At 69.4% G+C, this 55,537-nt stretch carries 55 protein-coding genes and 2 pseudogenes (1 of these 57 cut by a window edge); 23 read left to right on the forward strand and 34 right to left on the reverse strand.

What is annotated here, in order from left to right:
* The 4 genes from AB0B45_RS16500 to AB0B45_RS16515 all read right to left on the reverse strand — a co-directional run.
* Positions 1-767 (reverse strand): ABC transporter transmembrane domain-containing protein (locus tag AB0B45_RS16500; protein WP_358131099.1); only part of this gene is annotated, 767 nt, incomplete at its 3' end.
* A complete protein-coding gene (locus AB0B45_RS16505; RefSeq protein WP_358131101.1) occupies positions 764-2,602 on the reverse strand; it encodes an ABC transporter ATP-binding protein in 1,839 nt (612 codons plus the stop codon). The genes AB0B45_RS16500 and AB0B45_RS16505, both read right to left, overlap by 4 nt.
* Positions 2,603-2,929: 327 nt before the next feature.
* On the reverse strand, positions 2,930-4,168 hold the full coding sequence (locus AB0B45_RS16510) for a serine hydrolase domain-containing protein (protein WP_358131103.1): 1,239 nt from the start codon (positions 4,166-4,168) through the stop codon (positions 2,930-2,932).
* 204 nt (positions 4,169-4,372) lie between these two features.
* Positions 4,373-5,863: an MFS transporter gene (locus AB0B45_RS16515; RefSeq protein WP_358131104.1), complete on the reverse strand. Its 1,491-nt coding sequence runs from the start codon at positions 5,861-5,863 to the stop codon at positions 4,373-4,375.
* 296 nt (positions 5,864-6,159) lie between these two features.
* Here AB0B45_RS16515 and AB0B45_RS16520 point away from each other — a divergent pair, with 296 nt between their 5' ends.
* From AB0B45_RS16520 to AB0B45_RS16530, 3 genes are all read left to right on the forward strand, one after another.
* Entirely contained in the window at positions 6,160-7,302 is a 1,143-nt protein-coding gene (locus AB0B45_RS16520; RefSeq protein ID WP_358131106.1) for a sensor histidine kinase, read from the forward strand.
* Positions 7,299-7,958, forward strand: coding sequence for a response regulator transcription factor (locus AB0B45_RS16525; RefSeq protein ID WP_358131109.1), 660 nt, complete (start codon positions 7,299-7,301; stop codon positions 7,956-7,958). Before AB0B45_RS16520 ends, AB0B45_RS16525 begins: the two co-directional genes overlap by 4 nt.
* Before the next feature lie 130 nt (positions 7,959-8,088).
* Positions 8,089-8,805 carry a gamma-glutamyl-gamma-aminobutyrate hydrolase family protein gene (locus tag AB0B45_RS16530; protein ID WP_358131112.1) on the forward strand — a complete coding sequence of 239 codons (717 nt, stop codon included), beginning with the start codon at positions 8,089-8,091 and terminating at the stop codon, positions 8,803-8,805.
* 135 nt (positions 8,806-8,940) lie between these two features.
* On the opposite strand, the gene AB0B45_RS16535 is transcribed toward AB0B45_RS16530, so the two are convergent.
* Entirely contained in the window at positions 8,941-9,366 is a 426-nt protein-coding gene (locus AB0B45_RS16535; RefSeq protein WP_358131115.1) for a hypothetical protein, read from the reverse strand.
* Positions 9,367-9,583: 217 nt separating this feature from the next.
* Positions 9,584-10,813 carry a serine hydrolase domain-containing protein gene (locus tag AB0B45_RS16540; RefSeq protein WP_358131117.1) on the reverse strand — a complete coding sequence of 410 codons (1,230 nt, stop codon included), beginning with the start codon at positions 10,811-10,813 and terminating at the stop codon, positions 9,584-9,586.
* A gap of 365 nt (positions 10,814-11,178) precedes the next feature.
* Here AB0B45_RS16540 and AB0B45_RS16545 point away from each other — a divergent pair.
* Positions 11,179-11,301 (forward strand): annotated as a pseudogene (locus AB0B45_RS16545) (helix-turn-helix domain-containing protein); the annotation flags it as partial.
* A gap of 141 nt (positions 11,302-11,442) precedes the next feature.
* A complete protein-coding gene (locus AB0B45_RS16550) occupies positions 11,443-11,901 on the forward strand; it encodes a helix-turn-helix domain-containing protein (protein WP_358131693.1) in 459 nt (152 codons plus the stop codon).
* A 47-nt stretch (positions 11,902-11,948) separates the two neighbouring features.
* On the opposite strand, the gene AB0B45_RS16555 is transcribed toward AB0B45_RS16550, so the two are convergent.
* A complete protein-coding gene (locus AB0B45_RS16555; RefSeq protein WP_358131119.1) occupies positions 11,949-12,146 on the reverse strand; it encodes a hypothetical protein in 198 nt (65 codons plus the stop codon).
* 173 nt (positions 12,147-12,319) lie between these two features.
* Here AB0B45_RS16555 and AB0B45_RS16560 point away from each other — a divergent pair, with 173 nt between their 5' ends.
* Positions 12,320-15,472 (forward strand): BTAD domain-containing putative transcriptional regulator, encoded by a 3,153-nt coding sequence (locus AB0B45_RS16560; RefSeq protein ID WP_358131122.1) that lies wholly within the window; start codon positions 12,320-12,322, stop codon positions 15,470-15,472.
* Here the strand turns inward: AB0B45_RS16560 and AB0B45_RS16565 are convergent.
* From AB0B45_RS16565 to AB0B45_RS16580, 4 genes are all read right to left on the reverse strand, one after another.
* Positions 15,456-16,205, reverse strand: coding sequence for an ABC transporter permease (locus AB0B45_RS16565; RefSeq protein ID WP_358131124.1), 750 nt, complete (start codon positions 16,203-16,205; stop codon positions 15,456-15,458). The two genes, AB0B45_RS16560 and AB0B45_RS16565, sit on opposite strands and share 17 nt — an antisense overlap.
* On the reverse strand, positions 16,202-17,146 hold the full coding sequence (locus AB0B45_RS16570; protein ID WP_358131695.1) for an ATP-binding cassette domain-containing protein: 945 nt from the start codon (positions 17,144-17,146) through the stop codon (positions 16,202-16,204). Before AB0B45_RS16570 ends, AB0B45_RS16565 begins: the two co-directional genes overlap by 4 nt.
* Positions 17,147-17,261: 115 nt before the next feature.
* A complete protein-coding gene (locus tag AB0B45_RS16575; protein ID WP_358131127.1) occupies positions 17,262-17,897 on the reverse strand; it encodes a TetR/AcrR family transcriptional regulator in 636 nt (211 codons plus the stop codon).
* A 162-nt stretch (positions 17,898-18,059) separates the two neighbouring features.
* The gene (locus tag AB0B45_RS16580) at positions 18,060-18,998 is read right to left on the reverse strand and encodes a helix-turn-helix domain-containing protein (RefSeq protein WP_358131129.1); all 939 of its coding nucleotides are present in this window, start codon (positions 18,996-18,998) and stop codon (positions 18,060-18,062) included.
* Between the two features lie 66 nt (positions 18,999-19,064).
* On the opposite strand from AB0B45_RS16580, the gene AB0B45_RS16585 reads away from it, so the two are divergent.
* Positions 19,065-19,658 (forward strand): MBL fold metallo-hydrolase, encoded by a 594-nt coding sequence (locus AB0B45_RS16585; RefSeq protein WP_358131132.1) that lies wholly within the window; start codon positions 19,065-19,067, stop codon positions 19,656-19,658.
* A 324-nt stretch (positions 19,659-19,982) separates the two neighbouring features.
* Here AB0B45_RS16585 and AB0B45_RS16590 read toward each other — a convergent pair whose 3' ends face one another.
* Positions 19,983-20,714 (reverse strand): MarR family transcriptional regulator, encoded by a 732-nt coding sequence (locus AB0B45_RS16590; RefSeq protein ID WP_358131135.1) that lies wholly within the window; start codon positions 20,712-20,714, stop codon positions 19,983-19,985.
* Positions 20,715-20,979: 265 nt separating this feature from the next.
* Here AB0B45_RS16590 and AB0B45_RS16595 point away from each other — a divergent pair, with 265 nt between their 5' ends.
* The 4 genes from AB0B45_RS16595 (at position 20,980) to AB0B45_RS16610 (ending at position 25,008) form a co-directional block, all read left to right on the forward strand.
* Positions 20,980-21,972, forward strand: a complete 993-nt coding sequence (locus tag AB0B45_RS16595; RefSeq protein WP_358131138.1) for a hypothetical protein — start codon at positions 20,980-20,982, stop codon at positions 21,970-21,972.
* Between the two features lie 46 nt (positions 21,973-22,018).
* Positions 22,019-23,215 carry a serine hydrolase domain-containing protein gene (locus tag AB0B45_RS16600; RefSeq protein WP_358131140.1) on the forward strand — a complete coding sequence of 399 codons (1,197 nt, stop codon included), beginning with the start codon at positions 22,019-22,021 and terminating at the stop codon, positions 23,213-23,215.
* 81 nt (positions 23,216-23,296) lie between these two features.
* Complete coding sequence (locus AB0B45_RS16605; protein ID WP_358131143.1) at positions 23,297-24,235, forward strand: ATP-binding cassette domain-containing protein; 939 nt, start codon at positions 23,297-23,299, stop codon at positions 24,233-24,235.
* Positions 24,232-25,008: an ABC transporter permease gene (locus AB0B45_RS16610; RefSeq protein ID WP_358131145.1), complete on the forward strand. Its 777-nt coding sequence runs from the start codon at positions 24,232-24,234 to the stop codon at positions 25,006-25,008. Before AB0B45_RS16605 ends, AB0B45_RS16610 begins: the two co-directional genes overlap by 4 nt.
* 333 nt (positions 25,009-25,341) lie before the next feature.
* On the opposite strand, the gene AB0B45_RS16615 is transcribed toward AB0B45_RS16610, so the two are convergent.
* Both AB0B45_RS16615 and AB0B45_RS16620 read right to left on the reverse strand, forming a co-directional pair.
* Complete coding sequence (locus AB0B45_RS16615; RefSeq protein ID WP_358131148.1) at positions 25,342-26,622, reverse strand: hypothetical protein; 1,281 nt, start codon at positions 26,620-26,622, stop codon at positions 25,342-25,344.
* A 95-nt stretch (positions 26,623-26,717) separates the two neighbouring features.
* Complete coding sequence (locus AB0B45_RS16620) at positions 26,718-27,323, reverse strand: response regulator transcription factor (protein ID WP_358131151.1); 606 nt, start codon at positions 27,321-27,323, stop codon at positions 26,718-26,720.
* Between the two features lie 32 nt (positions 27,324-27,355).
* Here AB0B45_RS16620 and AB0B45_RS16625 point away from each other — a divergent pair, with 32 nt between their 5' ends.
* Complete coding sequence (locus tag AB0B45_RS16625; protein ID WP_358131153.1) at positions 27,356-29,233, forward strand: histidine kinase; 1,878 nt, start codon at positions 27,356-27,358, stop codon at positions 29,231-29,233.
* A 10-nt stretch (positions 29,234-29,243) separates the two neighbouring features.
* Here the strand turns inward: AB0B45_RS16625 and AB0B45_RS16630 are convergent, their stop codons facing one another.
* The 3 genes and pseudogenes from AB0B45_RS16630 to AB0B45_RS16640 form a co-directional block, all read right to left on the reverse strand.
* Positions 29,244-29,843, reverse strand: a complete 600-nt coding sequence (locus AB0B45_RS16630; protein WP_358131697.1) for an alpha/beta fold hydrolase — start codon at positions 29,841-29,843, stop codon at positions 29,244-29,246.
* Positions 29,817-30,073: pseudogene (locus AB0B45_RS16635) on the reverse strand (epoxide hydrolase N-terminal domain-containing protein); the annotation flags it as partial. The pseudogene AB0B45_RS16635 and the gene AB0B45_RS16630, both read right to left, overlap by 27 nt.
* Positions 30,070-31,152, reverse strand: coding sequence for an epoxide hydrolase family protein (locus tag AB0B45_RS16640; protein WP_358131155.1), 1,083 nt, complete (start codon positions 31,150-31,152; stop codon positions 30,070-30,072). The pseudogene AB0B45_RS16635 and the gene AB0B45_RS16640, both read right to left, overlap by 4 nt.
* Before the next feature lie 380 nt (positions 31,153-31,532).
* Between AB0B45_RS16640 and AB0B45_RS16645 the strand changes: the two genes are divergently transcribed.
* From AB0B45_RS16645 to AB0B45_RS16655, 3 genes are all read left to right on the forward strand, one after another.
* On the forward strand, positions 31,533-32,096 hold the full coding sequence (locus AB0B45_RS16645; RefSeq protein ID WP_358131158.1) for an FAD-dependent monooxygenase: 564 nt from the start codon (positions 31,533-31,535) through the stop codon (positions 32,094-32,096).
* Positions 32,097-32,382: 286 nt separating this feature from the next.
* Entirely contained in the window at positions 32,383-32,661 is a 279-nt protein-coding gene (locus AB0B45_RS16650; protein ID WP_358131161.1) for a hypothetical protein, read from the forward strand.
* Positions 32,662-32,768: 107 nt separating this feature from the next.
* Complete coding sequence (locus AB0B45_RS16655; RefSeq protein WP_358131163.1) at positions 32,769-33,377, forward strand: dihydrofolate reductase family protein; 609 nt, start codon at positions 32,769-32,771, stop codon at positions 33,375-33,377.
* 146 nt (positions 33,378-33,523) lie between these two features.
* On the opposite strand, the gene AB0B45_RS16660 is transcribed toward AB0B45_RS16655, so the two are convergent.
* The 6 genes from AB0B45_RS16660 to AB0B45_RS16685 all read right to left on the reverse strand — a co-directional run bounded on the left by AB0B45_RS16660 (position 33,524) and on the right by AB0B45_RS16685 (position 37,373).
* Complete coding sequence (locus AB0B45_RS16660; RefSeq protein WP_358131166.1) at positions 33,524-34,318, reverse strand: NAD(P)H-binding protein; 795 nt, start codon at positions 34,316-34,318, stop codon at positions 33,524-33,526.
* Between the two features lie 342 nt (positions 34,319-34,660).
* Complete coding sequence (locus AB0B45_RS16665) at positions 34,661-34,930, reverse strand: hypothetical protein (RefSeq protein ID WP_358131169.1); 270 nt, start codon at positions 34,928-34,930, stop codon at positions 34,661-34,663.
* 619 nt (positions 34,931-35,549) lie between these two features.
* Positions 35,550-35,981, reverse strand: coding sequence for an SRPBCC family protein (locus AB0B45_RS16670; RefSeq protein ID WP_358131171.1), 432 nt, complete (start codon positions 35,979-35,981; stop codon positions 35,550-35,552).
* Between the two features lie 65 nt (positions 35,982-36,046).
* Positions 36,047-36,256: a hypothetical protein gene (locus tag AB0B45_RS16675; protein WP_358131174.1), complete on the reverse strand. Its 210-nt coding sequence runs from the start codon at positions 36,254-36,256 to the stop codon at positions 36,047-36,049.
* A gap of 133 nt (positions 36,257-36,389) precedes the next feature.
* Complete coding sequence (locus AB0B45_RS16680) at positions 36,390-36,875, reverse strand: GNAT family N-acetyltransferase (protein ID WP_358131177.1); 486 nt, start codon at positions 36,873-36,875, stop codon at positions 36,390-36,392.
* Between the two features lie 84 nt (positions 36,876-36,959).
* Positions 36,960-37,373 (reverse strand): alkyl sulfatase C-terminal domain-containing protein, encoded by a 414-nt coding sequence (locus tag AB0B45_RS16685; protein ID WP_358131180.1) that lies wholly within the window; start codon positions 37,371-37,373, stop codon positions 36,960-36,962.
* A gap of 217 nt (positions 37,374-37,590) precedes the next feature.
* On the opposite strand from AB0B45_RS16685, the gene AB0B45_RS16690 reads away from it, so the two are divergent.
* On the forward strand, positions 37,591-37,806 hold the full coding sequence (locus AB0B45_RS16690; RefSeq protein ID WP_358131183.1) for a hypothetical protein: 216 nt from the start codon (positions 37,591-37,593) through the stop codon (positions 37,804-37,806).
* Positions 37,807-37,988: 182 nt separating this feature from the next.
* The gene (locus AB0B45_RS16695; RefSeq protein ID WP_358131185.1) at positions 37,989-38,486 is read left to right on the forward strand and encodes an anthrone oxygenase family protein; all 498 of its coding nucleotides are present in this window, start codon (positions 37,989-37,991) and stop codon (positions 38,484-38,486) included.
* Positions 38,487-38,618: 132 nt separating this feature from the next.
* Here AB0B45_RS16695 and kstD read toward each other — a convergent pair whose 3' ends face one another.
* Entirely contained in the window at positions 38,619-40,400 is a 1,782-nt protein-coding gene (gene kstD / locus AB0B45_RS16700) for a 3-oxosteroid 1-dehydrogenase (protein ID WP_358131188.1), read from the reverse strand.
* Positions 40,401-40,488: 88 nt separating this feature from the next.
* Positions 40,489-41,721, reverse strand: a complete 1,233-nt coding sequence (locus tag AB0B45_RS16705; RefSeq protein ID WP_358131191.1) for an amidohydrolase family protein — start codon at positions 41,719-41,721, stop codon at positions 40,489-40,491.
* Between the two features lie 54 nt (positions 41,722-41,775).
* On the opposite strand from AB0B45_RS16705, the gene AB0B45_RS16710 reads away from it, so the two are divergent.
* Positions 41,776-42,186 carry a DUF4259 domain-containing protein gene (locus AB0B45_RS16710; RefSeq protein ID WP_358131194.1) on the forward strand — a complete coding sequence of 137 codons (411 nt, stop codon included), beginning with the start codon at positions 41,776-41,778 and terminating at the stop codon, positions 42,184-42,186.
* Here AB0B45_RS16710 and AB0B45_RS16715 read toward each other — a convergent pair.
* On the reverse strand, positions 42,164-42,835 hold the full coding sequence (locus AB0B45_RS16715; protein WP_358131197.1) for a hypothetical protein: 672 nt from the start codon (positions 42,833-42,835) through the stop codon (positions 42,164-42,166). The two genes, AB0B45_RS16710 and AB0B45_RS16715, sit on opposite strands and share 23 nt — an antisense overlap.
* A 236-nt stretch (positions 42,836-43,071) precedes the next feature.
* Between AB0B45_RS16715 and AB0B45_RS16720 the strand changes: the two genes are divergently transcribed.
* Entirely contained in the window at positions 43,072-43,476 is a 405-nt protein-coding gene (locus AB0B45_RS16720; protein ID WP_358131200.1) for a hypothetical protein, read from the forward strand.
* Here AB0B45_RS16720 and AB0B45_RS16725 read toward each other — a convergent pair.
* Entirely contained in the window at positions 43,473-44,375 is a 903-nt protein-coding gene (locus AB0B45_RS16725) for a hypothetical protein (RefSeq protein WP_358131204.1), read from the reverse strand. The genes AB0B45_RS16720 and AB0B45_RS16725 overlap by 4 nt on opposite strands.
* 250 nt (positions 44,376-44,625) lie before the next feature.
* Here AB0B45_RS16725 and AB0B45_RS16730 point away from each other — a divergent pair, with 250 nt between their 5' ends.
* Complete coding sequence (locus AB0B45_RS16730; protein ID WP_358131207.1) at positions 44,626-45,018, forward strand: PPOX class F420-dependent oxidoreductase; 393 nt, start codon at positions 44,626-44,628, stop codon at positions 45,016-45,018.
* A gap of 62 nt (positions 45,019-45,080) precedes the next feature.
* Positions 45,081-45,296, forward strand: coding sequence for a 4-oxalocrotonate tautomerase family protein (locus tag AB0B45_RS16735; protein WP_358131211.1), 216 nt, complete (start codon positions 45,081-45,083; stop codon positions 45,294-45,296).
* Between the two features lie 145 nt (positions 45,297-45,441).
* Here AB0B45_RS16735 and araA read toward each other — a convergent pair whose 3' ends face one another.
* From araA to chvE, 7 genes are read right to left on the reverse strand one after another with little or no spacing between them, the layout of a single operon-like run.
* The gene (gene araA / locus AB0B45_RS16740) at positions 45,442-46,899 is read right to left on the reverse strand and encodes an L-arabinose isomerase (RefSeq protein ID WP_358131214.1); all 1,458 of its coding nucleotides are present in this window, start codon (positions 46,897-46,899) and stop codon (positions 45,442-45,444) included.
* Positions 46,896-47,543 carry an L-ribulose-5-phosphate 4-epimerase gene (locus AB0B45_RS16745; protein ID WP_358131217.1) on the reverse strand — a complete coding sequence of 216 codons (648 nt, stop codon included), beginning with the start codon at positions 47,541-47,543 and terminating at the stop codon, positions 46,896-46,898. Before AB0B45_RS16745 ends, araA begins: the two co-directional genes overlap by 4 nt.
* On the reverse strand, positions 47,540-49,243 hold the full coding sequence (gene araB / locus AB0B45_RS16750; RefSeq protein ID WP_358131220.1) for a ribulokinase: 1,704 nt from the start codon (positions 49,241-49,243) through the stop codon (positions 47,540-47,542). Before araB ends, AB0B45_RS16745 begins: the two co-directional genes overlap by 4 nt.
* Positions 49,244-49,271: 28 nt before the next feature.
* Complete coding sequence (locus AB0B45_RS16755; RefSeq protein WP_358131698.1) at positions 49,272-50,258, reverse strand: LacI family DNA-binding transcriptional regulator; 987 nt, start codon at positions 50,256-50,258, stop codon at positions 49,272-49,274.
* Positions 50,259-50,314: 56 nt separating this feature from the next.
* Positions 50,315-51,532, reverse strand: a complete 1,218-nt coding sequence (gene mmsB / locus AB0B45_RS16760) for a multiple monosaccharide ABC transporter permease (protein ID WP_358131223.1) — start codon at positions 51,530-51,532, stop codon at positions 50,315-50,317.
* Positions 51,529-53,022 (reverse strand): multiple monosaccharide ABC transporter ATP-binding protein, encoded by a 1,494-nt coding sequence (gene mmsA, locus AB0B45_RS16765; RefSeq protein WP_358131226.1) that lies wholly within the window; start codon positions 53,020-53,022, stop codon positions 51,529-51,531. Before mmsA ends, mmsB begins: the two co-directional genes overlap by 4 nt.
* An 11-nt stretch (positions 53,023-53,033) precedes the next feature.
* The gene (gene chvE, locus AB0B45_RS16770; RefSeq protein ID WP_358131228.1) at positions 53,034-54,164 is read right to left on the reverse strand and encodes a multiple monosaccharide ABC transporter substrate-binding protein; all 1,131 of its coding nucleotides are present in this window, start codon (positions 54,162-54,164) and stop codon (positions 53,034-53,036) included.
* A 115-nt stretch (positions 54,165-54,279) separates the two neighbouring features.
* Between chvE and AB0B45_RS16775 the strand changes: the two genes are divergently transcribed.
* Both AB0B45_RS16775 and AB0B45_RS16780 read left to right on the forward strand, forming a co-directional pair.
* The gene (locus AB0B45_RS16775) at positions 54,280-54,627 is read left to right on the forward strand and encodes a nucleotide pyrophosphohydrolase (RefSeq protein WP_358131231.1); all 348 of its coding nucleotides are present in this window, start codon (positions 54,280-54,282) and stop codon (positions 54,625-54,627) included.
* Between the two features lie 30 nt (positions 54,628-54,657).
* Positions 54,658-55,537, forward strand: partial view of an ATP-dependent RecD-like DNA helicase gene (locus AB0B45_RS16780; RefSeq protein ID WP_358131234.1) — the 5' end (the start) only. Its footprint extends 1,241 nt past the window's final position; 880 of the gene's 2,121 nt are visible here — the first part of the coding sequence; the start codon lies at positions 54,658-54,660; its stop codon lies off the right edge, out of view.

Genomic DNA, 55,537 nt, shown 5'->3' on the forward strand with positions numbered 1-55,537 from the left:
AGCAACACGGTGAACATCGCCTGCACCGCGAGCGTCAGGCCCAAGGTGCCGGGCAGCGCCGACAGGAGGGTACGGCGGGACGCGCGCTGAAGGTCACGCAGCGAGTCGTCGAGCAACCGGAAGCGTTCGACGGTCCGGCCGCCGGCCCGCAGCACCGGCTGGGCCTGGAGATATTCGATGACTCGCCCGGTGGCCTCGTGCTCGCGCGCGGCGCGCTCCGCGTCGGCGGCGGCCATCGAGCGTCCCGTCCAGATCTGGATCGCCGCCACGATCGGTACGGCGGCCAGCGCGGCCAGCCCCAGGTGCCAGTTGAAGGCGAGCATCACGACGACGATCGTCAGGGGAGTCACACAGGCGGAGATGAACGGTGCCAGCAGGTGCGCGATCACGCTCATCGCCTGTAGGACGCCGGTGCCGGCCATGACGGACACCTCCCCGACGCGGCCCGCGCTGTACCAGCCGATGGGCAGCCGGGCCAGATGATCGCCGAGCCGGTAGTACATGCCGTGCAACAGCGTGGTTCCGGCGCGGAAACCGGACAGATCGCTGACGTAGCGCAGCGCCGCGTAGACCGCGACCGCGGCCCCGAACGCGATCAGCCAGGGCCGCGCGTCTCCGGGCGTGCTCCCGAACAGTGCCCGCAGCACCGGAACCAGCAGCGCGTAGGACAGACCCTCGACCACCGCGGTCGTCGTCATCAGGGCCACGGTGCGACGCACCGGCTGGGCGTACTCGTGTCCCAGCACGCGCAGCAGCATTCGAATCATCGGGGCTCGTCTCCTTGCAGGACGCCATCGTGGGTTTCGAGCTCGTCGGCGACCGCCGATCGGTGGGATCGCCAGAACGCGGCGAACTTCCCGTTCCGTTCCAGCAGCTCGGCGGGCCTGCCTCGCTCGGCGATCGCCCCGTTCTCCAGCATCACGACGGTGTCGGCGTCGGCGATCGTCTCCAGGCGATGGGCGATGACCAGGATCGTCCGATCGCCGTCCAGCGTCGCCAGGGCCCGGCGCACCGCCTGTTCGGTCCGCGGGTCGGCGAAGGCGGTCGCCTCGTCGAGCACAAGAACGGGTGCGTCGGCGAGCAGTGCGCGTGCGATCGAGATCCGCTGCGCCTCGCCACCCGACAGTCCGGCGTCTTCGCCGATCACCGTGTCGTATCCGCGCGGCAGCTCAAGAATTCGATCATGAATGTTCGCCAGCCGGGCCGCGCGAACCACCGCGTCGCGGTCGGCATGCGGTACCGCCAGCGCGATGTTGTCGGCGATCGACGCGCGTAGCAGGCGCACGTCCTGGAAGACGAAGGAGACCGTCTGGTAGAGCTCCCGGCTGCCGAGCCGGCGCAGATCGACACCGCCCAGGGTGACCGAACCGTGGGTGGGGTCGAAGAACCGCGGCAGCAGCTGAACCAGCGTGGACTTTCCGCTTCCCGACGGCCCGACGATCGCGGTGACCGTCCCGGGCTCGAGCACCAGGTCGATCCCGCGCAGCACCTCGTGATCGGCTTCGTAGCCGAATCGAACGTCACGCAGTTCCACCCGGTGCCCCCGTGGCGCGACCGGGTGCGCGGGCTCCGGCAGCGACGGAACCGCGAGCACGTCCCGGATCCGGCCGACCGCGCGCCGGGCGGCCTGCAGCTCGTCGAAGCCGTGGCCTAGAGCCGCCAGCGGAGCGGTCAGTCCCAGTCCGAGCAGCACGAAGGGCAGCAGGTCGGCCGGGGCCATGCCACCGGTCGTGATCAGAGCCGCACCGCCGATCAGCACGGCCAGCAGGACGAACGGCGGCGACAGCGCCACCTGCATCCCCGCGGCGATCCCGGAGAGACCGCGCACCATCCGGTAGAAGCTGCTGACGAAATCGTCTGTGGCCGCGCGGAATCTACGGTGGGCGCGCCCGGATCCGCCGAACGCCTTGACCACCGCGATGCCCTGCACGAACTCGACGACCGAACTCGAGATCCGGCCCATCGCCTCGTCGAAATTCTCCTGCTCGCGCAGCCGGGCCGGGGTCATCATCAGGGGGACCAGCGCCACTGCCACCACCACCGGGATCAGCGTGATCAGCGTGAGCCGCCAGTCGACGGTGAACAAGTAGATCAGCGACACCAGCGGCACCACGAACGCGGCGACGAGCTCGCCGGGGGTGTGGGCGATGAACGGGTGCACGGCACTCACGTCCTCTCCCACCACCTTCGCCAGCTCGCCGCTCCGGCGCCGGGAGAACCAGCCGATCGGTACGCGCCCCAGCCGTGCGGCCAGTCGCCGGCGAAACGCCAGTTGTACCTGGTCGTCGAGAAGGTGTCCGATTCCGTACGATGCGGCCGTGAACAGCAGTCGGACGAACAAGCCGACCGCTCCCACGATCACGACTATCCAGACATGATCGTGATCGATCGGGCCGGGCACCAGCAGCGTACGGCCCAGTTCGACGACCGCCAGCAACGGTGCCAGACCCGCGACAGCGCCGAACACCTGCAGGATCACAACGGCGGCGAAACTCCGGAGGTGCGGGCGTAGCAGCCCGGCCACGCTCTGTCCCGCCGTGGGATCGGCATCCGGTGGTGGTGTGGACCGCTCGCTCGCTTCGGCAAGGTCGGTGGTGGTCATCCCTCTCCCGTCTTCGTCGATCTCGTCGCGACCAGGCCCGCGGTCGAGCGGTGGTCGTCTTGCCTGGGCCGGCCCACCGACCGTGCCGGTCGACAGGTGGCCGCTCGTCGCCGTCGGTGTGGGCCCGCGCACGCGGCCGGGGCAGTACGGTGGCGGCCACATGCCCGGCTCCGCGCGCCGGGCATGCGGCCTGTTCCGTCCGGTCCCGGCTCAGCCTGGCCCCGGCCGCTCCAGCTCAGTGGATGCCGAGGACGCGGAAGAGCCCTCCAGGCGGCGCGCTCGGTCGTCGAACGCCTCGACCTGCGAGGCGTTCGCGACACGGGCGTCTCAGTTGCCGCACATCGCTTGCTGTTTGAAGGTCGACAGCGCGTCGTCGATGGGGTGGGGCTGCGGCTTACCCGACGCGTCCACCGTGTTCCACCTCACGAGGTTCACCGCGAAGGACATCTGCCGCTTGCCGTCGGCGCGGATCAGAGACATCGTTCCGGCCCCCCAGGCCGACCCGTCGTTACCCCAGAAGGTGCCGCAACCCGGGATCTTGAACTCGTGCAGACCGAGGCCATAGAGGATCTTCTGCCCGGACTGGCTGATGGCCGGGCCGGTGCGCTGCATCTGGGCCAGCGATGACGGCTTGACGATCTTGCCGTCGAGCAGCTTGCTGTAGAAGCGGTTGAGATCCTCCATGGTCGATACCAGCGAGGCCCCTATCCCTGTCCAGGACATGTCATAGACGCTGTAGTCGCGCGGCGGGTCGATCAAGCCGAAGAACGCCTCGTACATCCGCGGGTGCGGCCCCTTGATACGCGGCCCGGTCGGAAACATGGTGTGCTTGAGCCCGGCGCGTTTGATGACGTTCTCGGTGATGTACTTCTCAGCGGTGGTATCGGTCACCTTCTCCAGGAGCTCGCCGAGGATCAGGTAATTGGTGTTGGCGTACACCCCCGGCGAGCCTCCGGGCTTGCCGACGGCGGGCGCCTTGAGTCCCATTTCGATCAGCTCAGTCGGGGTAAACCGCCTGAACCGGTTGTCGTCCAGGCTCTTGGGCGACATATCCGGCAGAGAAGGAAACTTCTGGAGGGACGGGAACGCATAGGGGAGGTATTCGGCGATGCCGCTGGTGTGGTTGAGAAGCATCCGAACCGTGATCTTCTTGCCGCGTTCGCCCGGCACCAGCCGCGGCAGATAGCGGCCGATCGGCGCGTCGAGCTCGATTCGTCCCTTCTCGACCTGCTGCAGGACTGCGGCGGCGACGAAGGTCTTGACGAGGCTGCCGACGCGATGCAGCATGCCGGGCGTGACGGGACGGCCGGTCTTGAGATCGGCCACCCCGGAGGCGCCGCGCCAGACCTGGCCGTCAGAGCGCACCTCGGCGAACACACCGGGCATCCCCGCGCGGTGGACATCGTCCATGGCGGACTTCAGCGCCGCGGGATCGAAGCCGGTCATCGAGCTTGTGGCGCCGGCCAGCACGACTCCCGTCTCCTGTGGCGCGGGCACCGCCGTCACCATGCCCGCGCCGACACTCAGCACGGCCACGCTTGCACATGTCATCAGTCGGATCTTCAAGACATTTGTCCTCTCGTGATCAATGGGTACGACGGGGACTGTCCCCGTGCTTTCTGCCGCCCCCGCCTCACTCGGCCGGGGCGCGTTCGGTGTTTCCGCCGCTGTGACGTCTCGGCGGACAGGGTCGCCTGCGACCCGTGGCGGGTGCCGGATCGTCGGCGCAGCTCGGATGGTCAAGCCGAGGCGTCTTCCTGCTGTGGTGCTTCAACCGGTGGATCGCCGGTCGATCCGGGCGGGGAGCGGTTCGCGGTCATCGGCCGGTTCCGCCCGTGATGGTGGGCTGGTCCGGCGCAGGACGGTGAGGGCGACGAGGACGGCGGTGACCAGGAGCGCGGCGCCGAGGGTCAGGCCGAGCGCGTACCCGTCGTTGAGGGCCTCGGGTGTGACGATCGGGCCGGTGCGGTGGTGGGCCGCGGTGCCGAGGACGGCGAGTCCGAGTGAGGCGCCGATCTGCCGTGAGCTGTTGAGCAGGCCTGAGGCGATGCCGATCTCGTGGGGCGCGACGCCGGCGGTGGCGGTGGAGACGACCGGTCCGAGGCAGAGCCCGAAGCCGACGCTGGCGACGATCGAGGGCCCCAGGATGTCTGTGGTGAAGGCGCCATCGGGACTGATCAGGCTGAACCAGGCGAACCCGGTCGCGGTCAGGAGCCCGCCGATGACCAGAAGGGTGCGGGGGGCGAGACGATAGCCGAGTCTGACGGCGAGCACGGAGCCGGCGACCACTCCGAGGGCGAACGGCAGGAACATGATCCCGGTCAGCGCCGGCCCCGTCCCGAGGACTTGCTGGAGGTAGAGGGACACGAAGTAGAAGGCCGCGGCCATGGCCGCACCGACCAGGAGGTTGTAGGCGTTCGCACCGGCGACCGAGCGGTTGGCGAACAGCCCGAGCCGGATCAGCGGTTCGCGGGCGGTGGTCCGCTCGACGTGGACGAACGCGGCCAGCAGCGCGGCGGCGACCGCCAGGGTCGTCAGGGTGACCGGCGAGGTCCACGCGTACTGATCGGTGCGGACGACACCGAACACCAGCAGGGTCATGCCCGCCGTGACCAGGACGGCACCGAGCACGTCCGGACGGCCACCGCGAGCGGTCGGCGGGCCGTCGACGATGCCGCGCCAGGCAAGGGCCAGCGCGCAGGCGGCCATCGGCACGCTCACGAACATCACCCAGCGCCAGCTGACGTACTCGGTGAGCACGCCGCCGATCAGGACGCCGAGGGCGCCGCCGGCGGCGTTCATCGCGCTCCAGACGCCGAAGGCCCGAACGCGGGCCTTGCCCGTAGGGAACGTCGTGGTCAGCAGCGCCAGCGCGGCCGGAGCCAGCGCGGCGGCCCCGATGCCCTGTACGGCACGGGCGGCGACAAGATGGCCGGGTTCCAGGGCGAAGCCGCCGGCGAGGGAGGCGAGGCCGAACAGGCCGAGCCCGAACAGCAGGACCCGCCTGCGACCGTAGCGGTCGGCGGCCTTGCCGCCCAGGAGAAGCAGCCCGCCGAAGGTGAGCGCGTAGGCGTGGATCACCCAGGTCAGGCCCACCGCGCTGAAGCCGAGACCGGCGGCGATCTCCGGGAGGCCGACGTTCACGACCGACAGGTCCAGCGACACCATGAACTGCACGACGGCCACCACGGCGAGGACGGTCCCCGGCCGAGCACCCGGCTCGACGACCATGCTGCCGCCCGCTGATTCCCTGCCGGTCAACGCGACTCAGCCCGCTTGGCCGGTCTCGTCGCCGCGGACCCGCTCGTACCGGGTTCCGGCGCGAGGGGTGATGGCCGGCAGCTCTCTGGGCTCGTCTCGCGGGACTCGCCCTTGACTCGGATCGTGTGCATGCCGGACATCGTGGTCCTCGGGCCGGTCAGTGGTCGTCCTGCCCAGGGAGACTCCTCCGCCTGGCACCGGGGAAGTAGGACCCGCCCGACTACATCGTGGGGAGTAGTGATTTATTACGACAGGCTGCGGAGGACCCTCGGCGAAAAAGCCCCTAATCTACACAAATGACGTTCATGGACCGGTGGCGGCCGCTCGCCCAGGACGGCCTGCTCGCTGCGGTGATGGCCCTCCTTCTATCTGTCATCGTGTTCCAGACGCCGCGCGCGGGCATGCTGGATCTCGCGGCCGTCCTCGCCGGCTCGCTCGCGCTCGTCGCCTGTCGGCGGGCGCCTCTGGTGGCGTTGCTCGTCAGCACGGCCTGCATGCTCGCGGTCGTGGTGCATGTCCAGCCGGGCCCGCCGGCCACCTTTCCGGTGCTGGTGTCGGTGTTCGCCGCGGTCAGCGCCGGCCATCGGCTGGCCGCGGCGCTGGCGAGCGCGATCTTCCTGGGGGTCGACCTGATAGCGAACCTGCCTGGCGCCACCGGGTCCGTGCAGAGTCTCCAGGGCACCACACTGCTGCTCGGCTGGTTCGTGGCGGCCGGCGTGGCGGGGACGGTGACCCGGCACCGGCAGGCGTACCTGGAGGAGGCCGAACAGCGGGCCGCCGAGGCCGAGCGCACCCGCGAGGAGGCCGCCCTGCGCCGCGCGGGCGAGGAGCGGCTGCGCATCGCCAGGGAACTGCACGACTCGCTCACACACAGCATCTCGATCATCAAGGTCCAGGCCGGGGTGGCCGTCCACCTGGCACGCAGGCGCGGCGAGGACGTGCCTCCCGCGCTGCTGGCCATCGTGGATGCCAGCGGCGACGCCATGCGCGAGTTGCGCGCCACCCTGGAGGTGCTGCGCGACACCGACCGCTCCGACGCCGAGGCCCCGGCCAGTGGCCTCGACCGGCTCGACGACCTGGTGGAGCGGGCCCGCTCGACCGGGCTGTCGGCCACGGTGACGATCTCCGGGACGTGGCGGGAACTGCCGGCGGAGGTGGACCGGGCCGCGTACCGGATCGTCCAGGAAGCCCTCACCAACGTCTCCAGGCATGCCGGCGAGGCGGCCGCGGCGGTGCGCATCGACTACGCGGACCAGGAACTGGTCGTGCAGGTCGACGACGACGGCAAGGCCGACCCGGACGCGCCGCCGGTGCCCGGCACGGGTCTGCTCGGCATGCGCGAGCGCGTCGCGGCGCTCGGCGGCCGGCTGCGGGCCGAGCCCCGCCCCGAGGGCGGCTTCACCGTACGCGCCGAGCTTCCCCTGGGAGAATCATCGTGATCCGCGTGCTGCTCGTGGACGACCAGGCGCTCATTCGCGGCGGCTTCCGGGCCCTGCTGGAGATCGAGGACGACATCGAGGTGGTGGCCGAGGCCGCGAACGGCGAGCAGGGCGTCGCGCTCGCCCGCGAGCACCGGCCCGACGTCGTCCTCCTCGACATCCAGATGCCGGTGATGGACGGCATCGAGGCGACCAGGCTGATCGCCGCCGACGAGCGGCTGAGCGGCGTCCACGTCGTGATCCTCACCAACTACGGCCTCGACGAGTACGTCTTCAACGGGCTCCGCGCCGGCGCCTGCGGTTTCATGGTCAAGGACACCGAGCCCGCCGACCTGGTGCAGGGCGTCAGGGTCGCGGCCCGCGGCGACGCGCTGCTGTCCCCCGCGATCACCCGCCGCCTGATCGGCGAGTACGTCGCCCGCCGCCCCGAGCCCGCGGCCGAGGGGCTCGACGTGCTGACCAACCGCGAGCGCGAGGTCACCGCGCTGGTGGCCCGCGGCCTGTCCAACGACGAGATCGCCGCCCACATGGTGATCAGCCCGACCACCGCGAAGACGCACGTCAGCAGGGCGATGACCAAGCTGGGTGCCAGGGATCGCGCCCAGCTCGTGGTGTTCGCCTACGAATCCGGCCTCGTCAACCCACGGCGTGGCTGATCGGGTGCCGCTGGGACGGTGGGAGCCGGCCGAGCGGCACCGGCGGGCACCTGCCACATCAGCGATGCTTATCACCGGAGCAGTAATCATCGTTGGCGCTTAACCACCCTGCACCCGCAGGATGGTGCGCATGAGAATCGCCCTGGTCGCGGACCGGTCACCCAGCGTCCGCTCCCACACCCGCATCCCACAGATCCTCCAGGCACTGCGCGAACGCGAAGGTCTCGCGCTCGACGCCTACTGGATCGCCACCCCCGACGCCACCGACCTGGACGGCTTCGACGGCATCTGGGTCCTGCCCGGCAGCCCGTACATCAGCGAGGCCGGCGCGGTCGCCGCCGTCCGCACCGCCCGCGAGCGCGGCATCCCGTTCCTCGGCACCTGCGGCGGCTTCCAGCACGCTCTTCTCGAGTACGCCAGAGGCGTGCTCGGCCTCGACGTGGCCCACGCCGAGAACGACCCCGACGCCCGCGACTTCCTGCTGCTGCCGCTGGCGTGCTCGCTGGCCGGCCACGAGGGCCTGGTACGGCTGGCTCCCGGCTCCCTCGTCGAACAGATCATGGGCGTGCCCACGTCGGTGGAGAGCTACAACTGCTCCTTCGGCCTGAACGCCGGCTACGAGCAGCGGCTGGCCGACGGAGGTCTGGCCTTCACCGGCAGGGCCGACGACGGTACGGTCCGGGTGGCCGAACTCCCCGGGCACCCGTTCTTCCTGGCCACGCTCTTCCAGCCGGAGCTGCACGGGGACGCGAGCAAAGCGCATCCGATCATCACGGCGTTCGCCACCGCCGTCGCCGGCCGCGCGGTCAGCGGGCCGGCTCGACCAGGCGCAGTGACCACCGCATGAAGGCCCTGGCCACCTGACGCACCAGCCAGGCGAGCGGCAGCCGCAGCTCCGAGGTCGAGCAGGCGAGATGTCGATCTCATCAGGGGTTGGCGTGCGAGTGCGGCCTGAGCTGTGGCTGCGCGGGTCGGCATGCCGTCAAGCGGCGTCGAGGGCTTCGGCGATCTTGCGGGTCATGTCAGCCAGGGTGGGGCTGGGCTGGCCCTGGTGGGTGCGGGCGGCTGCTTCGATGGCGATGATGACGGTGCTGCGGAAGTTGTCGGCCTCTGCCGGGGCCTGCTTCTTGAGCAGGCTCATGGCTGCCGTCAGGGCCGGCAGCACCTCGTCGGCGAGTGCGGCCACGGACTTGCCGTTCAGGTTGATGTCCTTGGTCTTTTCGGCGAGCACGTGCCCGACCAGGCCGGTCGCAGACGCCAGGGCGATGGAGCCTTCGGTGGCGATCTTGTGGGGCGAGCCGGCGGCATCAGCGGCGGCCAGCAGCGAGACGGCGCCGTAGGCGGCGGTGCGCAGGGTGCGCTTGTCCTGGTCGGTAAGGGTGATGGACATGGTGGTGTGCTCCTTCACGTCTGTTACGAAAGTCAATGGAACGGACGGATGCGGAAATGCGGTCCTGTTGGCACCCTCGGGGATCTCGATTGCTGAGGTCGGGCCGCCCGAGGGGATCGCACCCTCGGGCAAGACCAAACCTCGCGACAACATCGACGGTTCGGCTGCCCGTCGGGTGTCGTGGGTTGAGGGCGGGCATACCGGGCGCGGGCGTACCGGGGACGTGGGCTCGGTGTCAGTCGTCGATCGCCTGGTAGAGCGTGGTCCAGAAGTCCTGGACTAGCCGTGCCGGGTCCGGGACGGACAGCCCGACCTGGGCGAGCAGGATGCCGGTGAGCTGGTTGTCCGGGTCGGCGTAGGTCGAGGTGCCGCTTCCGCCGTCCCAGCCGAACTGGCCGATCGGCGCATAATCGCCACGGTAGGTGCGCACCGCCATCCCCATGCCCCAGCCGCCCTGCTGCCCCTGGCCGAACGACACATGGACGCTGTTGACCGCCAGGGCGTGTCGGGTGGCCTGCTGCTCGGGTGTGAGGCAGTTGGTGGTCATCAGCTCCACGGCCGGCCGGGACAGGATCCGCTCGCTGCCGTGCATCCCGCCATTGAGCAGCATCTGGAAGTAGGCGTGGTAGTCATCGGCGGTGGAGACCAGCCCGCCGCCGCCACCCTGGAACGCCGGAGGCTGGCTCCACCGTCCCCCCTTGGCCTCGTCCCACACGTGGAACTCTCCGGTCTGCGGGTCGGGGGCATACAGGGTCGGCAGCCGGTCGATCTTGTCGTCGGGCACGTGGAAGGCGGTGTCCTTCATCCCCAGCGGATCGAAGATGCGCTCACGCAGAAACGCCTCAAACGACTGCCCCGTGACCCTGGCCACCAGCACGCCGAGCACATCGTGGCTGATCTGGTACTGCCAGCGCTCTCCGGGCTGGTACATCAGCGGAAGCGCGCCCAGGCGGCGCATCCACTCGTCCGGCTTGGGCATCGGCACCGGCAGATTGGGCGTGAGCCCCTGCTCGAAGATCGCGCCCATGATCGGAGTGCCCAGCGATGTCAGATCCATGCCGAGCCCGAAGGTGGAGGTCAGCAGGTCCCGGACGGTGATCGGCCGCCGCGCCGGCACGGTGTCGTCCAGCGGGCCGTCGATCTGCTTGAGCACCTGCCGGTCGGCGAGTTCGGGCAGCCACTGCTGTACCGGGTCATCCAGCCGCAGCCTGCACTCATCCAGCAGGACCATCGCCGCCGCCATCGCGACCGGCTTGGACGTGGACGCCATCCTGAAGATCGTGTCCCGGCGCATCGGGGCGCCACCGTCATGGCGCATCGTCCCGATCGCTTCGACGTGCGTCTCACCGCCCCGGCTGACCAGGGCGACAAGCCCGGGAATCTTCCCGGACTCGACATACCGCGCCAGCACCTCGCGCAGTCTGCGCAGCCCCGTTGCGGAGAAGCCGCTGTCGCTGTGTCCCATGATGAATCTCCTTGCGCACAGTGTTTCGGTCTTTGCGAGACCCGTCCCGGCGTGACGCTCATGGCCTCGGCGAGCTGGAGCTCGGTCATGGGGACTCCCTCTGCGGCGCCACCGGCACCCTCAAACGTTCGGGAATCCCTGAACGTCTGCGACAGTACATTGCGTTCATAAGTCAGTCAACAAGCAAAAGAGCCTATTTCGCCTGCTCTCTCCGACAGATGGGCAGGCATTGCAATGATTCTGATGCTGAATGCAATGGAAAGATCGGGATGAGGATTGCAATGGGCTGTGTGTGAATACATACTGTGCAGCGGGCGTGCGGGCGCAAAGCTCCGCGCATGTCGGCAGACAGGAGACGAGCACCGATGCCCGGAGGCAGACTCACCAATGAGGATCGTCAGCACATCGCTGCGGGTCTGGCCGCGGGTCTCGGATACGCGGAGATCGGCCGGCGTCTAGGGCGGCCCGCCTCGACCATCATGCGGGAGGTCACCCGGAACGGCGGACCCGACGATTACGGGGCGGACCGGGCGCACGAGAGCACACGGCAACGTGCGCGCCGGCACAAGCAGGCTCAGCCTCCGGCGCCGCCGATCCCCGACAGCGGCCATGGGCGTGACCCCCAAGCGGTGCGGGACTTCACGGAGTCCTTCACCGCTCTCCTCGTTCAGCAGGGGCTGCCCCGGATGGAGGCCAGGGTGCTGGCCTGCCTGTACATCACTGACCACGGCGCTCTCACCGCCGCTGACCTGGTCCAGCGGCTTCGCGTCAGCCCGGCGTCGGTCTCGCACGCCGTCGCCTTCCTCGAACAGCAGGGAATGGTCAGACGGGAACGGGTTCCCGGCGCGCGGCGCGAACGGTATGTCCTCGACGATGAGATCTGGCTCCCGTCTCTCCTTGCGGCTCTGCAGATGAACGACGCCCTGGCGGCCGCATCGCAGCGCGGAGCCGAGATTCTCGGGACCGCAACCCCGGCGGGCGCCCGCTTCGAGTCCTCCGCCGAACTTCTTCTCCTCGTGAGCGAGGCCTTCCGGCAGGTCATGGAGCAGTGGCGGCAGAGCCTGGCAGCCCGGAACGCCGGGCGATAGTCCGCCTGTTCTTCGGGCCGGCCGGGTCACGGCCAGGTCGGGGATGGCTACTGCGGAACTTCGCCGAAGATCATGCGGTGCCCGCGGGCTGTGTCCACGCATTCGCGGACCCGGTGGATCAGCCCGTCCCGGAGCTCGAAGACGAAGCAGTAGTCGTTGATGTAGTGGTTGCCGTTGGCGAGCGCCGCTGTCAAGGTCGCCTCGGGGTCCTCACGCAGTAGGCGCCGCTCAGCACGGGCCGGCACACTCTTCTCGCTCGGTGCTGATCACTGGTCGGCCGACGTCCTTGAGTCGGGGGGCCGCCGTGGCATCCGCCGGAAATCCACCACGTTCGCCCGACCTGCGATGATAACGGTCCGATGAAGGTAGACGGTGGGCGCGCAGTAGCGGTTAGTCGGTTGTGCCACGGTTCGGCACAATGACTGAGGTGAGAGTCGGATTGCTTGGACCGTTCGAGGTCCGGAACCGTGATGGGGCCGTGGTGGAGGTCCCTGGGATCCGGCTGCGCGCACTGCTGGCTGCACTCGCCCTCGAACCTGGCCGGATCGTCACGCGTGCGAGGCTGGTGGACTGGATCTGGGGGGAACGGCCGCCTGCGGACGAAGTGAATGCCGTGCAGGCGTTGGTGTCCAGGCTGCGCAGGGTGTTGCCGGACGGTGTGGTCGAGGCGGATTCCGGCGGGTACCGGCTGGCCGTGGCTCCTGATGCCGTGGACGTGTGCCGGTTCGAGCACCTGGTCGGTCAGGCCCGTGCCGCCGAGCCTGCGGCGCGGGCGGATCTGCTGCGCTCGGCCCTGGCCTTGTGGCGCGGTACGGCCATGGCGGACATCGCACTGCAGGACAGCGATGCGTTCGACGCCGCGGTCGCGCGTCTGGACGAACTCCACGTGGCCGCGCTCGGGGATCGGGTGGATGCGGATATTCGCCTCGGCCGTGGCTCGGAGTTGGTCTCCGAGCTGACGGAGCTGGTTGCCACGTATCCGCTGCGGGAGGGGTTCGTGGCGGCGTTGATGCGAGCGCTCGCCGAGGCGGGGCGTGGGACTGAGGCATTGACCCTGTACCAGCGGACGCGTGAGCGGCTCGCTGAGGAGCTGGGCGCCGATCCATCGGCCGAGCTCTCCGCGCTGCACACCGCGTTGTTGCGGGGTGAGCTGGGCGAGCGGGCGGAGAACCGCAGGACGAACCTGCGCGCCGAGCTCTCGAGTTTCGTCGGCAAGGACAATGACATCTCCGCGGTCGCCGTTCTGGCCATCGGGCACCGACTGGTCACCTTGAAGGGGGCGGGTGGCTCCGGCAAGACACGGCTGGCCACGGAGACCGCGCGGACGATGCTCGCCGATCTGCCGGATGGGGCGTGGCTGGTCGAATTGGCCTCGGTGCAGGCAGGCGGTGAGCTGGCGCAAGCCGCCCTTACCGCGATCGGCCTGCGTGACCAGGCATTGCTCGGTGATGCGCGGGGCGGGGAACCGATGGATCGGCTCATCGCCGCGCTCCGAGAGCGCGCGATGTTGCTGATCCTGGACAACTGCGAGCACGTGATCGAGGCGGCCGCGGCTTTCGCGGATCGACTTCTGGGGGAGTGCCGGAGGCTGCGGATCCTGGCCACGAGCAGGGAACCACTCGGTATCACCGGGGAGGTGCTGTGGCAGGTAGAGCCGCTCGCGCTGCCCGCGAAGGGAGCGGACCCCGCCGAGGTCGGGTCCTCGCCCGCGGTACGGCTGCTGCGGGACCGCGCGGATTTGGTGCGCAAGGACATCGGCTCCGACGCGCACACCTTGTCGGCCATGGCGCGGATCTGCCGGGCGCTCGACGGGGTGCCGCTGGCGATCGAACTGGCCGCGGCACGGCTGCGCACCATGTCCATCGATCAGCTGGCACATCGGCTCGATGACCGATTCCGTCTGTTGACCAGCGGCAGCCGTACGGCGCTGCCCCGGCAAAAGACGCTGCGCGCGCTCGTGGACTGGAGCTGGGATCTGTTGACCGAGGCCGAACGTAGTGTGCTGCGGCGGCTCTCGGTGTTCTCCGGCGGGGCGAGCCTGGAAGCGGCCGAACAGGTGTGCGGGGAGGAGGCGTTCGCCGGGGAGCAGGTGCTCGACCTGCTGACCGCGTTGGTCGAGAAGTCGCTGCTGCTCGTCGACGGCGAGGGCACGCCGCGCTACCGGATGCTCAACACCATCAGGGAGTACGCGGGACACCGGCTCGCCGAAGCCGGGGAAACCGAGCCGGCGCGCCGGGCGCACCTTGCTTATTTCACCGAGCTGGCCGAGACGGCCGATCCACACCTGCGTACGGCCGAGCAGCTGGAGTGGCTGGCCACGCTCGAGGCCGAGCACGACAACATCAGTGCGGCCCTGCGCGGGGCGATCGCCGAGGGATGGGCCCAGGAGGCGATGCGGCTGGTCGCGGCCGTGGGCTGGTACTACTTCCTCAGTGGGCGCCGGGGCGAGGGCACCGAGTTGAGCATCGCGGCGGCCTCGCTGCACGGTGAGGCGTCCGATGAGGTGCGGGCGATGGCATACGGCATCGTGTCAGTGTTCCTGACCTCCGGGCCCGGCCGCGATCAGTATCAGGCGCAGGAGTGGATCCACGAGGCGCACCGGCTCACCCAGCGCAACGGGTATCGCCACCCTGTACTCGGGTTCGTCGCGCCGCTGGAGCGGATGCTGCAGGAGCCGACGGACTTCCTGCCCGCGTTCGAGCCGCTCATCGCCGGCGACGATCCGTGGGTGCGCGCGCAGGCCAGGCTCACTCGTGGCCGATTGCGGCTCACGCTCGGCGGCGACGAGACTGACGTGGACAGCGACATCGAAACCGCCCTCACCGAGTTCCGCACGCTGGGTGACCGGTGGGGGATCTCGTTGGCGCTGACCTTCCTGGCCGATCGGCTCGCCACGCGCGGCGAGTTCGCACGCGCGTGTGAGCACTACGAAGAGGCGGTTGTGGCGCTGACCGAGGTAGGCGCGACCGAGGATGTGGTCGGCCTGCGGGCGCGGCAGGCTCAGCTGTACTGGCTGCTCGGCGATGAGCGATCCAGCACGTCCGCCATGGTCGAAGCGCAGCGGTGCGCGGACGGGATCGCCTGGCCGGACACGCTTGCCGAGCTGGCGCTTTCGAAGGCGCAGCTGGCGCGCAGGCGCGGCGAGCCGGACAAGGCACACCAGCACCTGGACACGGTGCGGGCGATGCTGGGCAACGAGGAACTGAACGACTTCCTCCGCGCCAGGGCCATGGACCTGTACGGCTACCTCACCGAGGATCTCGACAAGGCCCGCGCCCATCGGAGCGAGGCGTTCCGCGCGGCTGTGGAGTCGACGTATCCGCCGCTGATCGCCGAGGTGTTGATCGGGATCGCGGATCTCGCGCTGCGCCAGGGACAGTACGAGCAGGCCGTGCGATTGCTCGCGGCAAGCGACGGCGTGCGCGGTACGCCGGATCATTCGCAGCCGGACGCTCCCAGAATCGCCGCGGACGCGCGAAATCGCCTCGGTGAAATCGTGTTCACCGAGGCGACCCGTGCTGGTGAGCAGCTGGATTGGCGGGAACTGGCCGAGATCATCCTCGCTTCGTGAACGTCGCGCGCGCCCACAGGTAGCCGATCAACATGATCCCCACACACCAGGCGATCGCCGTGATGGCCGAGCTCGCCGACGGCGCGCCGGTCAGCAGCCCGCGCAGGGCTTCGATGATCGAGGTGAACGGTTGGTACTCGGCGAACTGGCGCGCACCCGCCCCCATCTTGTCAGCCGGCACGAACGCGCTGCTCAGGAAGGGAAGGAGCATCAGCGGGACACCGATGAGGCCCGCGCTTTCCGGCGACTTGGCCGCGAGACCGAACGCGATGGTCAGCCAGCCGATCGCCAGTACCGCCAACGCGATGATGCCGATTACGCCGAGCCACTGCGTGAAACTCGCCGATGGTCGGAACCCCATCAGGAACGAGACCCCGATGATGAGCGCGATGGCCACCAGGCTCCGTAGCATGGTCGCGATCACGTGCGCGTTCAGCACCGCGCCCCGCGACACCTGCATGACGCGAAGCCGGTTGATGAATCCGGTCGTCATATCGGAATTCACCGCGATCGCGGTGGGGCTGATCCCGTAGCAGATGGTCGTAATGATCAACCCTGGCGTCGCGTAATCGGCATAGCTGACGCCGACGCTGAACGCGTCGCCGAGGATGTACACCATCAGGAACATCAGGACGAGCGGCATGATGATGCCGTTGAACAGTGCCAGCGGATTTCGCATCGTGTGCCGGAAGTTGCGCCGCAACATGGTCGCGGAATCTGAGATGGCATTCATCGTGCACTGACCTCCTTGTTTCCGTGACCGGTGAGGGCGAGGAAGACGTCATCCAGGTCCGGTGTATGCACCGACAGTTCCTCGGCTTCTACGGAATGCGCGTCGAGCCGATCGAGCAGCGCGCGTAGCGACCTCACCCCGCCGTCGCCGGGTACACGCAAGGTCAGCTCCTCGTCGTCCCTCGTGGACTCCTGCAGGACCCGTGCCGCGGCGTCGAACGCGTGCCGATCGGTGAACCGCAGCCGGACATGGCTGCCGGGAACCCGGCGCTTGAGCTCATCGGCGGTGCCCTCGGCGACCAGTCGGCCCTGATCGAGTACGGCGATGCGGTCGGCGAGTTGGTCGGCCTCCTCGAGATACTGGGTGGTGAGGAAGATGGTCGTGCCGTCGGCGACCAGTTCCCGGATGATCTCCCACATGGTGCGGCGGCTGCGCGGGTCGAGTCCCGTCGTGGGCTCGTCCAGGAAAATGATCCGCGGCTTGCCGACCAGCGTCATGGCGAGGTCCAGCTTGCGGCGCATGCCGCCGGAGTAGGACGCCGCCAGTTTGCTCGCCGCTTCGACCAGGTCGAACCGGTCGAGCAACCGGTCGGCGATCTGCTTGCCCTCTGACTTGGGCAGGTGCAGGAGATCCGCCATCAGCAGCAGGTTCTCCTCGCCGGTGAGCAACTCGTCCACCGAAGCGAACTGCCCGGTGACCCCGATCGCCGCGCGCACCGCCTTGGTTTCCGTGGCCACGTCGTACCCGGCGACAACCACCTTCCCGGCGTCGGGGGCCAGCAGCGTGGTCAACACGTTCACCGTCGTGGTCTTCCCGGCGCCGTTGGGCCCGAGCAAGGCGAAGATCGTGCCGGCCCGGACATCCAGGTCGATGCCGTCAAGCACGGTCTTGTCTTTGTATGCCTTTCGCAGGCCCGAGGCCGCAATGGCTGAACCGTTCATGGCGTCCACGATCGTCGACCGCTCTGATACCGGGCCGTTGCCGTGCTGACACGGCCGCTGACACGACACCGCATCAGACCGGAACGCCGCCGGGACCTCCTGGTGGTCGCCTGCGTCAGGGGGTCTTCTGCGGCGGGGTGAGCAGACGGTCGAGCACGAGGTGGAGGTACCTGCGGAAGTCGATGCGGGCTTGCTGATCATCGGGGCCGAGGCGGTTGCCCTCGTCGTCGAGTACGTCGCCGCAGCAGAAGCCTTCGACACACCAGATCATCGTCCAGAGGACGTACCTGAAGTCGGGAGAGTCGTCGATGTGTCCGGCCTCGAGGGCGGGCTGGATGCTCTTGTGGACCCGGGCGTGCAGCGGCCAGACGTAGTGACGCTCGAGGTCGGTGATGTCCTGGGCGTCGAAGAGGCTGCGGTGCGCCCAGAGTGCGGGGATGTGCGGGTTGGTCAGGCAGAAGTCCAGATAGTTGTCGGCCAGCGCGTGGATCATCTTGGGAGCGTCGGCGGGGGACAGCGGAGTGAACTGGGCCATGACCGACTCGATCGCGGTGCGATCAGCCTCGTGGGCACGTTCCATGACGGCGAGGTAGATATCCCGCTTGCTCCCCAATTGGGAGGTGACCGTGGCGACATCGAACCCGGCGGCCTCCGCTATCTGCTGAAGGGAGGTCCCGTCATATCCGAAAGCCGCGAACATGCGGGTCGCGATCTGCATGATCGTCTCTCGCTCGTCGTCGGCATAGGTCATGAAGCGGACGGTATGAATGTAAGCGGGCAGGGTCAACCATTTGACAGGCAAGGGCAGACCATCTGTCGGCCCCGTTCGTGGAGCGCAGATACTGCGATGACCTCGCCGTCCTGCCGGTCCTGATGCGCTGGGACCCTAGCAGACTTAGGACTTGTTGGGGTTTCAGCGCTGCCTGAAGGCCCTGCGGTAGTCGCGGGGTGGCACGCCGCGGCGGAGCGCGAACTGCTCCCGGAACACGGCGGCGCTGCGGTAGCCGACGTGATGAGCGATGTTCTCGACGGGTAGATCGGTGGTCTCCAGGAGCTCTTCGGCGAGGTTCAGGCGCTGGGCCAGCAGCCAGGCGTGCGGGGTCGTGCCGGTGGCGGCCTTGAAACGGCGGGAGAAGGAGCGGCGGCTCATCAGGGCGCGGGCGGCGAGATCGTCGACGGAGATCCGGCGGTCCAGGCCGGCCCTGGCCCAGGCGATCACCTCGGAGAGACGCTCGTCGTCGCCGTCGTCTGGGACGGGCGCGGGCAGGTACTGCAGTTGACCACCGCTGCGGTAGGGCATGGTCACCAGGTCGCGGGCGATCGCGTTGGCTTGCGCGGCGCCGTGCTCGCGACGGATCAGGTAGAGGCAAAGATCGATGCCCGCCACGGCGCCCGCACCGGTGACGATGTGGTCCTGATCGACGTAGAGTGACTCGGGACGGACCCGCACGGCTGGATGGCGGGCGGCGAGATCGGCAGCGAAGCGCCAGTGGGTCGTCGCCTCCAGGCCGTCGAGCAACCCAGCGGCGGCTGGCAGGAACGTGCCGACACAGTGGGCGGCGATGATCGCTCCCCGGCCGTACGCGGCGCGGAAGGCGGCAAGGACGGCCTGCGGCGGATCGGCGCGAAACTCCACCCCTGGCAGAGCCAGGACCAGATCGGCGTCGGCGAGTCGGTCCAGGCCGTACGCGACCGGCAGGGGCAGGTCGAGGTCGGTGCGCAGTGTGCCGGGCCGCTCGGCGCAGATGGCGAAGTCGAAGCCGGGGCGGCGGAAGATCTCATTCACGATGCCCAGCCCCAGCGCGGTGACCCCCTGTGGGGCATAGGCGGCGACCGACCGAAACCTTGGCATAAAACCCACGATAATAGGTGTCCCGGCCACTGTTGGAGGAATCGCGTCGTCGTCAGACTGCTTTCCATGACCGACGTACCCAGCGGCCGTTCGGCTGCCTTCCATATCCTCGCCACCGGCTACACGACCTCCACGGGACCCGGCGTGGCCGCCACCGTGTCCTACGTCACCGAGGGCGACCTCAGAATCGTGGTGGACCCCGGCATGGTCGCGAGCCAGTCGGTGATCACAGACGCGCTCGCCGATCTCGGCCTCAAGACAAGCGAGGTGACGGACGTGGTGCTCAGCCACCACCACCCCGACAACATCCTCAACGTCGGCCTGTTCGGCCAGGCGCGTGTCCACGACCACAAGGCGATCTACCGGGGCCATGAGTGGACGAGCAGGGACGCCGAGGGCTACGAGTTCTCCCCGTCGATCAAACTGATCGCCACCCCTGGCCACAGCGCCGAGGACATCACCCTCCTGGCCGGTACCGCCGAGGGTGTCGTGGCCTTCGCGGGTGACCTGTGGTGGCGGGCCGACGGCCCCGCCGACGACCCGGTCACCATCGACCGCCATGTCCTTCGGGCCAGCCGGGAGCGCGTGCTGGCCATCGCCGACCTCATCGTCCCCGGCCATGGTGCGCCCTTCACCCCGACAGCGGCCACTCCGCGCTGACGCGGTGCCTGTCGGAATCCACTCGCCGAACCGTTCACCGACGTGGATTCTCGGCACGAGTCATCGACGGTCACCACCTGCGATCTTGCGGTTTCCCGGCGGGGTGTCGACAGGTGGCGCGAGACAGGTGTACGGCCGTTTCGAGCTCGACATGAACCGGCATCTGGACCTGGAGCACCCGCGGCGTCCCTCGCCCGCCCGCCGGTTCTGAGGGACTTTCGCGAGAGGCGACCTGAGCGGATGTCGAAGAGGTGACCAGTTCCGACGGCCGTCACGACCGGTGGTTTCCGAGGAGACCGACTTCCGGTGCATCGCTGCGCCGTGCTAGCCGTCTACGGTGCGCTTCGTGGCATAGTCCTGCCGCCATTCCTCGGCTGCCTGGATCATGGCCTGGCCGACGTGCTCGAAGAAGTGGCCGATGTCCTGCATCCGGGTGCCGGCGGGTGTGGTCGCGCCGAGGATCTTGGCGCCTTGACGGGCGAAGTCGGCCAGCATGGTGTTCTGGCGGGCGCTGGCCATCCAGCCGCGGAACCAGGCGTCGGCGTCGATGACGTACCGATCGCGCCGCCGGCGGGGGTCGCGTTCGCGCCTGATGAGCTCCTGCTGTTCGAGTTCGCCGACGGCCTTGGAGATGGAGGCGGGGCTGACCTGGAGGCGCTGAACGAGCTCGGCGGCGGTCAGGCTGCCACCGTCGGTGACGTACAGGCAGGTCAGCACTCGGGCCGTCATCCGCGGCAGACCCGTGCCGACCATCATCGCGGTGAACTGTTCCTCCAGCTCGGCTACTGCCTCGGGGTCGCGCCCGTGTGCGTCAGTGACGGTCGGAGGGGTCGGGGGCGGGGGCGGGGCCGGCTTGCTGCGGCGAGCGCGCCCTTGGGTCGCCTGATGTGCCCGGTCGGCGCGGTAGCCGCCGTGGCCACCGTTGCGGGCCACCTCCCGGGTGATCGTGGAGATGGGCCTGTCCAGGCGGCCGGCGATCTCGGTGTAGGTGAGTCCTTCTGCCAGTCCCTCGGCGATCTTCTGCCGGTCCTGCTGGGTCAGTCTGCCTCCGGGCATCGGTCCTGCCTCCGTGTCACGTCTCTTGGTGTGGCCAGTATTGCGTTCGCAGGCACTCCATTGCAAGTGAGTTGAGGCTGGATTTGCATTCATCTTCACCGTCATTGCAAGCTTTATGGCGCTGACCTGCTAGGTAGCGATTCTCACCATTTCCTGGATTGACGAATCAGTGAAAGCAAGTTAGCTTTTAGTCATTCGCAAACAAGCGAACGACATCGGAGCCGCCCGAACGGGGGCTGCTCGTCGCTGTGATCGGAGCCCCCTCATGACTTCCTTCCTCACCCCCTTGCGCACCTGGCACCGGCCACTGGTGGTCTGCGCGCTCCTCATGCTGGGCCTCGTGCTGGCCGCCGGTGTCGGGCTCGTGGTGGACGGCCGGACGCTGCTGGATGAGTCGGTGTGGGTCAAGCCGTTGAAGTTCGGCTTCGCCTTCGCTCTTTACGCCGGCACGCTGGCGTGGCTGCTGACCAAGCTGCGCAAGGGGAGGCGGCTGGGCTGGTGGATCGGCACCGCTTTCGCGCTGGCCGCCACCGTCGAGGTCGGCGCCATCACCGCGCAGGCGGCGCGCGGCACCTTCAGCCACTTCAACGCCGAGCAGACCGACCCGGTCACCGTGGCCCTGGTCCCCATCCTCACCTACGGCGTGATGATCATCCTCATCACGCAGCTGATCTTGGCGATCGTCGTGCTGATCCAGCGCACCGGCGGGGCCACGTTGAACCGAGCGATCCGCGCCGGGCTGGGGTTGGCCGTCTTCGGCATGCTGGTGCCTGTCTACTGGCTGGTCGCCGAGATCCACCCCCGCACGGTGACCGACGCCAACGGCCGTCAGGTGCCGATGTACCAGGGCCACGGCATCGGCGACCCCGACGGCCACGGCATGCCCCTCACCGGCTGGAGCGTGACCGGTGGCGACTTCCGGGTACCGCACTTCTTCGCTCTCCACGGCATCCAGGTGCTCCTCCTGCTCACCGTGGTGCTGGCCGCTCTGGCCGCCAAGCGCGCCTGGCTGCGCGATGAGAAGGTACGCGCCCGCCTGGTCGGCAGCGCCGCCCTCGGCTACGCCGGGCTGGTCGCGGTCGTGACCTGGCAGGCCTGGCGCGGCCAGTCCCTGATTCACCCGGACACCAGCACCCTCCTCGCCCTGGCCGCGGTGCTGCTACTCACGGCGGCGACCACCGCAGGGGTGATCGTCACCGCCAAGCACGCGAGCGCCGTACCGGCCGGAACCCTGAAGCGCGACCAGATGGCGCACTGAACGACCTCCCTTGACCTTGAGAACCGAACTCCTGAAGGAAACCGACATGACCACGTCCTTCTCCGCCAAGGCGGGACTGCTCCTCGCCACCGTGATGATCGCCGGGGGCGCCCTGGCGGCCCCCGCGGCAGCCACACCGTCCGCCTCCGGCCACGCCGAAGTGCAACGCGCTCTTGACAACGCCGTGGCCGGCAGCGGCGCTCCCGGCATCGTCGCCGAAGTCCGTGACCGCCGCGGCAGATGGTTCGGCTCGGCGGGCGTGGCCGACACCACGACCGGCCGCAAGCGCCGGCCGCATGAGCGGTTCCGTATCGGGAGCACCACCAAGGCGTTCACCGCCACCGTGGTCCTGCAACTGGTCGCGGAGCGGAAACTGAAGCTCGACGACACGGTGGAGAAGTGGCTGCCCGGCCTTGTCCAGGGCAACGGTTACGACGGCCGGAAGATCACCATCCGGATGTTGCTCAACCACAGCAGCGGGATCTACAACTACGGCAACGACGAGGAGTTCTTCGCCAAGGGCGTAGGTGACGCCTGGTACGAGCACCGCTACGACTCCTACACCCCCGAGCAGCTGGTGAAGATCGGCCTGGCCAACGCCGCCGGGCCCTACTTCGATCCGGGCAAGGGCTTCGGCTACTCCAACACCAACTACTACCTGGCCGCCATGATCATCGAAAAGGCGACGGGAAAGACCTACGGCCAGGAGCTCCACCAGCGCATCATCCGCCCGCTCGGCTTGACCGGAACCTACCTGCCGGGAAGTGAGGCGAAGATCCGCGGCGCCCACCCCCGGCACTACTCCACCCTGTTCTCCCAGGACCCCAACCCCAAGATCCACGACGCGACCGAGATGAACCAGTCCTTCGCCTGGGCGGCCGGCGGCATCGTCTCGACCACCGGCGACCTCCAGCGCTTCTTCAGCGCACTGCTGGGCGGACGCCTGCTGCCGCCCGCCCAGCAGCACGAGATGTTCGACAACCCCGTCGACACCAGCGTGAACGGCAAGGCCCACCCGTGGATCCCCGCGACCCGCTACGGACTGGGCGTCTTCACCCAGAAGCTGTCGTGCGGCGTCGCGGTCTGGGGCGCCGGCGGTCTGACCTACGGCTCCTGGACCTACGCCATGGGCTCCCGCGACGGCAAGCACCTGCTCACCAGCCAGGTCAACGGCGACAGGAGCGGACTGGGCGTCCTCATCAACGTGCTGGACGCCGAGTTCTGCCCGACCACGTCCCGATAATCGCGACCACGCCGTAGGACTCGAGGGCGGCCCAGGAAGGCGCCGCCCCCGGGTCCGTACCCGACCCTCAAGGACTCGATCATGACCGACCTCGCGATCTCCGCCACCGGCCTGCGCAAGGCCTACGGCGAGCACCTCGTCCTCGACGGCGTCGACCTGGACATCGCGGCAGGCACCGTCTTCTCCCTGCTCGGCCCTAACGGCGCCGGCAAGACCACCATGGTGAAGATCCTTTCCACGCTCATCTCCGCCGACGGCGGCGACGTCCGGGTCGCCGGCCACCACCTGACCAGGGACGCCCAGGCGGTACGCGCCGCGATCGGCGTCACCGGCCAGTACTCCGCGGTGGACGGCCTGCTCACCGGGGAGGAGAACCTCCGCCTGATGGCCGACCTGCACCACCTGGGCCGATCCGGCGGCCGCGGGCGGGCGCGGGAGCTGCTGGAGCAGTTCGACCTGACCGAAGCCGCACGCAAGCCCGCCGCGACCTACTCAGGCGGCATGCGACGCCGCCTCGACCTGGCCATGACCCTCGTCGGCGACCCCCGCATCATCTTCCTCGACGAGCCCACCACCGGCCTGGACCCGCGCAGCCGCCGCACCATGTGGCAGATCATCCGCGGCCTGGTCGCCGACCACGGCGTCACGATCTTCCTCACCACCCAGTACCTGGAGGAGGCCGACCAGCTCGCCGACAGGATCGCCGTGCTCAACCAGGGCAGCCTGGTCGCACAGGGCAGCGCGGAGGAACTCAAGCGCCTGGTCCCCGGCGGGCACGTCAGCCTGCGCTTCGCCGACCCGCGCGGCTTCGTGGCCGCGGCCCAGGCGCTGCGCTCGACCTACAGCGACGAGGAGACGCTCACCCTGCACGTGCCCAGCGACGGCGGAGTCAGATCGCTGCGTGCCCTGCTCGACTGGCTCGACAGCGCGTCGATCACCGTTGACGAGCTGACCGTCCACACCCCCGACCTCGACGACGTCTTCCTCGCCCTCACCCAGGAAAGAGAGGCCGCCCGATGAACGCGCTCAGCGACTCGGCCACGATGTTGCGCCGGAACCTGCGGCACATGCTCCGCTACCCCACCCTCACCCTCATGATCATCGGCATGCCGATCGTCTTCCTGCTGTTGTTCGTCTACGTCTTCGGCGGCACCCTCGGCGCCGGACTCGGCCAGGCCGGCGGCCGCGCCGACTACCTCGCCTACGTCACCCCCGGCATCATCCTCATGACCGTCGCCTCGGCCGCCACCGCCACCACCGTGACCGTCGCCACCGACATGACCGAGGGCATCGTCGCCCGCTTCCGCACGATGGCCATCTCCCGCGCCTCCGTCCCGACCGGCCACGTGCTCGGCAGCATGATCCAGACCCTGCTCGGCGTCGCCGTCGTCACCGGCATCGCCGTACTCCTCGGATTCCGCTCGACCACCGGCCCCGTCCAGTGGCTCGCGGCGCTCGGCATCCTGGCCCTGTTCGTCCTCGGCCTCACCTGGCTGTCGGCCGCGCTCGGCCTGGTCTCGCCCACCGTCGAGATCGCCAGCAACATCCCCATGCCGCTGATGCTCCTGCCGCTGTTCGGCAGCGGTTTCGTCCCCACCGCCTCCATGCCGGGGCCGCTGCGCTGGTTCGCCGAGCACCAGCCCTTCACTCCGCTCATCGAAACCCTGCGGTCCCTGCTGCTCGGCACCCCGCTGGGCAACCACGCCACCGCCTCCATCTGCTGGAGCATCGGCATCGCCCTGGTCGGCTACCTGTGGGCCAGGAAGCTCTACAGCCGCGACCCCGCCCGGTAAGCGTCCCAGCTACGACACGGGGTGAAACTGCGGTCTGGTGGACGGCACGCCGACCGCGCTCCCCCCGGCCGCCGCGGTCTATGTGATCGTGCAGGGGCCTCCGGAGCCGGGTGCGCGGGTTCGAACCCTGCAGGGGCACACTCGATCAGCCCGGCCAGACACTGTTCATCGGTCGTCAGCCCGCCCCCCAGCTGGATCGGCCTGTCCCCGAACCCCCGAAGTGCCGATGTCCATCGGCAACTCGGCACTTCGCAACGAGCGGCCTGGAGCAGGAGGCAGCGGGCATAGCAGGATCCACGCGAACCGCCAGAGCCCTCCGCCGGCAGGACCCCATCAGTCAGCCAGGACCTCCAGCACCTTGACCGCCGCCGACGCGTGGCTGCTGCGCACGTACTGCGCGTACGCCTGCAGGCTGAACTGCCGCCCCAGCCGCGCGGCCGCCTTGGTGAACAGCGGCTGGATGTCGCCCATGAAGTACGCCTCGGCCAAGTCGTGCGGTGTGAACGCCTCGGCCGTCAGCAGCGCCTCGACCGCCTCACGCTGCGACATGTACTGGTCGTCCGGCCTGACCACCTTCGGTGGCCTGGCCGCGTGCTTGAACAGCTCTCGGGTGAAGTACTCGGTGACGCCCTCGTTGAAGCCGAACCCCAGGATCGCCAGCGTCGCCGGGTGTGACAGCCGGTGCACCGCCTCGTGGTACTCCACACCGATGCCCAGCTCGTCGAGCAGGATGAAGATGTGGTCGCCGAAGCGGACGCCCGGGGTGGTCACCCCGACGTCGAACAGGGCAGGGTTCGCGGCGCGTGCGTCCTGGACGGCCTGCTCGCTCTCCGGCATCGTCTTGCGCACGAACACCGCGCCCATCTGCGCAGGCGTCACGTAGTGGACGTGGGCGTCGGTGAGCCAGTGGCCCTGCGGCACGTACGGGGCGACGATCGACGTGGTGCCGGTGAACAGTTCCCTGATGGTCGCCGCGTTGATCTCTACGTTGAGGTTCTGCTGGCGGGCTTCGACGTTGTGGGCGTCGACGTGGCCGAAGAAGTCGTCCGGGTTGATCATGATCCGCTCGCCGTTCACCAGGACGATGACGCTGAACGGCGCGAGCTGCCGCTCGCCGTACACCTTGCGCGGTTCCGTGCCCTGGCTCTGGTACGTGCCGGCCGGAACGTCGATGGCTTTGTTGTCGCTGACCCTGCGGCCCGACATGATGCCGGTCAGGGTGAGCGTCGCGCGCGGGCCGTCCGGCTCCATCTCCGCCTTGCGCTCGTTCCAGAAGTGGGCGAGCTCGCCCTCCTCGCCCTCGTACGCCTTCCTGATCTGCACCGCGGTGAGCTCGTAGCTCGGGTCGCCGAGCAGGTGGCGAGCCACCCAGATCTCGCCGAGGCCCATGTAATTGCAGCTGACGAACCAGACGTTGTCCTTCTGCTTCCAGACGTCGGGGTCGACCTCGAGATCACCGGCGGCGACCTGGGTGCCGGTGATCGGCCATTCCTCGCCGAACCCGCCGTCGTCGATCTTGTCGAAGGCGAGTAAGGCCTCGCGGTTCTCCGCTTTGGAGATGCTCGGTCGTTCCGGATACGTGGGGTGAGCGATCCAGCCGGCTTCGAAGCCCATGGCGCATCCTTCGTGAAAGGGGCAGAAGCCTGGAGTATGTGCCTGTTGGCACGTTCCATCAAGAGCTTCCGGAAGCAGCCGAGGAGAGCCGCGTCTCAGAGCCAGCCCGCCTCGGTGGCGATGCGGACCGCGTCCATGCGGGTGCGGGCGTTCAGCTTGGTCACGGCGGAGGCGAGGTAGTTGCGCACGGTGCCGTAGCTGAGGTACAGGTCTCGGGCGATGTCGCGGGGCGTGGCGCCCCCACCCGTCAGGCGCAGGACCTCGGCCTCGCGCTCGGTCAGCGGGTTGCCGGGGACGTCGAGCGCCGCGTAGGCGAGCTGCTGGTCGATGACGAGGCCGCCGGCCGCGACCGTGCGGATGGCCGCCACCAGATCCTGCGGCCGCGAGTCCTTCAGCATGAAGCCGGAGACGTGCGCGTCGACGCCCCGCCGCAGGTTGCCCGGCCTGCCCAGCCCGGTGAGGATCAGCACGCGGCATTCGGGCAGCCGCTCGTGCAGGTCGGCGGCGGCGGCCAGCCCGTCGAGCGCGGGCAGCTCGATGTCGAGCACCGCGACGTCGGGCCGGTGCTCCAGCGCCGCGCGCACGATCGCGTCGCCCGAGTCCACTTCGGCCACGACCTCGATACCCTCCTCGTAGCCGAGCAGAGCGACAAGCGCCTCGCGGAGTATCCGGACATCCTCCGCCACAAGCACACGAATCACAAGTTGCATGCTAGGCGTGATACAAAGCGCACGTGACGGTCAAGGACGCGAGTGGACGGCCGTGGATCGGCTGGGCGCTGATGTTCGGGTACATCGCCCTGCTCGTCCCGGCGCGATTCACCATCTTTCAGGTCATGGCCCGCCTCTGGGAACGGTCCTCGCCGCTCACCTCGGCGATCGGCCTGGGCCTCATCGTGTCCGTCTTCGCGCTCTTCGCTGTGGCAGCCATGGGCAGACGCTGGGCCCTCCCTATCCTGGCAGCCGTGACCTTCGGCGCCTACGTGCCGTTCGCGATGCTGTGGGGACCGATCGCAGGGCCGCTGGCCGCGGCGATGCCGCTGACCTTCGCCGGCCCTGCGGGGTGGTTGCTGTTCGCGGGGGTGATGGCCGCCGACACGCTGGTGGCGGCCGTACTCCACGGGTCGAGCGTCTTCACCGTCGCCAGCTTCACGATCATCGACCTGAACACCGGGCTCACGCTCTTCGCGCTGGTACGGCTGGCCGTCCTGCTGGTCGAGACGCACACGGCCAACCGGCAGCTCGCCGAACTGAAGGTGGCGGACGAGCGCCTGAGCGCGGCCGCCGACCTTCGCAGGGCCATCGGCGCCCGGCTCTCCCGCATCCTGACGCTGTCGCGCCGGGCCCCTGTCTCCTCCGACGTGCTCGCCGACACGCTCGCCGACATGGCGCGGATCTCACGAGAGGCGGCGGCGGAGGCTCGGGCGGTCGCCGCCGTCCGCGGGGACCCCGTGCCCGCCCACCGGGCCGACCTTCCTGACGCCTCGACCGGGCTCGCACGCTGGTTCATGATCGCGATGACCGCCAGCATCTCGATCATTGTGCTCAGAAACGTCGCGGAGGACACCGCGGATCAGTCAGACTGGGCCGTCGCCCTGGTCGTCGCGTCATTGGCCGCCGTGCTCCAGCTCTACCACGGCGTTCCCCGGGCCTCGGCTCCCATGGCCTGGCACTGGACGCTCCCGGCCCAGATCCTGATCACCGGCGCGGCCACCGTGTATGTGGGGCACGGCACGATGTCGGCTCTGCTGAGCCTGGCCGTGGCCAACACGCTGCTGTGGCTGCCCGCCCGCTGGTCGGTGCCCATCGTCGGGGTCGTCGCCGTCGGCGCAGGGCAGGTGCTGCAGCTCTACCCGGATGTCGGCGGCTACGCGCTCTACCAGACCGCGTCGACGATCGTCATCGCCATAGGCGTGTTCGCGTTCAACCGCCTCCCCGAGGCGGCCGTGCGCCTTCGTGCTCTCCGCGGGCAGATCGCCAGGAATGCCGTGATCGCCGAGCGGCTCCGGCTGGCCAGGGACGTGCACGACCTGCTCGGCTTCACCCTGTCGGCCATCACGCTCAAGGTCGAACTGGGTCTTCGCGTGCTTGACGACGACCCTGGCAAGGCGGAGGACCTGCTGCGGGAGGTAGGCCCGCTGGCGGCGCGAGCCCTCTCGGACGTGCGCTCGATCACCGCGGAGGGCGCCGTGCTGAGCCTGCCGAAGGAGATCGACTCCGCCCGAGCGCTGCTCGCCTCCGCAGGCGTGGACATCCGGGTGGACGCCTCCGACCCGGAGGAGCTCCCTGTGCTCGCCACCGTCCTTCGCGAGGCCGTGACGAACGTCGTCAGGCACTCGGCCGCGCGGTCGTGCACGATCTCGGTCGAGAACCACGGGCATGAAGTACGGCTGCGCGTCACCAACGACGGGCATGAGGTACGGCTGCGCATCGCCAACGACGGGCATGAGGTACGGCTGCGCGTCGCCGACGACGGCGTGGCGGAGGCCGTACCGGCGACGGGCAGCGGGCTGGCCAATCTGACGGCCAGGGTCGAGGCGGCGGGCGGCTCGTTCTCGGCGGGCGACCAGGGCGACGGCACGTTCACCCTGGTCGCGTCCGTCCCCCGCTAGGACAGCGCCATCAGAGCAGCGCCGCTAGGACAGCATCCGGCTGCCAGCCGTCGAACTCCCTGAACCGCTCCACGAGATAGGCCAGTTGCGCGACCGGCGAGTCGGACCAGCCGAAGCTGAGCGTCTGCGGCCTGGCGGCCAGGTAGGGCGCGTAGCCGCTGCCGCCCGATCCTGCCAGCATGTCGGCCAGCCAGGCCACGCTCGCCCGCTCCTCCTCCGACAGTCCGTCCAGCTCGCCAGGGTCACCGGTGGGCATGCCAACCCCTCCCGTGATGTGCACTCCCACCACGTGCTCGGGGAACAGGGCCCCGAGCTGGGGCGAGACCAACGCGCCCGCGTCGTTGCCGTGCGCGCCGTACCTCTCGTAGCCGAGCCTGCGCATCAGCTCGGCCCAGGTGCGGGCCACCCGCTCGATGCTCCACCGCCGCTCGTCGGCTGGCTCGGGGAACGGAGAGAACCCGAACCCGGGCAGCGAGGGCGCGACCACGTGAAAGGTCTCGGCGAGCGGGCCCAGGACGTTCAGGAACTCGGCGACCGAGTTCGGCCAGCTGTGCGTGATGATCAGCGGGAGAGCGTCCTCGTTGGCGGAGCGCACGTGGAAGAAGTGCACGGGCTGACCGTCGATCTCGTCGACGAACTGCGGGAAGGCGTTCAGCCGCCGCTCCCAGTCCCTCCACCGGAAGCCGTCCCGCCAGTGCGCCACCAGGTCTTGGAGGTAGGGCACAGGCACCCCCTGCTCCACTCCGCGCCTGGCAGCACCGCAGGCCAGCGGGTACGGCTCAGCCGATCCTGAAGGTCGTCGAGGTCGGCCTGCGGGATGTCGATCGCGAACGGTCTCATTCATTCACCTTCGTGAAGAATCCGCGGACGTCATCCGCGTAGACGGTGGGTGCCATGTGCGCGGCGTAGTGCCCGCCGCTCTCGTAGGTGTGCCACTGCACGATGTTCTTGTGGTCGCGTTCGGCGAAGCGCCTGATGGAGGCGAAGTCGCCCTTGGCCGCGGCGAGCCCGATCGGCACCGTGGTCGGTTCGGTCGGCTGCCGGCCCGCCTTGGCGTTCTCGTAGTAGAAGCGGATCGAGGAGCCCGCCGTACGGGTGAGCCAGTAGATGGCGGTGTTGGTGAGCACGAACTCGTCGTCGAGGTCGTCGTCGAAGAGCTGGGCGTTCCAGCCCAGGAGGCCGACGGGCGAGTCGGCCAAGGCGTGCGCCAGCGTCTGCGGCTGCTGGGAGTGCAGGGTGTTGAAAGCGCCCTTCTCCTCCCAGAACCACTGCAGCACCCCCATCGCGGCCTGCTCCTCCTCGGTCATGCCCTCGAACTCGGCCGGGTCGCCGGAGGGAAAGGAGTAGATCTGCGTGACGTGCACGCCCACGACGTTGGCGGGGGCCAGGCGGCCGACCTCCGGCGAGATCATCGAACCGCCGTCGTTGCCGACGGCGCCGTAGCGCTCGTAGCCGAGCCGCGCCATCAGCTCGACCCAGGCCTTGGCGGTGCGCACGGTCTCCCAGCCGCTCTCCGTGGTCGGCCCAGAGAAGCCGAACCCGGGAATTGAGGGGATGACCAGGTGGAAGTCCTTTGACAGCGGCTCGATGACGTCGAGGAACTCCACGATCGAACCGGGCCAGCCGTGGGTGAGGATCAGCGGCAGCGCGTCCTGCTTTCCGGAGCGCACGTGGAAGAAGTGGATCGTCTGCCCGTCGATCTCGGTGGTGAACTGCGGGTAGGCGTTCAACCTGGCTTCCCACGCACGCCAGTCGTAGCCGTTCCTCCAGTGGTCGACCAGCCGCCTGACGCGCTGGACGCTCACGCCGTAGGCGTCGGGGAACTCGTCGGTGAAGCGGGCCAGATCGAGCCGCGTCTGCAGGTCGTCCAGGTCTGCCTGGGGGATCTCGATGCGGTGGGGAGTGATGTCCGAAGTCATGCCTTCATCCTGGTGAAGGCGCGTTCTCGCTGGTAGTTCGCCGTGCACGGGTTCGAGGTGCAGAATGCACGAGTCTCCTCGCCGCACGTTCGTGGTGAAGCCGGCCAGTGGCGCCGGCTGTCGGCGACGTACTCCACGTCTCCCGTCGCAAGATCGAGTACGGATTGACACACAGTGCCGGGTCCTCGACCGGGCCGAACTCCAACTCGGGGGTACACCAACCCCCTTGAGAGGGAGAGTCCCTCGCCGGAGGGAGGCTGATCCCCCGTCCGAGGGAAGTCCGTCCGGTGCACGCCGCCGCACAGTGGCAGCCATGGACGCCATGAAGATCGCTTGCGTCGACGCCTGCGCCGTTCGATCCCGGGCCGATCACGACGCTGATGGTCGGCAGGCAGGGCGACTTCGGGTTCATGGGCGCGGGTGATGGGCTCATGCAGTGGTTCTTCGACGTGCCGTGGTCGCCGGACGCGCCACCGGAGGACAAGCCGCTGGAGATGCTGCGCCGGCGGTTCGCGGGGTGGGGCTCGCCGGTCGAGCAGGTTCTGGCGTCGCTGGGGGACGGCGACGCCGAAGTGTTCCCGCACACCCGGCACAAGGTGCCGTGCCGTTGGGGTGCCGGGCGGTGCGCGCTGCTCGGTGACGCGGCGCACGGGATGCCGCCTGTCATGGCGCTGGGCACGAACCAGGCGCTCGAGGACGTGGCGACGCTGGTGGACTGCCTGGGCGCCGTACCCGATCCGACCGCGGTCGTAGGCGTGTACTCGTCCAGGCGGAGGCGGCAGGCGGCCCTGGCTTCCACAGTCGCCTCGCACAGCCTCGCGGTGTCCGGCCCGAGGACGTTGATGCAGAGCGAGTACCTGATGCGCATGAACGGTGCCACACCGCCGCGTCTGGCCACGCGGGGGTTCGGACGCCTGCTGCGCACCCTCAGCAGCCGGATCTGAAGCCGGTGGCCGCCTCGCCATCGGGCCATGAGGTGGTGCTGCACGAACGGCGACAGCCGCCACGGCGAAGACCTCCTGGCCGCGCAGATGCCTGAACCTCCGGTTCGCAGGGGCGTCGTGATTCGAGAACGTGCCGTTCCTCATGCTCCGTGAGATTGGTCCGGGCGTCTCCGTCTCTCAGACGGAGCAACACATGGGCTATCGCCCCAAGGGGGCACACATGGGCCACGGCCACCCCCACCACCATGGCCCCTGGGTGGAACCGGTGCGGACGTACCCCCGGCGCTTGACCTTTCCGTGCCGGACAGCGAGCTGTCCCCGGCCGACTCCTCCCGCCGCGGATTCCTGCGCCGCACGCCCACGGGCTGGCGTTCCGGGCGGCAAGGTCCAGGCCGCCGCCGAGGTGCTGGACCGGGCGGTCGCCCACGCCGACGAGCACGTCATCAAGTTCACCGACACCGCGGCCGAGGTCCACACCCGCACCGGCCACCCGGACGCGCTGGCCGCCGCCCTCCGCGCCGCCGGCCTCATCCCACCCGCACCATGGTCGCCGTCCGTGCCGTAGGGAAGCCTTAAGGAATCCGTAAACGGGTTCCGCCAAGCTGAAGGCACACGAAGACAGCGGGACCGTACGGACCCGCCCAACCCGCACCGCGAGAGAAGGAGCGCCAGATGGCAAGCAGGCTGGTGGTTTCGACGTTCCTGTCGTTGGACGGTGTCATGCAGGGTCCCGGCGGGCCAGGCGAGGACGATTCCAACGACTTCCAGCATGGCGGCTGGCTGCCCCCGCACGTGGACGAGGGGTTCGGCCACATCATGGGCGAGCAGTTCGAGCGCGCGGACGGCATGCTCCTGGGCCGCAGGTCGTACGAGATCCTCTCCTCGCACTGGCCCGACGTGCCCGACGAGGAGGGCGGCGCCAAGATCAACAGCATGGCGAAGTACGTCGCCACGAGGACGCCGATGAACGCCGAGTGGCGCAACACCCAGGTCCTGGTGGGCGAGGCCGCCCAGACGGTGGCCGAGCTCAAGCGGAGCACCGACGGTGAGATCATCGTCCAGGGCAGCAGCGACCTCATCCGTACGCTGCAGGAGGCCGAGCTGGTCGACGAGTACCGTCTGCTGATCTTCCCCGTCATCCTCGGCCAGGGGAAGCGGCTCTTCGCCGAGGGAACCACTCCGGCCGTGCTGAAGGCCACCGGGTCGACCATGACCGACGCCGGCGTCATGTACGTCACCTACGAGTGGGCGGGCAAACCCTCCTACGGTTCTGTCGTCTAGCACCCCTGCGGCGCCACGAAAGCAGCCGGCCCGGCAGCCAGTACGGCGACCGAGTCCGTACGGCATGCGAGGGCCGGTGACGTGGAGTTCTGGTCAGAGGGAGTCGAGATCGACGGCATCGGCCATGGCCTGGTGTGGTCCGGGCCCTACAGGCCCCGACGCACCTGCTCGGCGAGGAAGTCCTCCCAGGTACGGTGCCCCACGGCGCGTTCGGGAGCGAGGTTGGCGCCGGCCCGGTACGCGGCGGCGGCCTTGCCGGGAGTCCTGAGCGACATGATCAGTCGGCGCTTGCCGGTGGCCCGGAGGTAGCCGCGGGCGAGCTCCTCCATGCCGTACACGCGCGGCCCTGCGATGTCGGGCGCGAGGCCGGCGGGGCGGCCGAGAGCGAGCTCGACGAGCCGGGCCGCCACCTCACCTGCGTCGACCGGCTGGAACCTGACGCCGCCCCAGAGCGGCATCACCGGAATCTTCGCCATCTGCCGCAGGGTCATCAGGATCCAGTCGTGGAACTGGGTGGCGCGCAGAGTGGTCCACGGAACTCCGGACTCGGCCACGACGCGCTCGGCGTCCCGCTTGGCGGCGAAGTAGCCGAACATGGCGCGGTCGACACCACTGACCACAGGGACCCGGTCGACGCCGACGACCGAGATGTACACCAGGTGCTGGACACCGGCCCTGGACGCCGCCTGCGCCAGGTTGCGGGCCTTGTCCTCATCGCCCTTGGCGCTTCCTGCGCAGTGCACGACGGTCTCGACCCCCTGCACGGCGGCCTCGAGCCCCTCGCCGGTGGACACGTCGCCGGTCACGAACTCGATGCCCCCCTTGGGCTCGTGCCCGCGCCGGCTCAGCACCCGCACGTCGCAGCCGGCATCCCGCAGGAGCGGCGTGACGAGGCGCCCCAGCGTGCCCGTGCCACCAGTGACCAAGATGGATGACGTCATGACTTCTCCAGACTCGTTCCGGTCCAGGCTGTGCCTCGGTCCGATTCGCTCGTTTTCGTGGGTCTTTACTGCTTCGACCCCGGGCGAGGAACGAATGTGACACGGAGGACGAGCGCGACCGGCTGTCGCCTGTGATTCGCCTGACCGGCAGGAGGGCCGCCGCCGCTAGCGCGCCTCCTGACGAGGGGACCCTGGAAAGCATCGGCGAGCACGTGGGGACGGCTCCGCTTCCGCTCCGGGCACGAGCTCCTACCGCAAGAAAGCCCTTCCCCGGCTGCTTCGGAGGGCGGATGCGGGCCGGGGAGGGCTCTTCTTCAGGTCTTCGACGACGTCGTTCGAGTGTCAGTCGATGCCGGCATCGTCGGGATGCGTCATGTTGTCGTCGTCTAGGTCGTCGCCGTGATCACCGTGGTTCTCGCCCAGCTGGGCACGGCATCTCTCGGGGTTCTTGTGCTTCCTGCACGGATGCGTCAGGAAAGCGAGAACGGGTGTGGTGGAGGGGAGCCCTGCCACGGTTTCGGCACTGGCGGGTTGGGCCGGCATCGTCACCGGTGCGAGGAAGGCCGAGACCCCCATCGTCCCGGCCACGAGAGCGTTCCTGATTTTGATCATGACAGCGACTCCATGGTGAATCAGTTGCGCCCGGGCAATGCCCGGGCTGACGGAGCGCCGAATCGGCATCGCGTTCGACGTCGATTCAACGTAGGAACGTTGATTCCACGCTAGTTAGCGACAACTTCGGCGCCACCAGGGGAAATCCAAAGCCTTGAGGCGGTCGGATTACCCTTTCGCCGTATAGAGCGATATGCGCGTCACTTATTGTGACAATTAACTACGCTTCCGCGCCGGAAATCCCTGTGCCGGCTCGGGGGGAACGCCGCCTCCGGATTGCAATGTTCCGGCAAGTCGTCACGGCGCGGACGACTCTTAACCGGGTGAATCGCAAAGCAGTCGCCACGAGACGGCTGCGAGTCGTGATCGCAAGAGGTGCGGCAGGCCGCCCGCGCGGATCGCCACGCTACGGCCGAGTGCCTTCGGGGAGCGGCAATTCGCTTACCAGTAGAGGCGATGCTCTCTACGGCGGATCGCTGTCGTGGCATTGTCGAACGCGGAGCAGAACAACGTTGTGAAGTTCGACTGCCCACCGCGACATTGGCACAGGCTCTACCGGATCGGCGAAGTCGAGATGGGATCGGGCGCGAGACAGCGGAGTGCGCGAATTACCCGGGAGTCACTGGAAACGTGCCTTCAGTACGACCATCCCGCTACCGAAGATCACGTTACGGAGGAAATCCTCCAGGTGTGTCTCCGCCTCCGGCGCGCAGCTGAACGACACCGACCAGGTGATCGTGGCCCCGCCCGAGTCGGCGGGCGACACCGCGAGCGTGGCGCGGTAGTCGCTCAGGGGTAGCGCGGTCTCCTCGACCGTGTACGAATAGGACCGATCGGCGTCGGAGAAGGCGGTAAGCCGCTCCCTGACGACCGAGCCGTCCGGGATGACGAACCTGCGGACGGCGCCGATTTCCTCGGGCCCGCACCCCTCCTCGATCACGCTGGGCGGCATCGCCGGATGCCAAGCGCCGAGCCCGTTGAAGTCGCGCAGCAGCGCCCAGACCTTTTCAGGTCCTGAGCCGACGGTCGTGGTAGCGGAAAGGTCCGGCATGTCTCTCCAATCGGCGCTCTCGCCCGAGTTGGTCCTGCCCAAGCTCGCGCACTTCTACGCCGACCTCAACCCCGTGATCGCTCGCGGGGAGGGTCGGCGGCCGGCGGCAGGCCGTCCGAGAGCCGGGCGTCATGCTCGATCTCGTTCAGCTCGCAGACCACCAGCCGCCAGGCACTCAATACCCTGGCGTGGATCAGGCGCCGACCGTCCCAGCCAAGGGCGGCCAGCACGTCTGGCGGCACGGCCGCGGGCCCGGCGGGGAATCGCATCGTCACGACGCACCACCTTCACCGGAATCGGTTGGCGACACGACGTACTCCACCCAATCGTCACCGTGCCCTTGCGGGCGGGGACAACCATGAGCCGTGCGGGGGCGCCGAGCGGCTCACAGCAGCGTGCGCGTACGCGTCAGTCGGCGAGGTTTCGGGTGTAGTGAAGCTCTGGGCGGTCGTCGACCACGGTCTCGCCGGTGAGGACGAATCCATTGCGGGTCAGGACCTTTTGCGAGCCGATGTTGTCGAGGTTCGTCGCTGCTCGGAGCGTGGTCAGGCCGTACTCCGTGGCAGCAAGGGCGCATACCTCGTGGACCGCGGTGGTGGCCAGCCCCTGTCCTGAGGCGCTCTTGGCGATGCGGTAGCCGAGCTCGGCCGACCCGTCCGCCACGTCGATCAGGTTGACGCGCCCCAGCACGTTGCCCTCGTCGTCCACGAGCACGTGGAAGTGGAGGAGGCCGGCGGCCTGCTCGGCGAGCAGGGCGGTGTGCCGGGCGTCGAACTCGGCGAAGTACTCGTCGCCGCGGTCTGGGATCGACGCGGCGAAGTACGCTCGATTCTCCCGCTCGAAGGCGAGCAGGGCGGGGCCGTGGTCGAGGCGGAGACGCTGGAGCTGGGGCACAGGAGAACGCTACATCCTGGAAAGCCCGCGAGGTCACCTACAACGGCTGGGACGGGACCGGCGCCACGAGGCTCTCGCAGCACCTCAGGACGAGGTCCGGGCATGCGGGGGCGGCAGGCGGAACAGCTCTTCCAGTCTGCGCAGAGCCTCACGGTCGCCGGACGCCGACGCGGCGCCGCTCTCGATCGCCTCGGCCAGGGTGAAGTCGTGTCCGGTCAGGCCGACGAAGGCCTCTTCGCTGATCGTGATGGTCGCGTCAGGGTGCTGGGCCGGTCCGTGCAGTGCCTCGATGGTGCCGTCGTCGATCCTGGCGTGGAAGGTCTCGCTCTCGCGCCGTTCGCCCATCGCCCACTTCAGGCCCCACCGGGCCAGCGCCAGGACCGCAGGGCCGAGTTCGTCGCCGGCCTCGGTGAGCGCGTAGGCGGGGGTCCGGGCGGGCGGATCCTGCTGCCCTCGCTCTCCGGCGAGAAGGCGGTCGAGCTGGTCGACACGAGCCACCAGGTCTGCCCGTACTCCAACGCCACGCGCGACAACATCGACGTGGCACTGGTGGTCACGGCACACGGCTGTGACACCGGGCTGGGAGCGCACCAGCCTGGAGATCGTGTGCCGGCAGTTCGGCCCGCACGGCTGGAGGTGTGTATCCGCGCTGAGATCGAGACAGCGGCGATCATCGGCGGGTCCTTTCTGATCGCCGCACTGGCACAATACGGGCATGCGATGCACCCAATGTGACGGCGCGGACCTCGAGCCGGGCTTCATCGAGGACGCCGGCGAGCAGTCTCAAGGGTACGCCCGCTGGATCGAGGGCCGTCTGGAGCGCGGACTGTTCGGCGGCGCCAGGCGTCTGGGGAAGACCCGCTGGATCATCGACGCCTTCCGCTGTGTCGCGTGCTCGCACCTCGAACTGTATGCCCGACCGAAGGATTGAACCGGGCGCTCCCATCCCGCCAGCGGCCGGCGCGGGTCATCGCCGGGAGCCTGGTCCGAGGCGATCACGTCGGGTTCGGGCCAGAAAAGCCGCATTTCGCATGATTCGTGGCAGCGCGTGATCGGGTTCGTCCGCTACGGTCATCCGGGGCGGATCCGCTCCATACCTTTCGTTGGGAGCGCATGATGGACGTACTCCGGACACTGGCACTGATCGCCGCGACGATTTCGATGGGCATGGTGTCCAGCGTGTTCGCGCTCTACGCGCACACCATCATGCCGGGCCTCAAGCGAACCGACGATCGCACCTTCGTCGGCGCGTTCCAGTCGATCGACAGGGCGATCATCAATCCGTGGTTCATCGGCGGCGGCTTCCTCGGCGCCCTGCTGTTCACCATCGTCGCCGCGGCCACGCAGCTCGGCAGGCCCGCCTTCCTGTGGATCGTCGTCGCGCTCGTGCTGTACGTCGTCACGTTCGTCATCACGATCGCGATCAACGTGCCGCGCAACGACGCGATCAAGGCGGCTGGGCAGCCCGACCAGATCGACGTGGCCGCGGTCCGTCAGCGGTTCGACGAGGCCAGGTGGGCCACGTTCAACCTTGTTCGCGTGGTCACCAGTGTCCCCGCCTTCGCGCTGCTGGTCTGGGCGCTCATCCTGCACGGCCGGTCGTCGGTCTGACCACCGCGGGCCCGCCGGTCACGACGCTGACCCCCGGCGGGCGCCGCCCACCCGCAGCCGTCCACCCGTAGCCGTCCACCTGGCCACGTCACACGACGCGAAGGTCGTCACAGCCGCGCGTCCGAACGGGTGTCAAGGCGCGTCGGCGAGGTCGTCGGCGGCGACGTAGCCGAACGTCATCGCAGGACCGAGCGTCGAGCCCGCCCCCGCGTAGCTGTTTCCCATCACCGCTCCGCTGGCGTTGCCCGCGGCGTACAGGCCGGGAATGACCGACCCGTCCGCGCGGAGCACGCGCGCCCGCGCGTCGGTGCGCATCCCTCCCTTGGTGCCGAGATCCCCTGGGACGATCTTGATGGCGTAGTACGGCGGCAGCCACAGCGGCGCCAGGCAGGAGTTCGGCCTGACGGAGGGGTCGGTGTAGTAGTGGTCGTAGACGCTGTCGCCGCGGTGGAAGTCCAGGTCCTTGCCCGTCAGCGCGAAGCCGTTGAATCTCGTGACCGTCTGCCGGAGCGCCGAGGAAGGGACGCCGATCTTCGAGGCCAGGTCCCCGATCGTCCACGCCTTGTGGACGGCGCCCGCGGCGTACCAGGAGTCGGGGAACGGCAGCGTCGGCGCGAGGTCCTTGAACAGGTACCGGTTGCGGTAGTTCTGGTCGACGACCAGCCAGGAGGGGATGTGCGGTCCACTGGCGTTGCGGTCGTACATGACGTGCACGACGTCGCTGTACGGCGCGCCCTCGTTGACGAACCGCACGCCGTCCCCGTTGACCAGGATGCAGCCGGGCAGCGTGCGCTCGGCCAGGCAGAAGTACGGCTCGCCGGGCAGCGGGATCGCGGGACCCCACCAGGCGTCGTCCATCAGGTCGAGGGCGGCGCCCGCGCGGCGGCCCGCCCGGATGCCGTCGCCGGTGTTCTCCTGGGCGCCGACCGTCCAGTCCGTGCCGATGGGCTGCCGCTGGAACTCCGTGCGCATGGCCAGGTTGTGCTCGAAGCCGCCCGAGCCGACGATGACCCCGCGCGCTGCCCTGACCAGCACCTGCCCGCCGTTCTGCGACACGACCACGCCCGTGGCCCTGCCGTTCCCGTCGAACCGCAGGTCCAGCAGCGGGGTGTTCAGCCACACCGGCACGCCGGCGGCGAGCAGTCCTGCGCGCAGGCCGCCGGCCAGCGCCTGGCCCATCGTGAGGGGGACCTCGCCGCGCAGCACGGCGGCCGTGTACCTGGCCACGCACTCGGCGGAGACGGCCGCGCCCTTGACGCTGACGGCGGCGAGTGTGAGCCATTTGTAGTCGGCGCTGAACACGACCAGCCCTGCGGGCGTGGGGATGTAGGAGGGGTTGAGGTGGGCGAGTTCGGCCCCGAGGACCCTGCCGTCCAGTTGGTCGGGCTCGATGGAGCGGCCGTTCGGCATCCCGCCCTGCAGCTCGGGATAGTAGTCGGAGTAGCCCTCCATCCAGCGGAACCGCAGCGGGCTGTTCCGCATGACGAAGGAGATCATGGCGGGGCCGTTGGCCAGGAACGCGGCCTGCCGGTCGGCGGGCGCCCCGCCGCCCACGACTGCCGCGAGGTAGGCGGCCGCCTTGGCGGGCGTGTCGGGGACTCCGGCGGCCAGGATGACCTCGTTGTTCGGGATCCAGATGCCCGCTCCCGAGCGGGCCGCCGAGCCGCCGAACGTGGGCGCCTTCTCGATCACCACGGTCCGCAGCCCTCGCTTGGCCGCCCGCAGCGCCGCCGTCATGCCCGCCGCGCCCGAGCCGACCACGACGACGTCGTAGTCCGCGACGGCCGCGTAGGCGTTCTCGCCGAGGCCGCCGAGGACGCCGGTGGTGAGCACGGCTCCCGCCGCGCCGCGTAACACCTGCCGCCTGGTGTGGCGTGGCGCGGGCGTCGGCTGGGGGTTCTGGTCCGCGGGCATGGCGCATCCCTTCGACGTGAGGCTGACCTTTCGACCGGCACCTCGCGCCTGGCGCCCGAACGAAGCATGCGCTTGGTTGGTATGGCTGTCAACGGCGCGGCGGCGGGAACTCCGTGCTCGTGCTCGTGCTCGCGACCACCCGGCCGCCGACGACGACGTGCCGCGGCGGGGCGTGCAGCGTCAGGGCCTCCCTGATCGTCCGCCCCTCCAGGACGACCAGATCGGCGGGCGCGCCAGGGGCGAGGCGGTGATCCGGGCGGCCGAGCACGCGGGCGGCATCCGCCGTCACCATGTCGTACAGCCGGTCGAGGTCGGCGTCGGCGCGGGCGTCCAGCAGGTGCGCCGCCAGGAACGCGACCTCCAGCAGGTTGTGGCGGCCGAAGGGGTAGTAGGCGTCCTCGATGTCGTCCTGCCCGAGCGCCACGGGCAGCCCGGCGTCGGCGAGGGTGAAGACCGGCAGGTGCAGCGGCCCCGTGTGCGGATCGCTGACGAACCCCAGGCCCGCCGTACGGCACAGCCCGATGAGCCTGCGCAGGTAGGGCTCGGGGTAGAGCGCCATCGCACGGGCGTGCTGCGCGCTGCCGCGCACGCCCGTGTCCAGCAGCGCGGTGGCCAGCATCTCGGTGGTACGCAGGCCAGGGTCTCCTGCGTCGTCGACCAGCATGGCCACCCGTCTGCCCGTACGGCGGGCGAGCTCGACCATCCGGCGCACGTGCTCGGCGGCGTCGGCGTCGGTGTACTCGATCCACGGGATGCCGCCCACGACGTCGGCGCCCAGCCGTACCGCCTCGGCGATCAGCTCCTCGGTGCCAGGACGGCGCAGCAGCCCGTCCTGGGGGAAGGCGACGACGCGCACCTCGACCCGGTCGCGGAACTCCTCGCGCAGCGCCAGCAGCGCCTCCACCCCGGTGAGCCCGGCGTCCGGGTCCACGTCGGCGAACGCCTGGACGGCGCGGACGCCGTGCCGTACCGACTCCGTCAGGGCCCTCCGGCCGCGCTCGAGGACGGCCGCGGTGGTCTGGTCGCGCTTGACGGCGGCGGCGGTCTCGATCGCGTCCATCGCCGCGCCCATCGTGCCCTCGGTGTAGGCCCCGAGCGCCCGCTGACCCGCCAGGTCGAGCGTGTGGACCTTGCACAGGTGCAGGTGGGCGTCGGCGAACGGCTCGGTGACCAGGCGCCCCTCGGCGTCGATCACCGTGGCCGCGTCACCGGTCGTGCCGCGCTCTTCCTGGGCCACCGCCGTCAAGAGGCCGTCGGCGGCGGCGAGCATCCAGCGGCCTGGACGGCCTCGCAGGGTCGCGTCGCGGATGAGCAGGTCCACGCACTCGACCTTACGGGTCCCGGATTGTCGGTGGGGTCCGCTACAACCTTCCTCATGGGTGCATGGGATGTGGGGCCGTTCGACAACGACACGGCCGCCGACTGGTGTGGTGACCTGCAGGACGCCGACGCCTCGGAGCGGCCCGAGCTGATCAGGCGGACGCTGGCGACCGTCGCCGGCCAGGAGGGCTACCTCGACAGCGACGTCGCCTGCGAGGCGATCGCGGCGGCGGCGATCGTCTCCGCGCAGCGGGGCGGGCCCGCGATCACGTCGGCCTACGCGCCGGAGTTCCTCCGGGCGGGCGGCGGGGTCGAGGTGCCCGACGACGTGGTGGCGCTGGCGGTTCGCGCGCTGGACCGGGTCGCGGGGGACGACTCGGAGTGGCGGGAGCTGTGGGAGGAGGCCGACGCGGGCGATCAAGCCGCGGCGGTCTTCGCGCCCATCAGGGACGCGCTGACCCGGTAGTCGCGCTCCAGGCGTCGTGGAGGGCGCGGATCTCTTCGGGGGTGCTCTCGCGGGCGATGTACGGGATGTCGAGGATGTGGCGGCTGTCGGGCAGCTTCGCGCGGACGACGTCGGCGTCCTTGAGGATCTGCGCGTAGACCGAGGCGCCGTCCATGCAGAACACGTCGATGACCGCGACCCGGCCGTCGAGTGCCTGCCGTACGTTGCCGGGGTTCAGGTCGATGCCGTCCCACCAGGGGGTCCGCGCCCGATACTCGGCGTCGACGGCGGCGGCCGCCTGCCGTACGTCGTCGAGGGCCGCCTCGCCCACGCCCTCCCGCCACCGGCGCGCGACCTCCTCGGCCCGCGCGGGTTCGAGCGGGGTGAGGAACTCCAGCACGGCCAGCGTGCCGCCGCCGTCCAGCGGCGTGTCGAAGGCGACGCGCGGCAGGTAGGGGTTGCCTGGCCTGCGGCGGCACAGGTCGAGGAAGGCGGCGTAGGCCGGGTCGAACGGGCACACCCTGGCGACCCACAGCCCGTCGGGGGAGCGCAGGCCCGTCGCCCAGTCGCCGACTCCGCACGGGGTCCAGCCCGCCAGCACCAGTTCGGCCGTCGCCTCACGGTGGGTCATCGAGGGCCACGGCAGGTCGAGGAGCGCGTCGCTGAGCACGCGCGCAGCTTACGAGAACGGGTCCGCCGAACGCATGTGGGTTTACCGGCCCACCGGCTTGAGGAAGCCGCGCACGTTGCTCCGGGAGGTGCGCTCGACCGTGTTGCAGTCCCACCCGACGATGTCGGGCCCGCCGCACTGGGGCTGCAGGGGTGGCGACGATGGTGGAGCGGACTCCGAGGGGTTCAACGGAGCTCCAAGCCGGACGCAAGTGGGTGCGGGTAGATCTTGGCCTCGTGAACAGGTTCCTCGGCGTGACCGCCGCCGCCGTCATCGTCCTCGCCGGTGCCACTCCCGCCGCCGCCGATCCCACCGTCTGGAAGTGGGGGCCGGTCTACTCCACCGACGGCCACGCCGAGGCCAAGGGCGCGGTAGCCGTCGGACAGTCGGGTTTCGTCGTGTCAGGCAGGCTCGTCGACACCAGGGGCGCGGGCTGCTCATGGGTGCAGATCAAGGCGATGAGCAGCGAGAACGGTCGTTGGCGCACCGCCCGGTTCGCCAACTGCGTCCCTGGCTCGGGAAGCTTCCGCAAGGGCGTAGGCGGTGTGCTGCAGGTCAGGGTCAGGGTGTGCAGGGGCACCGCCACCAGGGAGACGGGACGGTGCTCTCGCTGGAAGACCGTCTACACCCAGGGCGGTTAGCGGCCGCACGCCGTACAGGCGGGGCGGGTGATCCGGTAGTAGGAGAAGGAGGCGACGGCGAGGCCGGCGCCCCAGACGACGTAGGCCGGGACGGCCACCCACATGAACGCGGGCTCCTCGAGGGTGCCGCCGATGGTCTCGCCGATCATCTGCGTGATGCCGGTGCCGAAGTAGGCCAGCATAGCGCCCGCGATCGCGAAGCCAGGGCCGATGACCAGCCAGCGCGGCACCCTGCGGCCCGCCAGCGGCAGCACCCAGCGGGGCCAGACCTTGCCCCACCCGTGCACCAGCGCGAGGGGCAACAGGACGCCCGCGAGCAGGAAGCCGAACTCGAAGACCAGCAGCGAGGGGCTGGCGGCGTAGGGGACGTCGACGCCCATGGTCAGCTGCGCCAGGATCCTGATCAGGCAGCCCGCCACGGCCGCGTAGGCCGCGGCATAGGCCCAGCGCGGGGTCGCGTCGAGGCGGGGGACACCGACGCACCGCAGGCAGCCTGCCGTACGGCGGCGCTGCCACGACAGGGCGGTGGCGCCCGCGAGCAGGCCGACGGACGCGCAGGCGGCCCTGCTCAGGAACGCCGGCAGGTCGCGCGGGATGCCCAGCCCGGGAAGGATGCCGCCCACGACGTCGAGCAGGAGCATCGCCGACGCGGACGCCAGGCCGATGCTCAACGCGTACGCCACGAGCACCAGCGGCAGCCAGCCCTTGCTGGCGCGTAGTCCCGCGACGACCAGCGCGACGCCCGCACACAGGGCGATCACCGCCCAGGAGGGCAGCAGCACGTCGGAGCCGAGCACCCAGGCCGGTGCGCCGCCGGTCACCCAGTAGGCCCGCACGGCTCCGTAGCAGAGGGCGCCGATCAGGGCGGCCCACGGAGTCCACGTCATCCATCGCGTCATGCCACCACACTCGCGCGCGGCGGCGCCCCCGTCCTCACCAGGGAAGGGGAGCCGCCTCCCGCTGGAGGGGGATCAGCGGCCCACGAGCTCCTCGACCGCCGCCCGGAACAGCACGCCGTGCCTGTGCTCCTCCTCGGGTACGGCACGCAGCACGGCCTGCCGCCACGGATGGGCGCCGAACGCCTTCGTGGCATCCGGTCATTCTCGTGTGAGACTGGCCATGTCCGCCATCTGTGGAAAGGGACGCGCCATGGCCGAACTCCCACCCGACGTCCGCGCGCTGGCCGAAGGCCCGAACCACGCGCACGTCGCCACCCTCATGCCGGACGGCGCGCCGCACAGCGTTCCCGTGTGGATCACCGAGGAGGACGGCAGGCTGGCCTTCCTCACCGGGCCCGGCTCGCGCAAGGCCCGCAACCTGGACAGGGATCCGCGCGTGGCGATCTCCATCACCGCGCACGACAACCCGTTCACCATGGCCGCGATCCGGGGCAGGGCCACCGAACGGCTGGAGGGGGAGCCCGCGTGGCAGCTGGTGGACCGGATGTCGGTCAAGTACACGGGCCGGCCGTACCCAAGAGAGGAGGAGCGGGTGGTGTACCTGGTCGACGTGGAGCACAGCACCACGATGAAATTCGGCTGACGGTCACACGCCCCGTCACACGGTCGTGCCGCATCGTTCAAGTACGAGATACGGGGGGAAACATGCCACTCATCAACGTCAAGATCATCGAAGACGTCTTCACCGAAGCGCAGAAGGCCGAGATGGTCACGAAGCTGACGGACGCCATGGTCAGCATCGAGGGCGAGAACATGCGCTCGGTGACCTGGGTCGTCGTCGAGGAGGTCAAGAGCGGTGACTGGGGCATCGGGGGGAAGCCGCTGACCACCGCGGACGTGAAGGCCCTGGCGGGAGGCTGACCCGCGGAGGGGGTGACGCGCGGCTGCGAGAGGCGGCGATCGTCCTGCTCGCCTCGGGGAAGGCGAGGGAGGCGGTCGCCTACGCCTCGCGCGGCCGGTCGTCAACGGCCGGCCGCGCGCGGAGACCCCGCGGGACGCCAGGGGGTCAGAGACCTCGGGCGAGGCGGTGGTAGGCCTGGTTCCAGCGCATTTCCTTGGTGAACTGCCTGGTCGTGGTGTCGGCGTCGATCATCAGCAGTTCGACCTCCAGCATGTCGGCCAGGTCGGTCAGCTCCTCCGCCCCGACAGCCGTCGACAGCACCGTGTGGTGCGGCGCGCCCGCGGTCAGCCAGGCCTCGGCCGACGTGGCGAGGCTCGGGCGGGGCCGCCACACCGCGCGGGCGACGGGCAGGCGGGGCAGCGGCTCCAGCGGGGCGACCAGGTCGATCTCGTTGGCCACCAGGCGGAAGCGGTCACCGAGATCCGCCAGCCCCACCACCACGCCGGGGCCCGGCGCGGCGTCGAAGACCAGCCTGACCGGGTCCTCCCTGCCGCCGATCGACAGCGGGTGGATCTCGCACGACGGCGTCCCTGCCGCGATGGACGGGCAGACCTCCAGCATGTGCGCGCCGAGGATGAGCTCCTCGCCGGGGGCCAGGTGGTAGGTGTAGTCCTCCATGAAGGACGTGCCCCCGCCGGGCGCCATCGCCTTCAACGTGCGCAGCAGCACCGAGGTCTTCCAGTCGCCCTCGCCGCCGAAGCCGTACCCGTCGGCCATGAGCCGCTGGACGGCCAGGCCCGGCAGCTGGCGCAGCCCGCCGAGGTCCTCGAAGTTGGTGGTGAACGCCTTGAACCCGCCCGCCTCCAGGAAGGACCGTAGTCCCAGCTCGATGCGGGCCGCGTAGCGCAGCGAGTCGTGGCGCTCGTCCAGCAGCGAGGGCGCCATCTTGTACAGGTCCTGATAGGTCGCGACCAGGGCGCTGACGTCGGCGTCCGTGGCCGCGTCGACGGCCTCGACGAGCTCGTTGACGCCGTAGGTGTTGACCGAGACGCCGAAGCGCAGCTGGGCCTCCACCTTGTCGCCCTCGGTGACGGCGACGTCGCGCATGTTGTCGCCGAACCTGGCCAGCTTCATGGTGCGCAACTCCCGGAGCCCTGCCGCGGCGCGCGACCACGCCAGGACGCGGGCGGCCACCGAGGGGTCGCCGACGTGCCCCGCGACGGTCTTGCGGGGAACCCCGAGCCTGGTCTGCACGAACCCGAACTCGCGGTCGCCGTGCGCGGCCTGGTTGAGGTTCATGAAGTCCATGTCGATGGAGCTCCACGGCAGGTCACGGTTGGCCTGCGTGTGCAGGTGCAGCAGCGGCTTGCGCAGCGCGTCCAGCCCGGCGATCCACATCTTGGCGGGGGAGAAGGTGTGCATCCACGCGATCACCCCCGCGCAGCTGTCGTCGGCGTTGGCCTCCAGCATCACCCTGCGGATGGCGGCGGCGTCGGTCAGCACCGGCTTCCACTCCACCTCGAGGGGCAACTGGGCGGCGATCCCCCTGGACTGCTCGGCCACCTGCCGCAGCGTGTCCTCGCCGTACAAACCCTGACTGCCGGTGAGAAACCAGATGCTCAACGGGTGCTCCTCTGTCCGTACACGTTCTGGTAGCGGTCGTACAAACGGTCGATGTCGGCCTGCGGGATGGGCACCGGTTCGCCGAGCTGGCGGGCGATGTGCACGGTGCGGGCCACGTCCTCGCACATCACGGCGGCCTTCACGGCGGCCTTCGGGTCCTTGCCGATGGTGAACACCCCGTGGTTCCTCATCAGTACGGCAGGCGAGCGCGCACCGCTGAGCGTCCTGACGATGCCCTGCCCGATCGAGTCGTCACCGATCAGCGCGAACGGGCCGATGGGGATCTGGCCGCCGAACTCGTCGGCCATCGCGGTCAGCACGCACGGGATCGGCTCGTTGCGGGAGGCCCAGGCCGAGGCGTAGGTCGAGTGGGTGTGGACCACGCCGCCGACCTCGGGCATGTGGCGGTAGACGTAGGCGTGGGCGGCGGTGTCGCTGGAGGGGGCGTGGTCGCCTTCGACCAGGTTGCCGTCGAGGTCGCACACCACCATCGCCTCGGGGGTGAGCTCGTCGTAGGAGACGCCGGACGGCTTGATGACGAACAGGTCCTCGCCGGGGATCCGGCCTGAGACGTTGCCCGCCGTCCAGGCGACCAGGTTGTTCCTGACCAGCTCGGCGTGCAGGTCGCACACGGTCTTTCTCACGCCCGCTCCTCCTTTCCGAGGGTGTCCGCCCTGTCGGTGGGCGGGGCGGTGGCCTGGTTCCTGATGTGGCGGAGGGTGTGCAGGACGGCGCCGTCGGCGAAGAGGTCGTGGAGTCTGCGGTACTCGGCGTAGAGGAGGTCGTAGGCGGCGGCGTTCTTCTCGTCGGGGACGTACGCCGCCACCGTGCGCTTGCCCATCGCGGCGGCGGCCTGCTCGATGTCCTTGTAGGCCCCGGCGGCCACCGCGGCGTGGATGGCCGATCCGAGCGCCGGTCCCTGCTCGGACCCGATCAGCGAGAGCGGGCGGCGCAGCACGTCGGCGTACACCTGCATGAGGAAGCGGTTCTTCAGCAGCCCGCCCGCCACCACGAACTCCTCCACCGGCACCCCGGACCGCTCGAAGGTCTCCACGATCAGCCGGGCGCCGAAGGCGGTCGCCTCGATCAGGGCCCGGTAGACGTCCTCGGGCCGGGTGGCCAGCGTCTGGCCGACGATCACGCCCGACAGGTGGTGGTCGACGAGGATCGACCTGTTGCCGTTGTGCCAGTCGAGCGCCACCAGGCCGTGCTCGCCGACGGCCTGCGCCGCGGCCAGCTCGGTGAGGTACTCGTGCGTCGACAGCCCGCGCGCGGCGGCCCGCGAGGTGGAGGAGGCGGGCACGCCGTTGTCGACGAACCAGGCGAAGATGTCGCCCACCCCCGACTGCCCCGCCTCGTATCCCCACAGGCCGGGCACGATCCCGTCGCGCACGACGCCGCACATGCCGGGCACCTCGGCCAGCTGGTCGGACGGCATGACGTGGCAGGTGGACGTGCCCATGATGGCGACCATCTGGCCCGGCCGCACGGCGTCGGCCGCCGCGGCGGTGACGTGCGCGTCGACGTTGCCGATCGCGACCGCGATGCCCTCGGGAAGACCGGTCCACGCGGCGGCCCAGCCGGTCAGCCGTCCCGCGAGCCCGCCGAGCGGCGCCACGGGAGCGGTCGCGAGCTTGTCGGTGAAGGACGCGAAGCCGGGGTTCAGCGCGGCGAGGTAATCAGCCGAGGGATAGGCGCCGTCCTGCAGTATCCCTTTGTATCCGGCGGTGCAGACGTTGCGCGTCTCCACGCCCGTCAGCTGCCAGACGATCCAGTCGGCCGCCTCGATCCACCGCTCCGCCCGAGCGTAGACGCCGGGATCCTCCTCCAGCACCTGCAGCCCCTTGGCGAACTCCCACTCCGAGGAGATCCTGCCGCCGTACCTGCGCAGCCACGGCTCCCCTCGAGCCGCCGCCACCGCGTTGATCCGGTCGGCGTGCGACTGGGCCGCGTGGTGCTTCCACAGCTTCGGCCAGGCGTGCGGCAGCTCCGGCGTCTCGGCGCAGAGCGGCGTGCCGTCGGCGGTCGTCGGCAGGACGGTGCAGGCGGTGAAGTCGGTCCCGATGCCGATGATGTCCGAAGGCGCGATCCCGGCAGCCGCCACCGCCGAGGGTACGGCGACGCGCAGCACCTCGAGCCAGTCCTGCGGCGACTGCAACGCCCAGTCGGGCCCCAGCCGCGTGGACGAACCCGGCAGCGAGTCCTCGATGACGCCGTGCGCGTACTCGTGCACGGCGCTGCCGACCTCGGCGCCGTCCGAGACCCGCACCACGACGGCGCGCCCTGACAGCGTTCCGAAGTCGACGCCGATCACGTAGGTGTTAGCGTTCACAGACTGCTCCATGCGAGACGAACGAAAGGGTGAAGACGGCTCAGACGGCGGGGGCCGTACTGGCTCTGACCACGAAGCCCGGCGGCACGACCAGGCGCTCGGTGTCGAAAGGGCCCGACGCGTCGATCTGCCGGAGCAGCACCTCGATGCAGTGCCTGCCCACGGCGTCGAAGTCCTGCCTGACCGTGGTGAGCGGGGGCGAGAAGAACTCGGATTCCGGGATGTCGTCGAAGCCGACGATGCTGATCTGTTCGGGCACCTTGACCCCTGCCTCGGTGAAGGCGCGCAGCACGCCCAGCGCCATCTGGTCGTTGGCCGCGAACACCGCGGTCACCCCTTCGATCGCGGCCAGCCGCTTGCCCGCGGCGTAGCCGGAGCGTGGGCTCCAGTCGCCGGGCTGAGGCTCGGGCACCGGGCGCCCCGCCTCCTCCAGCACGCTGCGCCAGCCCTCGAGCCTGCCCTCGGCCTCCAGCCAGTCCGACGGGCCGCTGACGTGCCAGACCGTCTCGTGGCCCAGCTCCAGCAGGTGCCGGGTGGCCAGCCTGGCCCCCTCGATCTGGTCGATGCACACCGCCGAGACGTGCGAGCGGTGAGTGCCCTCCACGGCCACGGCGGGCATGTCGGTGGGCAGGCTCTCCAGCGCGCTTGCGGCCGAGCGCTGGGGCGCGACCACGACGACGCCGTCCACACCCTGCTCGGTGAGGTACTCGATGGCGTCGCGGACGCTGGAGGCGTCCAGCGACTTCAGGCTCACGATGCTGACGAAGTAGCCCGCGGTCCTGGCCGCCTGCTCGATGCCGTAGATCGTGCTGGCCGGGCCGTACAGGGTGGTGTCGAAGCTGACCACCCCCAGGGTCCTGGAGCGGCTGGTGACCAGAGCGCGGGCGACGAGGTTGCGCCGGTAGCCCAGCTCGTCGATCGCGGCCAGCACCCGCGCGCGGGTCTGCTCACGGACGTTGGGATGGTCGTTGAGCACTCGCGAGACCGTCTGGTGTGACACGCCGGCGAGCCTGGCCACGTCGGACATCACGGGGGGGCGACGCCTGGTCACGATGACTCCTTTCGCTGACATGTCAGATTAGATCAGCGCGAGGCGCCGGCGCGGCGCTTGGTCCACACGTCGAAGGCCACGGCGGCCAGCAGCACGGCGCCCTTGACGAGCATGACCCGCTCGCTGGGCGAGCCGATCAGCGACATCCCGTTGTTGATGACCGCCATGATGAGGCCGCCCGTGATGGCGCCCGCCACCTTGCCGACCCCGCCCTGGACGGCCGCGCCGCCGATGAAGGCCGCCGCGATCGCGTCCAGCTCGAAGCTGTTGCCCGCGGTCGGGCCCGCCTGGTTGAGCCGTCCGGCGAAGATGATGCCGGCGATCGCCGACAGGACGCCCATGTTGACGAAGATCCAGAAGACGACCTGCTTGACCTTGACGCCGGACAGCACAGCGGCTTGCAGGTTGCCGCCGATGGCGTAGATCCGGCGGCCGAAGACCGTGCGGTTGGCCATCACCGAGTAGCCGAGCACCAGCAGCGCGAGCAGGACGAGCACCCAGGGCAGGTTCTTGAACCTGGCGAGCTGCACGACCAGGAAGAGGATGAGCGCGGCGCCCGCGGCCATCTTCAGCGCGAACAGCGGCAGGGCGTCGACGGCCTGGCCGTACCCGCTGCGGGCCGAGCGGGTACGCCACTGCGAGGCCACCATGCCCGCGACGGCCATCAGCGCGACCAGCAGGCTGAACAGGTCGGCGCCGCCGAGCGGCCCCAGGCCGATGTTGCCGAGATAGCCGTCGGTGAAGCCGTTGGCCAGCGTGCGGACCGCGTCGGGGAACGGGCCGATGCCCTGGTTGCCAAGCACGGTGAGGGTGAGCGCGCGGAACAGCAGCATCCCGGCGAGCGTCACGATGAACGCGGGGATCCCGAAGTAGGCGATCCAGTAACCCTGCCAGGCGCCGATGAGGCCGCCCGCCACGATCGTCAGCAGCAGGGCGAGCGGCCACGGCATGCCCATGTTCACCATGAGCACCGCCGACAGCGCTCCGGTGACCGCCACCACCGAGCCCACGGACAGGTCGATGTGCCCGGCGATGATGATCAGGATCATGCCGATGGCCAGGATCAGCACGTAGGAGTTCTGAACGATGATGTTGGAGATGTTCTGCGGGGTGAGCAGGGCTCCGTCGGTCAGCACCGAGAACAGCGCGACGATCAGCGCGAAGGCCACGTAGATGCCGCCGGCGCGGAGGTTGAGCGACAGCCCGGCCACCTTCTGCTTCGTCTCCGGCCGGACCTCCGTCATGGTCATCGTGTCGTTCCCTTGGTCATGAGATGCATGAGGCCTTCCTGGGTGGCGTCACGGCGAGGCACCTCACCGGTGATGCGGCCCTCCGAAAGGGTGTAGATGCGGTCGCACAGCCCCAGCAGCTCCGGCAGCTCCGAGGAGATCACCAGCACCGCCTTGCCCTCGTCGGCCAGGCGGTTGATGATCGTGTAGATCTCGTACTTGGCGCCGACGTCGATGCCTCGGGTCGGCTCGTCGAGGATCAGCACGTCGGGGCCGGTGAGGATCCACTTCGACAGCACGACCTTCTGCTGGTTCCCGCCGCTCAGCTTGCCGACCACGCTCGACACGCTGGGCGCCTTGATGTTCATGCCGCGGTGGAAGTCCTCGGCGACCCGGTACTCCAGCCGCTCGTCGACCCACAGCCCCTTCAGCGCGGCGGCGGAGATGTTGCGCTTGATGTCGTCGATCAGGTTGAGGCCGTACCGCTTGCGGTCCTCGGTGGCATAGGCCAGGCCGTGCCTGATCGCGTCCCGGACGTCGCGGATCTCGATCGGACGGCCGTCCTTGACGATCCTGCCGGAGATGTCGGCGCCGTAGGCGCGGCCGAACACGCTCATCGCCAGCTCGGTACGGCCCGCGCCCATCAGCCCCGCCAGCCCGACGATCTCGCCGCGCCGCAGACTCAGGCTCGCCCTGTCGACCACCTTCCTGCCCGGCTGGCTGGGGCTGTGGACCGTCCAGTCCTCGATGCGCAGCACCTCCTCGCCGATCGTCGGCTCGTGCGGCGGGAAGCGGTTGTCCAGCGCGCGGCCCACCATGCCGGAGATGATCCGGTCCTCGGTGACCCCTTCGGCGGCCAGCGTCTCGATCGTCCGGCCGTCCCTGATGATCGTGATGGCGTCGGCGATCGCGGTCACCTCGTTCAGCTTGTGCGAGATGATCACGCAGGTGATGCCCTCCTCCCGCAGCCCGCGCAGCAGGTCGAGCAGATGGGCGGAGTCGTCGTCGTTGAGCGCGGCGGTCGGCTCGTCGAGGATGAGCAGCTTGACGTCCTTCGACAGCGCCTTGGCGATCTCGACCAGTTGCTGCTTGCCGACGCCGAGCTCCGACACCGTGGTGACCGGGTTGTCGGCCAGGCCGACGCGCCTCATCAGCTCGCCCGCCTCGAAGTTGGTGCGGTTCCAGTCGATGAGGCCGCGCCTGGCCCGCTCGTTGCCGAGGAAGATGTTCTCGGCGACCGACAGCTGCGGGCTCAGGGCCAGCTCCTGGTGGATGATGACGATCCCGGCGCGCTCGCTGTCGCGGATGCTCCCGAACTCGCACACCCGGCCGTCGAAACGGATCTCACCCTCGTAGTCGCCGTGCGGGTAGACCCCGGACAGCACCTTCATCAGCGTCGACTTGCCCGCGCCGTTCTCGCCGCAGATGGCGTGGATCTCGCCGCGCCGTACCGTGAGGTTGACGTCCTGCAGCGCCTTGACCCCGGGAAAGGTCTTGGTGATGCCGCTCATCGTGAGGATGCTCACTTGAGCTGGTCCGCCGTGTAGTAGTTGCCGCCGATGATGATCTGCTCGTAGTTGGACTTGTCGACGATCACCGGGTCGAGCAGGTAGGACGGGACGACCTTGGTGCCGTTGTCGTAGTCCTTGGTGTTGTTCACCTCTGGCTTGCCGCCCTTGAGCACCGCGTCGGCCATCGCCACCGTGGTCTCGGCCAGCTTGCGGGTGTCCTTGAAGATCGTGGAGTACTGCTCGCCCGCGACGATCGACTTCACCGAGGCCAGCTCGGCGTCCTGCCCGGTCACGACCGGGTACGGCTGGCCGCTGGTGCCGTAGCCGTTGCTCTTGAGCGCCGACAGGATGCCGATCGACAGCCCGTCGTACGGCGACAGCACGCCGTCCACCTTGTCGCCGCCGGTGTAGGTCTTGGTGAGGATGTCCTCCATGCGCTTCTGCGCGGTGGCCGGGTCCCAGCGCAGGATGGCCGCGGTCTTGAAGTCGGTCTGGCCGCTCCTGACCTTCAGCGTCCCGCTGTCGATCTGCGGCTTGAGCACCGACATCGCGCCGTTCCAGAAGAACGTGGCGTTGTTGTCGTCAGGGGAGCCGCCGAACAGCTCGACGTTGAACGGGCCCTTCTCGCCCTTGTCGACGCCCAGGCCCGCCAGCAGGGAGGTGGCCTGCTGCACGCCGACCTTGAAGTTGTCGAAGGTGGCGTAGTAGTCGACGTTCGGGCTGTTGCGGATCAGCCGGTCGTAGGCGATGACCGGGATCTTGTTGTCGGCGGCCTGCTGCAGCTGCGAGGTCAGCGCGGTGCCGTCGATCGAGGCGACGACCAGGAGCTTGGCGCCCTTGGTGATCTGGTTCTCGATCTGGTTGGCCTGGGTGGGGATGTCGTTCTCCGCGTACTGGAGGTCGACCTGGTAGCCGAGCTTCTCCAGCTGGGACTTGACGTTGTCGCCGTCGTGGATCCAGCGCTCGGACGACTTGGTCGGCATGGTGACGCCGATCAGTGCGCCGGTGGCGGCGCTGCCCGAGGCGGCGCTGCCCGCGGGGGAGGCCTGCGCGTCGACGGTCTTCTGGCTGGAGCCGCAGGCGGTCATCGTGGCGGCGAGGGCGAGCGCGGAGACCACGCCCCAGATTCGTCCCATCCTCATCGTGGTGGCTCCCTTGGGAAGGTGGTGGATTGCCGCCGATTGTTATCGTTAACATAATGGCGTGTCAACGGCCGCGAGGAAATCTGGAGGTAACACACGGGTAGTGTCACCAGCCATGACGTCCCCGTTGGAGGAGCTGGCGGTACGGCTGCGCGGGTTCGCGCGGGCACGCGACTGGGAGCAGTTCCACACCCCGAAGAACCTGGTGATGGCGCTGGCGGGCGAGGTCGGAGAGCTGGTGGCGGAGTTCCAGTGGCTCGCCGACTCCGAACGCCTGGACGGCGAGGCGATGACGCGGGTGCGCGCCGAGCTCGGCGACGTGACGGGCTACCTGGTACGGCTGGCGGACGTGCTCGGAGTCGACCTGGTGGAGGCGGCCAACGCCAAACTGGACGAGAGCGAACGCCGCTACGACCCCGAGCTCTACCGGGGCTCGGCCCGCAAGGCGCCGCCGCTCCGCTGAATGTCGGCGGCGCGTGGTTGGATCCTGTGCGTGGAGGCATCCGTCGAGCAGCTGGTGTACGTCAGGGAGGACGCGTACACCGTCGCCCGCATGAGCAGCGAGGCGGGAGCGTCAGGCTTCGTGGCCTCCGGCAGGGCGCTGGCCGGGGTGCAGCCCGGCGAGACGCTGCGCCTGGAGGGCGGCTGGGAGGAGCACGCCACCTACGGCAAGCGCTTCGCGGTCACCGCGTGCGAGCGCGTCGTGCCGTCCACCGTCCATGCCATCCAGCTCTACCTCGGCTCCGGCCTCATCCGCGGCATCGGCTCGCGCCTGGCCCAGGCGATCGTCGGCCACTTCGGCGAGGCCACGCTCACCGTGATCGACACCGCGCCCGAGCGGCTCACCGAAGTGATCAACATCGGCCCCGCACGCCAGGCGCAGATCGTCGATGCCTGGAAGGAGCAGAAGGCCGTCGCCGCGCTGATGGTGGTGCTGCAGGGGTTCGGGGTCAGCCCGCTGCTCGCCGCCAAGATCTTCCAGGCGTACGGCCAGGCGTCGGCCGAGATCCTCACCTCCGACCCCTACCAGCTCATCGGCCGCGTCAGGGGCATCGCGTTCGCCACGGCTGACAGGATCGCGCTGCGTTCGGGCGTCCCCGAGCGCAGCCCGCAGCGGATCAAGGCGGCGATCGTCGACCGGCTGGAGGCGGCTGCCGCCCGCGACGGCCACTGCTTCCTGCCGCTGCCCGCGCTGATCGCCCGCACCGCCGAGCGGCTGGAGCTGGAGGAGGAGCTCGTCGGCCGGATGGTCGACGCCCTGCTGGCCGAGCGCCGCGTCGTCGTCGAGGAGACCGACGACGACCTGGTCGTCTACTCCAAGGAGCACCACAGCCGCGAGCTCAAGCTGTCCGCGGAGCTGACCAGGCTGTTCG

Origin of the sequence: Nonomuraea sp. NPDC049152 (assembly GCF_040648355.1) — a bacterium.
In the GTDB taxonomy this organism is placed as follows: domain Bacteria; phylum Actinomycetota; class Actinomycetes; order Streptosporangiales; family Streptosporangiaceae; genus Nonomuraea.

What these genes read in the sequence shown, in the direction of transcription:
- AB0B45_RS16505 (WP_358131101.1), bottom strand. Translation starts at nt 2,602, where the DNA reads ATGACCACCACCGACCTTGCCGAAGCGAGCGAGCGGTCCACACCACCA.
- AB0B45_RS16520 (WP_358131106.1), top strand. Translation starts at nt 6,160, where the DNA reads ATGACGTTCATGGACCGGTGGCGGCCGCTCGCCCAGGACGGCCTGCTC.
- AB0B45_RS16530 (WP_358131112.1), top strand. Translation starts at nt 8,089, where the DNA reads ATGAGAATCGCCCTGGTCGCGGACCGGTCACCCAGCGTCCGCTCCCAC.
- AB0B45_RS16540 (WP_358131117.1), bottom strand. Translation starts at nt 10,813, where the DNA reads ATGGGACACAGCGACAGCGGCTTCTCCGCAACGGGGCTGCGCAGACTG.
- AB0B45_RS16560 (WP_358131122.1), top strand. Translation starts at nt 12,320, where the DNA reads ATGACTGAGGTGAGAGTCGGATTGCTTGGACCGTTCGAGGTCCGGAAC.
- AB0B45_RS16565 (WP_358131124.1), bottom strand. Translation starts at nt 16,205, where the DNA reads ATGAATGCCATCTCAGATTCCGCGACCATGTTGCGGCGCAACTTCCGG.
- AB0B45_RS16570 (WP_358131695.1), bottom strand. Translation starts at nt 17,146, where the DNA reads ATGAACGGTTCAGCCATTGCGGCCTCGGGCCTGCGAAAGGCATACAAA.
- AB0B45_RS16575 (WP_358131127.1), bottom strand. Translation starts at nt 17,897, where the DNA reads ATGACCTATGCCGACGACGAGCGAGAGACGATCATGCAGATCGCGACC.
- AB0B45_RS16580 (WP_358131129.1), bottom strand. Translation starts at nt 18,998, where the DNA reads ATGCCAAGGTTTCGGTCGGTCGCCGCCTATGCCCCACAGGGGGTCACC.
- AB0B45_RS16585 (WP_358131132.1), top strand. Translation starts at nt 19,065, where the DNA reads ATGACCGACGTACCCAGCGGCCGTTCGGCTGCCTTCCATATCCTCGCC.
- AB0B45_RS16590 (WP_358131135.1), bottom strand. Translation starts at nt 20,714, where the DNA reads ATGCCCGGAGGCAGACTGACCCAGCAGGACCGGCAGAAGATCGCCGAG.
- AB0B45_RS16595 (WP_358131138.1), top strand. Translation starts at nt 20,980, where the DNA reads ATGACTTCCTTCCTCACCCCCTTGCGCACCTGGCACCGGCCACTGGTG.
- AB0B45_RS16600 (WP_358131140.1), top strand. Translation starts at nt 22,019, where the DNA reads ATGACCACGTCCTTCTCCGCCAAGGCGGGACTGCTCCTCGCCACCGTG.
- AB0B45_RS16605 (WP_358131143.1), top strand. Translation starts at nt 23,297, where the DNA reads ATGACCGACCTCGCGATCTCCGCCACCGGCCTGCGCAAGGCCTACGGC.
- AB0B45_RS16610 (WP_358131145.1), top strand. Translation starts at nt 24,232, where the DNA reads ATGAACGCGCTCAGCGACTCGGCCACGATGTTGCGCCGGAACCTGCGG.
- AB0B45_RS16615 (WP_358131148.1), bottom strand. Translation starts at nt 26,622, where the DNA reads ATGGGCTTCGAAGCCGGCTGGATCGCTCACCCCACGTATCCGGAACGA.
- AB0B45_RS16640 (WP_358131155.1), bottom strand. Translation starts at nt 31,152, where the DNA reads ATGACTTCGGACATCACTCCCCACCGCATCGAGATCCCCCAGGCAGAC.
- AB0B45_RS16645 (WP_358131158.1), top strand. Translation starts at nt 31,533, where the DNA reads ATGGTCGGCAGGCAGGGCGACTTCGGGTTCATGGGCGCGGGTGATGGG.
- AB0B45_RS16655 (WP_358131163.1), top strand. Translation starts at nt 32,769, where the DNA reads ATGGCAAGCAGGCTGGTGGTTTCGACGTTCCTGTCGTTGGACGGTGTC.
- AB0B45_RS16660 (WP_358131166.1), bottom strand. Translation starts at nt 34,318, where the DNA reads ATGACGTCATCCATCTTGGTCACTGGTGGCACGGGCACGCTGGGGCGC.
- AB0B45_RS16665 (WP_358131169.1), bottom strand. Translation starts at nt 34,930, where the DNA reads ATGATCAAAATCAGGAACGCTCTCGTGGCCGGGACGATGGGGGTCTCG.
- AB0B45_RS16670 (WP_358131171.1), bottom strand. Translation starts at nt 35,981, where the DNA reads ATGCCGGACCTTTCCGCTACCACGACCGTCGGCTCAGGACCTGAAAAG.
- AB0B45_RS16690 (WP_358131183.1), top strand. Translation starts at nt 37,591, where the DNA reads ATGCGATGCACCCAATGTGACGGCGCGGACCTCGAGCCGGGCTTCATC.
- AB0B45_RS16695 (WP_358131185.1), top strand. Translation starts at nt 37,989, where the DNA reads ATGATGGACGTACTCCGGACACTGGCACTGATCGCCGCGACGATTTCG.
- kstD (WP_358131188.1), bottom strand. Translation starts at nt 40,400, where the DNA reads ATGCCCGCGGACCAGAACCCCCAGCCGACGCCCGCGCCACGCCACACC.
- AB0B45_RS16710 (WP_358131194.1), top strand. Translation starts at nt 41,776, where the DNA reads ATGGGTGCATGGGATGTGGGGCCGTTCGACAACGACACGGCCGCCGAC.
- AB0B45_RS16725 (WP_358131204.1), bottom strand. Translation starts at nt 44,375, where the DNA reads ATGACGCGATGGATGACGTGGACTCCGTGGGCCGCCCTGATCGGCGCC.
- AB0B45_RS16730 (WP_358131207.1), top strand. Translation starts at nt 44,626, where the DNA reads ATGGCCGAACTCCCACCCGACGTCCGCGCGCTGGCCGAAGGCCCGAAC.
- AB0B45_RS16735 (WP_358131211.1), top strand. Translation starts at nt 45,081, where the DNA reads ATGCCACTCATCAACGTCAAGATCATCGAAGACGTCTTCACCGAAGCG.
- araB (WP_358131220.1), bottom strand. Translation starts at nt 49,243, where the DNA reads ATGGAGCAGTCTGTGAACGCTAACACCTACGTGATCGGCGTCGACTTC.
- AB0B45_RS16755 (WP_358131698.1), bottom strand. Translation starts at nt 50,258, where the DNA reads ATGTCCGACGTGGCCAGGCTCGCCGGCGTGTCACACCAGACGGTCTCG.
- mmsB (WP_358131223.1), bottom strand. Translation starts at nt 51,532, where the DNA reads ATGACCATGACGGAGGTCCGGCCGGAGACGAAGCAGAAGGTGGCCGGG.
- mmsA (WP_358131226.1), bottom strand. Translation starts at nt 53,022, where the DNA reads ATGAGCGGCATCACCAAGACCTTTCCCGGGGTCAAGGCGCTGCAGGAC.
- chvE (WP_358131228.1), bottom strand. Translation starts at nt 54,164, where the DNA reads ATGAGGATGGGACGAATCTGGGGCGTGGTCTCCGCGCTCGCCCTCGCC.
- AB0B45_RS16775 (WP_358131231.1), top strand. Translation starts at nt 54,280, where the DNA reads ATGACGTCCCCGTTGGAGGAGCTGGCGGTACGGCTGCGCGGGTTCGCG.